The following is a 57,671-nucleotide window of genomic DNA, read 5'->3' as shown; positions in this document are numbered from 1 at the left end:
CTCAGCACCTCGTCATAGAAGGCGGTGATGATGTCCACCGACTTGGGCAGCGAGTAGGTGTTGATCGGCACATCGCCCAGGTCGGCCACCTGCAGCGCATCAAACGGTGCGGCACCCGTGGCCATGTTGTAGGGGCGCAGCAGACAGGATTCGGCGCGGATCTGGCGCGGGCCGAAGCGGGTGCCCGAGCGATTGGAGGTGCCGATGTCCAGTGGCACGCCGATGAAGGCCGCATCCAGCCCCCGCGCGGAGGTGGTGACGGGCAGGCGCATCATGCTGGCCAGGCCGGCAAATCGCGGCATGGTGTTGCCGCCCAGTGGCTGGTTCAAGTGGGATGGAGGGGTGTGGCTCATGGCAGGCCCCCGCTCAGCGTTTGCGCCCGCGCAGCCATTCCAGGGCCAGCAGCAAGGCGGTGGTGAAGCAGATCAGCAGGGTGGCCACCGCGGCAATCGTGGGCGAGATGTTCTCGCGGATGCCGGTGAACATCTGGCGCGGCAGGGTGGCCTGCTCGGCCCCGGCCAGGAACAGCGTCACCACCACTTCGTCAAACGACGTGGCAAAGGCGAACAGCGCGCCCGAGATCACACCCGGTGCAATCACCGGCAGGGTGATGCGGAAGAAGGTGTTGAACGGGGTCTCGCCCAGGCTCAGCGAGGCGCGCACCAGGTTGTGGTTGAAGCCCGCCAGCGTGGCCAGCACAGTGGTTAGCACAAAGGGGGCGCCCAGGGCAGCGTGCACGATGATCAGGCCGAAGTAGCTGTCGGCCAGGCCCAGCGGCGCAAAGTACAGGTAGGTGGCCACGCCCACCACCACGATGGGCACCACCATGGGCGCGATCAGCACGCCCATCAGCAGGCCCTTGAACGGGAAGGTGGCGCGCGACAGGCCCACCGCAGCCAAGGTGCCCAGCGAGGTGGCCAGCAGCGTGGCAGCCGGCGCCACGATGAAGCTGTTGCGCGTGGCCCGGGCCCATTCGGTGGACTCGAACAGGTTGCGGTACCACTTCAGCGACCAGCCCGGGATCGGGTAGGCCAGAAACGAGCTGTCGGAGAACGACAGCGGCACCATCACCAGGATGGGGGCCAGCAGGAACACCAGCACGGCCACGCACAGCAGCCGCACCGCCCACCAGCCGGCCTTGTCGGCGGCGGTGGCGTACAGGGGGAATTCAGGCATTTTGATCATGGGCATTCACCTTCTTTTTCTTGATCAGCCGAGGCTGAGTTCAGCCTTGCCGATGCGGCGGTACACACCGTAAAGAATCAGCGTGGCGCCCAGCAGGATGGCGCCCAGGGCGCAGGCCATGCCCCAGTTCACCTCGACGTTGGTGTAACGGGCGATGTAGTAGCTCAGCATCTGGTCGTCGGCCCCGCCCAGCAGGGCCGGGGTCACGTAGTAACCAATCGACAAAATGAACACCAGCAAGGCGCCAGCCCCGATGCCCGGGTAGGTCTGCGGCACATAGACGCGGAAGAAAGCGGCCAGCGGCGCGCTGCCCAGCGACACCGCGGCGCGCAGGTAGGTGGGGGGAACGTTCTTCATCACGCTGTACAGCGGCAGGATCATGAAGGGCAGCAGGATGTGCACCATGGCGATCACCACGCCGGTGCGGTTGAACAGCAGGGGCAGGGGCTCGTGGATCAGGCCCAGGCCCATCAGCCCGCTGTTGACCAGGCCTTCGGACTGCAGCAGCACGATCCAGGCGGCCACACGCACCAGGATCGAGGTCCAGAAAGGCACCAGCACCAGGATCATCAGCACATTGGCCGAACGCTCGGGCAGTGAGGCCAGCCACCAAGCCAGGGGGTAGCCCAGCAGCAGGCAACAGATCGTCACCACCAGGCTGATGTGAAAGGTGCGCAGCAGGATGGCGCCAAAGGCACGCTGCTCTTCAGGCATGCGCTCGATGGCACCCTCGGCGTCGCGTTTCAGGTCGAGCGAGGCCAGCAGGTAGTCGGGTGTCCAGCGCGAGCCGTTCTTGGCAATCGCCTGCCAGAACGGGACCTCGCCCCAGCGTGGGTCGGCCTGCAGCAGGCGGGCCTGGATGTCGGCGTCGCTGCCCTCGAAGGGCAGGGCGCGGTAGGCGCCCATCACCAGCGAGCGGGCACCGGGCACCTCAGTGTTGAGTCGGCGGGCCAACTGGCCGGCATCGGCACTGTCGGGCAGTTGCGCCAGGTCCTTGACCAGGGCGCCGTAGGCCGCGGCAGCGGGGGTGTCACGCCCGTTCCAGCCGTCCAGCGCGCGGATGGTCAGGGGCAGGGCGTTGGCCACCTCGGGGTTTTCGACCGCGCGCTGGAGCAGCGCGACGATCGGCACCAGCAGGGTCAGGAGCAGAAACACCAGCAAGGGCAGGGTCAGTCCGAAGGCTCGCCACTGGCGGCGCGCTTCGGCTCGGGATAAGGCTTTGCGCAGTGCGCCGGGCTCATCGCCCGGTGCGCCGGCGGCTCGGATGGGTGCTGCCATGGTGAATCGGCTCCGTCTCTCAGTCAGTGTTGCTCAGGCTCAGGCGTGTTTACTGGGTGGCCCAGGCAGCAAAGCGCTTTTCAAGCGCTTCGCCCTGGTCGGCCCAGAAGCTCACGTTGAACTGCAGGGCTTCCTTGGCGTTGGCGGCCGAGGTGGGCAGGTCGTCCAGCACCTTCTTGTCGAGCTTGGCCAGGGCCTTGCTGTTGGTCGGGCCGTAGGCGATGTTTTGCGCGTACACGGCCTGGTTGCCAGCTTGCAGGCCGAAGGCGATGAACTTTTGCGACAGTTCCTTGTTCGGCGCGCCCTTGGGGATGACCCAGTAGTCCAGGTCATAAATGCCGCCGGGCCAATAGATCTTCAGGTTGCGGCCTTCGCGGTTGGCGGCGTCGATGCGGCCGTTGTAGACCGTGCTCAGCACCACGTCACCGGCGACCAGGAACTGGGGCGCCTGGGCGCCGGCCTCCCACCACTGGATGTTGGGCTTGAGTTCGGTCAGCTTCTTGAAGGCGCGGTCGGCGCCGTCCTTGGTGGCCAGTACCTTGTACACATCGCCCGGCTTCACGCCATCGGCCAGCAGTGCGAATTCGAGGTTGTAACGGGCGCCCTTGCGCATGCCGCGCTTGCCAGGGATCTTCTTGGTGTCAAAGAAGTCGGCCCAGCTGCTGGGGGCGCTCTTGAGCTTGTCGCCGTTGTAGGCCATCACGGTGGACCACACGAACACGCCCACACCGCATTCGGTGACGGCGGCGGGCAGCAGGTCGGCCTTGTCGGCCAGCTTGCTGTAGTCGAGCTTTTCGAACAGGCCTTCGTCGCAGCCGCGCACCGCGTCGGGCGATTCGACCTCGACCACATCCCAGGTCACCTTCTTGGTCTCGACCATGGCCTTGATCTTGGCCTGCTCACCGTTGTATTCCACCGGCACCACCTTGACACCGGTCTTTTCGAAGGGCTCGTAGTAGGCCTTCTTCTGGGCGTTGGCGTTGGCGCCGCCGAAGTTGACGATGGTCAACTGCTGTTCGGCAAAGCTGGGCAGGGCCAGGCAGGCGGCCAGGGCGGCGGCTGCGCAGGGGATCAGGCTCTTTTTCATGGCACGTTTTCCTTTGTTGGAAGTTGAGGTTCTAGAGAGAGGGAGCGCAAAAAAAACGTTGTCGTGGTTCACACCGCGTACAGGCGGGTGGCCGCGGCCGGGAACTCCAGCCGCACCGGCTCGCCAGCTTGTGGATGGGGGTTGCTGTCGGCACGGGTCAAAGGCAGCTTCACGGTGGCCTCGGCCTGGCCCTCGCCCAGCGAGCACAGCAGGCGCAGGTGGTCGCCGTAATAGATCACGCGGGCCACGGTGGCGGCCAGCGAGTTGGGTACCGGCGCGGCCGAGCCCAGGTGCAGCACGATGCGCTCGGGCCGCACACAGGCTTCCACGGCGGCGCCGTCGGCCACGCCGTTCACGTTCAGGCCCTGAAGGCGCTGGCCGTCGGCCAGTTGCAGGGCGTTGCCACCCTGCAGGCTGCCCTTGAGCACGGTGCTGTCGCCCACGAAGCCGGCCACGAAGCGGTTGCTGGGGGCTTCGTACAGGTCTTCCACCGGCGCCAGTTGCTGGATCACGCCTTCGTTGAACACGGCCACACGGTCGCTCATGGTCAGTGCTTCGCCCTGGTCGTGGGTCACGTAGACAAAGGTCACGCCCAATTGCCGGTGCAATTCCTTCAGCTCGATCTGCATGTGCTCGCGCAGTTGCTTGTCGAGCGCACCCAGCGGCTCGTCCATCAGCACCAGCTGTGGCTCGAACACCAGGGCGCGGGCCAGCGCCACCCGCTGTTGCTGGCCGCCCGAGAGGCGGCCCGGCAGGCGATCGGCCATGCCACCCAGGCGTACCATGTCCAGCGCCTTGGCCACGCGGCGGGCCTGCTCGTCCTTGGGCACCTTGCGCACGGTCAGCGGGTAGGCCACGTTCTGCCCCACGGTGAGGTGGGGAAACAGGGCGTAGTTCTGGAACACCATGCCGAAGTTGCGCTTGTGCGGCGGCGTGCCGGTGATCTGGCGGCCGTCCAGCAGGATGTCGCCCGCCGTGGGCGATTCAAAGCCGGCCAACATCATCAGCGTGGTGGTCTTGCCCGAGCCCGAGGGCCCCAGCAAGCTCAGAAATTCGCCGCGCTGGATGTCCAGGTTCAGATCGCGCACCACGAGCTGTTCGCCGTCGTAGGTCTTTTGCACGCCGGAGAAGCGCACCAGGGGTTCTGCTTGAGACATGTTTGTGTGCAAGGGCAGGAAAGTAGCGTGTTGGATCAGCGCTGGGCTTTGAAGCTCTCGGCCAGGATGGCCAGACCTTCATCGATCAGTGCGTCAGAGGCGGTCAGCGGCACCAGGATGCGGATCACGTTGCCGTAGGTTCCGCAGGACAGCAGCACCAGACCGCGGCGAGCGGCTTCGGCCACCACGTTCTTGGTCAGGTTCGCGTCGGGGCGGCTCTTGTCGCCGTTCTCGAACAGCTCGATGGCCACCATGGCGCCCAGGCCGCGCACATCGCCAATCGAGGCTTCGCTCTCGGCAATGCGGCGCAGACCTGCTTGCAAGTTTTGGCCCAGGGTCTTGCTGCGCTCCAGCAGCTTCTCGTCTTCAAAGGCCTGGATCACGGCCAGGGCGGCGGCGCAGGCCACCGGGCTGCCGGCATAGGTGCCGCCCAGGCCACCGGCGGCGGGGGCGTCGATCACTTCGGCGCGGCCCACCACACCCGACAGCGGGAAGCCGCCGGCCAGCGACTTGGCGGTGGTGATCAGATCCGGGGCCACCGGCCATTGCTCGCAGGCGAACCAGGTGCCGGTGCGGCCGGCGCCGGTCTGCACTTCGTCGGCGATCAACAAGATGCCATGGCGCTCGGCCAGGGCCTTCAGGCCCGAGATGAACTCGGGCGGGGCCACATTGAAGCCGCCTTCGCCCTGCACCGGCTCGACGATGAAGGCCGCCACGCGCTGGGGCTCGATGTCGTTCTTGAAGATCAGTTCGATCGAATGCAGGGCATCGGCCACGCTCACGCCATGCAAGTCGTTGGGGAACAAGGCATGGTAGATCTCGCCCGGGAAGGGGCCGAAGCCGACCTTGTAGGGGGCGACCTTGCCGGTCAGGCCCAGGGTCAGGTTGGTGCGGCCGTGGTAGCCGCCGGTGAAGGCGATCACACCCGGGCGGCGGGTGTGGGCGCGGGCGATCTTGATGGCGTTTTCAACGGCTTCGGCGCCGGTGGTCAGCAGCAGGCTCTTCTTGGCAAAGTCGCCGGGAGCCAGTGTGTTCAGGCGCTCGCAGACTTCCACATAGGGTTCATAGGCCACCACCTGGAAGCAGGTGTGGGTGTACAGCGCCAGCTGGGCCTGCACGGCGGCGATCACCTGGGGGTGCAGGTGGCCGGTGTTGAGCACGGCGATGCCACCCGCGAAGTCGATGAAGCGGCGGCCTTCCACGTCCCAGAACTCAGCGTTTTCGGCCTTCTGGATGAAGATCTCGTGCGACTGGCCCACGCCGCGGGCGACGGCGGCCTGGCGGCGGGCAAGAAGGGCGGCGTTGGTGAAATGGCGTTCTGACTTCATGGTTTCAAGCGGTTGGTTGAACAGATGGATGGACTTTACGGATCGTTTCTGTTTTGAACCATGTACACACACTTCAGGATTTGGACGCACTGTGCAGGTCGAGTTGCCTGTACATGGAATCCCTGATCTGGTGCCTTGCACCGCAGTGGCGCAAAAGCCTGTGTCGCTTGGCCAGGCATGCGCCGGCTTGGGGCGTCGTCAGATTCTGAATCGCGGGTTAACCCTTGGATTTGCGCCCCATCAAGGCCCTGTTTTGGGGCGTTTCCGCAGCGCCAGCTTGAATCGATGGGTCGATGGCGTTGGGCGTTAGACTTCCCGCTGGTGGCTGCCCGGCCAGCGATCCCCGGGCGCCGTGTTTTTTCGATCCGGGTCTTCTGTCTTCCTGATGCTCACACTCCGTACCGATGTCCAGACCCCGCTGGTGAGCCAGATCGTCGACGGCTTGCGCGGCCTGATCGCGGGCCAGGTGATCAAGCCGGGCAGCAAACTACCTTCCATTCGGGCCTTTGCGGCGGCCCATGGCGTAAGCGTCTTCACCGTGGTCGAGGCCTATGACCGCCTGGTGGCTCAGGGCTGGCTGGTCTCGCGTGCCAATGCCGGTTTTTTTGTGAAGCGGCGCGACGAGGGCGCGGCGCCAGCGGTGGCCGGTCAGGCGCCGCGTGAGGCGCCGCGCTTTGATGCGCGCTGGTACCTCAAGCAGATTTTCGAAAACCGCAACCTGCCCATGAAGCCGGGCTGTGGCTGGTTGCCGCACGACTGGCTGTTTGGTGACGCCGTGCGGCGCAGCCTGAGGCAACTGTCCACCGACGGCCCCGAACTGGACGGCTACGGTCTGCCCTCGGGCCACATGGCCCTGCGCATGATGATTGCCGAGTCGTTGGCCGAGCACCAGATCACCGTCGATGCCGACCAGGTGCTGCTCACCCATGGCTCCAGCCAGGCGCTGGACCTGGTGGCGCGCTGCCTGCTCAAGCCCGGGGATGCCGTGCTGGTGGACGATCCGGCCTACCCCAACCTGCTGTACATGCTGCGCTTCGCCGGTGCCCGGCTGATCGGCGTGCCGCGCACCCCCACAGGCTATGACCTGCCCGCACTGGAGGCGCTGGTTCAGTTGCACAAGCCCAAGGCCTTCTTCACCCAGCCTCGCCTGCAAAGCCCTACATGCTCGCTGGCGTCGGTGGCGCACCTGCACCGCTTGCTGCAACTGGCCGAGCAACACGATTTTGTGCTGGTCGAAAACGACCTGTATGCCGACATGGACGGCACCTCGCGTTCCTCGCTCGCCAGCCTGGACCAGTTGCGCCGGGTGGTCTACATCGGCAGCTATTCCAAGACCATCTCGCCCAATCTGCGCGTGGGTTACTTGCTGGCCCGGCCCGACATGCTGGGCGAGTTCGTGCAGCTCAAGATGGTGGCCGGCCTGACCTCCTCCGACATCGCCGAGCGCGTGACGTTTGGCGTGATCACCGATGGGCGCTGGCGCAAGCACCTCAAATCGCTGCGCGATCGCCTGGGCGAAGCCCACCGCCAGGTGGGGCGGCGCCTGGACAGCCTGGGTTTTGAACTGTTCCATGAGCCCGAGGCCGGCATGTACCTGTGGGCCCGCCACCCCGACCTGCCCGACAGTGCCGAGCTGTCCAAGGAGGCCACGGCCGCCGGCATCATGCTGGGGCCGGGGCAGCTGTTCCTGGTCGAGCCGCGGCCCACCGGCTGGCTGCGCTTCAACGTGGCGTTCTGCCAGGACGAGCGCCTGTGGCAGTTTCTGGCCCAGCGCATCGAGCTGGGGCGTCAGGTGGCGCAGTGATGCGCTGCCCGGGCCGCCGAATCTTATAATTGCCTGTTTGGCCCGGCACTGCGCGCGGGCCCCGTCACGGCGCGGGCGGCGCCATGAGCTCACCAATGGGTGAGGGCATGGACCACCCACCCAACCAGAACCCTCTCTTTGCACCCCATGAGCACACCTATCACCGTCGCCCAGATTCGCAAGACCTTCCTCGATTTCTTCGCCTCCAAGGGGCACACCGTGGTGGCGTCGAGCTCGCTGGTGCCGGGCAACGACCCGACGCTGATGTTCACCAACTCAGGCATGGTGCAGTTCAAGGACGTGTTCCTGGGCACCGACAAGCGTCCCTATGTGCGTGCGGCTTCGGTTCAGGCCTGCCTGCGTGCCGGCGGCAAGCACAACGACCTGGAAAACGTGGGCTACACCGCCCGCCACCACACCTTTTTCGAGATGCTGGGCAACTGGAGCTTTGGCGACTACTTCAAGCGTGAGTCGCTGAAGTGGGCCTGGGAACTGTTGACCGAGGTCTACAAGCTGCCGGCCGACAAGCTGTGGGCCACGGTCTACATCGACGACGATGAGGCCTACGACATCTGGACGAAGGAAATCGGCCTGCCGCCCGAGCGTGTGGTGCGCATTGGCGACAACAAAGGCGCCAAGTATGCTTCTGACAACTTCTGGATGATGGCCGACACCGGCCCCTGCGGTCCCTGCAGCGAGATCTTCTTCGACCACGGCCCCGAAATCCCGGGCGGCCCTCCGGGCAGCCCCGACGCCGATGGCGACCGCTACATCGAGATCTGGAACAACGTGTTCATGCAGTTCGACATGCAGCCCGATGGCTCGGTCAAGCCGCTGCCGGCCCCCTGCGTGGACACGGGCATGGGCCTGGAGCGCCTGGCCGCCATCCTGCAGCATGTGCACAGCAACTACGAGATCGACATCTTCGACACGCTGATCAAGGCGGCCTCGCGCGAAACCGGCGAGAAAGACCTGGACAACAAGAGCCTGCGCGTGATCGCCGACCACATCCGTGCCACCGCCTTCCTGGTCAGCGACGGCGTGATCCCCTCCAACGAAGGCCGCGGCTACGTGCAGCGCCGCATCGTGCGCCGCGCCATCCGCCATGGCTACAAGCTGGGCCAGAAGACCCCGTTTTTCCACAAGCTCGTCAAAGACCTGGTGGTGCTGATGGGCGATGCCTACCCCAAGCTCAAGACCGATGAGGCCCGCATCACCGAGGTGCTGAAGGCCGAAGAAGAGCGCTTCTTCGAAACCTTGGCCAACGGCATGGAAATCCTGGACGCCGCCCTGGCCGATGGCAGCAAGACCCTGCCGGGCGAGGTGGCCTTCAAGCTGCACGACACCTATGGCTTCCCGCTCGACCTGTCGGCTGATGTGTGCCGTGAACGTGACGTGGCCGTCGATGAAGACGGCTTCAAGCTGGCCATGGACAAGCAAAAGGCCCAGGCCCGTGCTGCCGGCAAGTTCAAGATGGATCGCGCCCTGGAGTACACCGGCGCTGGCAACACCTTTGTGGGCTACGAGCAGCTCGAAGCCCCGGCCAAGGTGGTGGCCCTGTACGTGGATGGCACCCCGGCTGCCGAACTCAAGGCCGGCCAGACCGGTGTGATCGTGCTGGACACCACCCCCTTCTACGCCGAAAGCGGTGGTCAGGTGGGCGATGAAGGCGTGATCCGCAGCGGCTCGGCCATGTTCGCCGTGGGCGACACCCTGAAGATCAAGGCCGATGTGTTCGGTCACCATGGCACGCTGGAATCCGGCACGCTGGCGGTGGGCGACCACGTGACGGCTGCCGTGAACACCGCGGTGCGCGCTGCCACCATGCGCAACCACTCGGTCACCCACCTCATGCACAAGGCCTTGCGCGAAGTGCTGGGCGACCACGTGCAACAGAAGGGTTCGCTGGTCAATGCCGATCGCACCCGTTTCGACTTTGCGCACAACGCCCCCGTGACCGATGAACAGATCCGCGCCATCGAAGCCCAGGTGAACGCCGAAATTCTCGCCAATGCCCCCACCCAGGCCCGCGTGATGGACATCGAATCGGCCCAAAAGACTGGCGCCATGATGCTGTTCGGTGAAAAGTATGGCGAAACCGTGCGTGTGCTCGACATCGGCAGCAGCCGTGAACTGTGCGGCGGCACCCATGTGCAGCGCACCGGCGACATCGGCCTGTTCAAGGTGGTGGCTGAAAGCGGCGTGGCGGCGGGTGTGCGGCGGATTGAAGCCGTCACCGGTGTCAATGCATTGACCTACCTGCAAGGCCTCGAAGCCACGGTGCAGCAGGCCGCTGGCACGCTGAAGGCGCCGGCGGCCGAGCTGCAAGGCCGCATCACCCAGGTGCTGGACCAGGTCAGGACGCTTGAAAAGGAAGTGGCTGCGCTCAAGGGCAAGCTGGCTTCCTCGCAAGGCGACGAGTTGATGGGCCAGGCGGTGGACGTCAAGGGCATCAAGGTGCTGGCCGCTTTGCTCGATGGCGCCGATGCCAAAACCCTGCGCGAGACCCTGGACAAGCTCAAGGACAAGCTCAAGACCGCCGCCATCGTGCTGGCTGCCGTGGACGGTGGCAAGGTGCAGTTGGCGGCCGGCGTCACGGCCGACAGCGTTGGCAAGGTCAAGGCGGGTGAGTTGGTCAACTTTGTGGCCCAGCAAGTGGGCGGCAAGGGGGGCGGCAAACCCGACATGGCCATGGCGGGGGGCACGGATGCCTCCGGCCTGGCCAAGGCCCTGGCCTCGGTGCAGGGCTGGGTGGCCGAGCGCGCCTGAGGCGGGGCTTCTGAGCAAGGGGGGCGGGCTTTGCCCCCGACTGAGGCACGCCCTGGATGGGGCTTGTCCGGTGGCGGTGGCCGCGCTCAAGTTGATAATGCGGCCCATGGCCCTGGGCCACCTGTCCCCTTGCAAGCCCTTCGCCCCGTGCCAACTGGGTTGACTTCTTCTGGATCCCTGTTGTGAGTGCCGCGCTGAATCGACTCTTTCTGTTGTTCACGATGACCTTGGGCCTGGTGGGTCCGGCCCAGGCTTTGTCGGTGGCCTTCATCAACCCGGGGCGCAGCAACGAGGCCTATTGGGTCGCCGCAGCCTCTGCCATGGTGCAGGCGGCACGCAGCCTCGACCTGCAGCTGGAGGTGCGCTATGCCGAGCGGGACCACCTCAAAACGTTGGAGATTGCAGCGTCTCTGGCGGCCCGGCCGGCGGCCCAGAGGCCTGACTATGTGATTTTCTCCAACGACTACGCTACCGGCCCGGAGATTCTTCGGCTGCTGAACGGCTCGGGTATCAAGGCCATGATGGCCTTCAGCGGCATTCATGGTGCAGACCGTCGCACCACCGGTGGTCCTCGCGAGAAATACGATTTCTGGCTGGGGACGCTGGAGCCCCGCGCCGAAGACGCGGGCTACCTCACGGCAAAAACCTTGATCGAGAAAGGTCGCCGCGCCCAGCTGAGAGGGGCGGACGGCCTGCTGCATGTGATTGCCATCGCTGGCGACCGCTCCACGCCCAGTTCGGCGGCCCGCAATGCCGGCCTGCAGCGCGCCCTGGCCGAGGCCTCGGATGTGGTGCTGGACCAGATCGTTTACGCCAATTGGAGTCGCGAAACCGCCTTGACCAAGTCGCGTTGGCTGGTGCGCCGCCACCCGGATGCCCGGTTGGTGTGGGCGGGCAGTGACCAGATGGCCTTTGGTGCCATGCAGGCCTGGCGTGAGCATGCCGACGTGCCGGGCAAGGATGTGCTGTTCAGTGGTGTCAACACCTCCACAGAAGCCCTCAATGCGGTGCGTTCGGGCGAGCTTTCTGCTCTGGCGGGTGGGCATTTCATGGCCGGGGCCTGGGCGCTGGTCATGATCTACGACCATGCCAAGGGCCATGACTTTGCCAAGACCGAGGGGTTGGAGATGGTGGTGCCCATGTTCATCCTGTTCACCCCCCCCTTGGCCGAGCGCTTTCTGCAGCGTTTTGCGGGCGATGGTGGGGCGTTGGATTTCAGGCGCTACAGCCTGGCGCTGAATCCGCGCCTGGTCCATTACGATTTTGATGTAGGCGACCTGTTACGCTAGGCCGACATGTCTTTGAACCAGCCTTATTACCGTTCGATTGCCGCCACGCTGATCCGGCGCATCGTGGTGCTGGCCGGGCTTTGCCTGCTGGCCATGACCTTGCTCCAGGCGGGTCTGGCCTATCGCAGCAGTCAGTCACAGGTGGAACACGCGGTCAGCGAGATTGCTGACAACAGCCTGCCGATGCTGTCGCTGTCGTTGTGGGACATCGAGCCCGAGGTGATCCAGCGCCAGATGAACTGGTTGGCGGGCCTGCCCGAAATCGGGCGTGCCCGGGTGTTGGCCAGCACGGGCCAGATTTTTGAGGCTGGCGCGTTGTCGGCCGAGGTGGGCGGCGACACACCGCCGACCCACACGCTCGAGATCGCGTCGCCCCAGGGCGGCAAGGCAGTGGGCCAATTGCAACTGTGGGTGGATCCCAGCTACCTTTACCAACAGATTCTGGCCAATACCCTCACCATCGCCGCCGGTTATGGCGTTTTCACCGCCTTGCTGTGCCTGGTCGTGGCCTGGATGTTGCGGCGAGACCTGCAGCAGCCGCTGCAGCAGATTGCGCGTTTTGCGTCCGAGCTCAAGCCACAGGAAATCTCGCGTCCCCTGGTGCTGGACCGTGCCAGCAGCGATCATCTGGACGAGATCGATCTCGTGACCCAGGGCTTTCGCCAGCTCCAGGGCGAGCTGCAAAGCCACATTGCCAACCTCGATGGCCTGGTGGCCGAGCGCACCCAGCAGCTGGAGAAGTTGATTGGCGAGGTGCACCGGCTGTCGATCACGGATGCGCTGACCGGGTGTTTCAATCGGCGTGTGATCGAGGAGCGCCTGCCCTCCGAGATCGAGCGGGCACGGCGCTATGGCCGGCCGCTGTCAGTGATCTTTGCCGACATCGACCATTTCAAGGTCATCAACGATACCCATGGCCATGCGGCGGGCGACGCCGTGCTGCGCGACTTTGGCACTTTGCTGCGGGGGCAGCTGCGCAGCCAGGTGGATTGGGTGGCCCGCTATGGGGGCGAGGAGTTTCTGATCGTTCTGCCTGAAAGCGATCTGGTGGACGCGCGCCAGGCGGCAGAGCGATTGCGTGAACGGGTGGGCGAGCAACCCGCCCTCTGGGAGGGCATGGTGATCCCCCGGACAGCCAGCTTCGGCGTGGCCCAGTGCGGACCGGACGAGGGTGTGGCTGACCTGCTGGCACGCGCTGATGCCATGCTCTACCACGCCAAGAGCGAAGGGCGAGACCGTGTCGAAGTGAGCGGGTGACGCCGCCCCCGCCCGGGGCTGCGGCAGGACCGCGTTGCCTGAGGCGCTCTCAGGTCTTGTAGCCGGGGTCCAGTCGCTCCAGCTTGCGCAGCAGCGATGGCCAGACAAATTGGCCCCCCATGCCGCTCGTCTGTACCTTCATGGCGTGTGCCACGCCGTCGAGGATGGTGGGGTTGACCGAGATCACTTCGCCGCCACCCGCCAGGGCATCGATCTGGATCCGGCAGGTGTTCTCGAAGGTGTACATGGCCAAAAACGCCTCAGGAATGTTGCGCCCCACGGTCAGGAGCCCATGGTTGCGCAACACCAAGTAGTTGGCGGTGCCCAGATCGGCCTGCAGACGGGTCTTTTCATCGTCGCGGATCGCCACCCCTTCGTAGTCGTGGTAGGCCAGCGAACTCAGCACAAACGTGGATTGCTGGCTCAGCGGCAGAATGCCGTGCTTCTGTGCGCTCACGCCCACACCGGCGCGGGTGTGGGTGTGCAGCACACAGCCCGCCTCGGGGCGGGCCTCATGGATGGCGCTGTGGATCACGAAGCCCGCCGGGTTGACCGGGAAGGGGCTGTCGTGCAGCTTGTTGCACTGCATGTCCACCTTGACCAGGCTGGAGGCGGTGATTTCATCAAACATCAGCCCGTAGGGGTTGATCAAAAACTGGTGTTCATCGCCCGCCACCGAGCTGGGCAGCTTGGCGCTGATGTGGGTGAAGACCAGGTCGCTCCAGCCGTAGGCCGCCACCAGGCGGTAACAGGCGGCCAGATCGACGCGCAGCTGCCACTCTTCGGCGCTGACCTGCTGCTGCAGTGAGGGGATGTTCATGCTGTCTCCTGAAAGGGGGATCGGATGCGGGGTGGGGTGCCGCATCTTGCCCCACGCGGGCGCCGCCCCATGTCAAGGATTTGACACGGCATGGGCCATTGCGGCGCCGGCGGCAAGGGTGGAGCTTGACGGGCATCAATGTAGGTGACCTACCCCGTCCCTAGAATCCGCCCTTGGCCCCTCCAAATCGACCATGCTTCGCCCCATCACTTCCCGCTGGCTGTTGCTGATGGCCCTGTGTCTGGCACTGACCATGGCGGGTCTGTCGGTGCATTGGGCGCGCACGGATCTGCGTGAAACCTGGGGGCGCGTGGCAGAGCACGATGCCCGCGTCCTGACCCAACTGGGCGAGGCGCTGGGGCGCCATGTGAGCCTGGGTGACCGTGTGTTGGGGGCCTTGCGCGATGACTGGCAGGACCCTGGTCTGCAGAAACTGGCACCGGAGTGGCGCCAGCGTCTGTTGTTCAAACGGCTCACGGGTGAACCGGTATTTGCCGCCACCCTGGTACTGGACCGTGCCGGCCGCGCCGTGGCCGACAGCGCGGGCCTGGTGCCCCGCCTCGTCACGGCGACCCAGCGTGACTATTTTCAGGCGCAATGGCATGCGGACCGCGATGCGCTCTACATCAGCCATCCCTTTGTCAGTCAGATCAAGAAGATTTCTTCGCTGGCCCTGAGCCGGCGCCTGCAGGATGAAGAGGGGCATTTTGCCGGTGTGGCGGTGGGCCTGGTTCCGCTGGCCCATTGGCAGGGGCTGCTGGACAAGGCCGACCTCGGCGGCGACTCGCTGCTTTGGCTGGAGCACCGCGATGGCACCTACCTGGCCGGGGCGGTTGGCCCAGGGGGGACCTCGCTCAGTGGCAGCCTGAACTGGCCGGAACAGGGGCCACAAGGGCCGGCGCCGGCCGGCAGCTTCCGCTCGGATCTGGCGGGTGACGGCGCACCCCGCCTGGTCAGCTACCTGCAGGTTGGCGATGCGCCCCTGCGCCTGGTGCTGATGCGCCCTGCGGGGGCGGTCGAGTCGGCCTGGTGGCAGCGGGTTGCCAGCACCGGGGGGGTGACGCTGGTCCTGGTGGCCGGTTGTCTGGGGTTGGTGCTGTTGTTCGAGCGCGAATTGCGCCATCGTCAGCAGGTGTCGCAACTGCTGGCCCACGCCGAAGGGCATCTGCGCACCATCGTCAACCACCTGCCGTCGCTGGTCAGCTATTGGGACCGCGACCTGCGCAACCTGTTTGCCAACCACCTGCACCGCGACCTCTTCGGTCTTCTGCCTGAGGTCTTGCGGGGACAGACTCTGCCTGATGTGGTGGGACCGGCCCTGATGCATCGCTACGGGCCGTACATCAAGTTGGCTCTGGCGGGCGAGGCGCAGACTTTTGAGTGGCCGGTCAAGCTGCCCGGGGGGCTGCTGCGCACCTTGCTGGTGTCCTTGGCGCCGGATCTCCGCGAGGGCCGGGTCGCGGGCATTTTTGCCCAGCTCATGGACATCACCGATCGCAAGCAGGCCGAGAGCCAGGTCTTCGAAGAGAAGGAGCGTTTCAGGGTCACGCTGAGTTCGATCGGGGACGCCGTGATCACGGTCGATGTGGCGGGTCGGGTGACCTACCTCAACCCGGTGGCCGAGATGATGACCGACTGGCGCCTGGATCTGGCGCGGGGCGAGCCGGTGGAGGCGGTGATGCCCATCGTCAACTCGGTGGATGGCAGTCCCTTGCGAAACCCGGTGCGGCTCGCCCTGGAGCTTCAGGACACGGTGGGGCTGGCCGCAGACACGTCCTTGGTCCGGCGGGATGGGCAACGATTTGACATCGAGGACTCTGCCTCACCGATCAAGGACCGGCACGGTGAAATCATCGGTGCGGTGATGGTGTTTCATGATGTCAGTGAGATGCGCTCCATGGCCATCCGCATGGCCCACCTGGCCCAGCACGATGCCTTGACCGGTTTGCCCAACCGGCTGATGTTGTACGACCGGGCCGAACAGGCTATTTTGCTGGCTCAGCGCGAGCAAGAGCAGGTGGCGGTGATGTACCTGGATCTGGACCGCTTCAAGACCGTCAACGACTCGCTGGGTCATGAGGTGGGTGACCGCCTGCTGGTGGATTTTGCGCGGCGCCTGTCGGGGGCCATGCGCCATTCCGACACCCTGAGCCGACAGGGGGGGGATGAGTTCGTGATCCTGCAGACCGGTCTGAAAGATGGGGCCCAGGCCGGCCACCTGGCCCGCAAGCTGCTGCGCCTGTGCAGCGAGCCTTTTGTGGTGCAGGGCCGGGAGCTGAATGTGTCGGTGACGATCGGCATTGCCTTGTTTCCGGCCGACGGCAACAGCTTCGATGAACTGGCCAAGCACGCCGATGCGGCCCTTTATGCGGCCAAGAATGCAGGCCGCAACCGCTTCCATTACTTCACGCGTGAACTGGGGGTGGCCGCCCATCAGCGGTTGCAGCAGGAACAGGCGCTGAAGGCGGCTCTCGGGCATGGCGAGATCTTTCTTGAGTACCAACCCAAGGTCGATTTCAGTGCGGACCAAGTCGTGGGCGTGGAGGCCCTGGCGCGCTGGTGCTGGTCTGGGCAGCGGGTGTCGCCGGCCCAGTTCATTCCGCTGGCCGAAGAAAGTGGTCAGATCATCGAGATCGGGCGCCACATTCTGCGCACCGCCTGTGAAGAGGCCAGCCGTCTTTGCGGGCTCGGACTGTTGCGCGCTCCCATGGCGGTCAATGTGTCGGTCCGGCAGTTGGCCGACCCCAGCTTTGTGAGCGAGGTGCAGCAGGTGCTGAAAAGCACCGGACTGCCGCCGGCCCTGCTGGAGATCGAAGTCACCGAGAGCGGCTTGATGCAGAACATGGAGGCCATGGCCGGCGTGCTGCATGCGCTCAAGGCGCTGGGCCTGCGCATTGCGATTGATGACTTCGGCACGGGCTATTCCAGCCTGGCCTACCTGGCCACCCTGCCGGTGGATGTGCTGAAAATCGACAAATCGTTTGTGGATGACTACCAGGCCAGCCCGAAGAACATGGCCATCATCACCGCCATCATCGATCTGGCGCACCACTTGCAACTGGAGGTCATCGCCGAAGGGGTGGAGAGCCGCGAGCAGGCCGATTTTCTGGTGGCGTTCGGCTGCTGCAGCATGCAAGGCTATTACTTCAGCCGGCCGGTCTCGGCCTCGGATCTGCAAGCCTGGTGTGAGGCCCGTGCCAGCGTCGCGCTGCCGGCCTAGGCCTTGCGCGACGGCAGCGATCGGCTCTGCGTTCTGCAGCGGCCGTTCAGAACAGCTCGACTTCGTCGTGGGCCTGCGTTTGCTTCTTCAACTGGCCTGAGCCGATGAGTTCGTCGTAATGGCAGACCTGGTTACGGCCGTGCTCCTTGGCGAAATAGAGCGCCTGGTCTGCGTGCCCCAGGATCTCGACCGCAGACCCTTCGTGGGTACTGACGAAACCCACGCTGACGGTGACGCGCCCGACCTGCGGAAAGTCATGGTGCTCCACGGCCTGGCGAAAGCGGTTGAAGATCTGCCGTGCGGTGGCCAGCGTGGCGGAGCGCAGCAGGATCACAAATTCCTCGCCACCAAAGCGGAAAATCCGATCCTGGGCCCGGAAGGACGCCCGCAACAGGTTGGCCATCAGGATCAGCACCTCGTCGCCGTACAGGTGACCGAAACGGTCGTTGACCTGTTTGAAGTGGTCAATGTCCACCACGGCCAGCCAATGACGGGGGCTGTCTTCATCGTTGGCCTCTGCCGCGCCATTGGCGGCTGGGCTGTGGCCGGGACGGGCAAACTCGGCGTCAAAGGTCTTGCGGTTGAACAAGCCGGTCAGTGCATCGCGCTCGCTGTAGTCGAGCAGGCTCTGGTAGTTGCGGTAGACGTGAAAGATGCCATGGATCACGTTCAGGGTGTCCTGGGCAAAGGGGCTGTCGTTGCGGATCTCCAGGCAGGCCACCACCTTCTCCTGCAGCCACACCGGCAGCCACAGCTCATGCTCCCCGCTGGAAGAGCGCTCTTCCCGACCGGCAGATTTTTCGGCGATGCAGGTGGCCAAGGCCGGGTAGGCCATCAGAGGCAGGCGCGGAATGTCGGCGTGCTGAGGGTCTTCGATGGATTGGAGTGCCCCCTCGCTGATCCAGGCCTTGGGCCGCACGTGGGTCTCTTCACCAATGGTCACCACCTCCAGGGCGCGAACCTCTTTCACATTGCCCAACTGATGCAAGGCCGAGATGACCGAGATCTCCAGGCGGGCGTGATCTCGATGACCCGTGATCTCGACCAGATGCTGCAAAAGTGGATTCATTGTCAAAACCGGTTGCACACAAGGGGAAATGACGAGTTCGAGCCGGGCCGAATGAGGCGGATCCGTTTCAATCCCGGCAGAAGATGGATGAGGCGCGATGGTAGCCAGTTTTTGTAAAAGCACGCTTGTGCGGTGCTGGGCTGTCCTGAGAATTGTTTGATTTCAGACAGTTTTGTCGCATAAATGCAGCAGACCCGGGCCTTGGGCAGGCGTTGGGGTCACTGCCTCGCCCGCCAGCGCCTGGGGTCAGCCCCCAGGGGCGAACCGCTCCGGTCACGGGGGCTGTCACGGGGTCTTTTCGAACACCAGATCCCAGACGCCATGCCCCAGACGCAGGCCCCGGCGCTCGAATTTGGTCTCGGGCCGGTAGGCTGGGCGATCGGCGTAGCCACCGGCGGCCTGGCGATTGCGCAACAGAGGCTCGGCACCCAGTACCTCCAGCATCTGCTCGGCATAGGGCTGCCAGTCGGTGGCGCAATGCAGGTAACCGCCGGGGCGCAGCCGGGCGGCCAATTTGGCCACCAGCGGCGCTTGGATCAAGCGTCGCTTGTTGTGCTTGGTCTTGTGCCAAGGGTCGGGAAAGAAGATGTGCACGCCTTCGAGCACGCCATGAGGCAGCATGTTGTCGATCACCTCGACCGCGTCGTGCTGCAGGATGCGGATGTTGCTCAGTCCGCGCTCACCCACCTGCTTGAGCAGGGCACCCACTCCGGGTTCATGCACTTCGCAGCACAGAAAGTGCGTGTCAGGCATCAGGGCTGCAATGTGGGCCGTGGCGTCGCCCATGCCGAAGCCGATCTCCAGCACCACCGGGCCCGGCGCGCCAAAGGCTTCGCTCAGGTCCAGTGGCGCGGCGCGGTAGGGCAGGATGAAGCGGGGGCCTAGCAACTCAAAGGCCTTGGCCTGTCCGGTGGTGGTGCGGCCGGCGCGCCGCACAAAGCTCTTGATGGTCTTGGGGAAGGCCACGCCGGCAGGGGCGCCGGTCGGCTGGGCGTCAGAGGCCGTGCCAGACGGTTCGTCCACTGGGGCGGGGGCCACGGGGGCGGTGTGTTCTTGGTGTTCTTGGTGTTCTTGCATGATGTCGGGGTTTCAGGCGCTGGGCCAGGCGGCCGGGTGGCGCCAAATGGAGTGAGATTGTAGGCAAGCGGGCGCCTTGTGGGCTCATTCAGGCCCAGCGCGCCCGCCACAGGCCGGTCCATTGGGTCAGTTGATCGCTGATGCTGGCGTCGGGCGCGGTTGCATGCGGCAAATCCAGGGCCGCGGCAGCTTGGCGCAGAGCGGCCAGGCAGGCGGCTGGGCTTGACGTGTCGATGGCTGGCGCCCCATGCTGCTTGGACAGTTTCTCACCCCGTGCGTCCAGCACCAGCGGGGTGTGCAGGTAACGCGGCGTGGGCAGGTTCAGCGCGTGTTGCAGCAGGATCTGGCGCGCCGTGTTGTCGCACAGGTCGGCGCCGCGCACGATGTCGGTCACGCCCTGGGCCGCATCGTCCACGACCACGGCCAACTGGTAGGCCCACAGGCCATCGGCGCGCTGGAGCACGAAGTCGCCCACTTCGGCCGCCACATCCTGGATCTGGGGCCCCAGCCGCCGGTCCTGCCAGCGCAGGGCGGTGGCCCCGGGGATCTGCCCCACGGCCAAGCGCCAGGCCCGCACGGGGCGGCCTTGGCGGCCCTGGCGGCAGGTGCCCGGGTAGACGGCTTGCTGGTGCCTTGCCCGCTGCAGGCCTTGGGCCAGCAGGGCGGCCTCGATCTCCTTGCGGGTGCAGGCACAGCCATAGGCCAGGCCCGCCTGGGTCAGGGTCTGCAGGGCGCTGGCGTACAGCGCATGGCGTTGGGATTGCCAGACCGGTGGCTGATCGGGGTGCAGGCCGCAGGCCGCCAATTGTTGCAGCAGGTGTTGGTCAGCGCCCGGGTTGCAGCGCGGTGGGTCGATGTCTTCGATGCGAACCAGCCACTGCCCGCCATGGGCACGGGCGTCAAGCCAACTGGCCAGGGCCGCGACCAGTGAGCCCGCGTGCAGCGGGCCGGTGGGGGAGGGGGCAAAGCGGCCGGTGTAGCCGCCACGTGGCAGAGGCATGGCAGAGGCATGGCAGGCGAGGGCGGCCATGGCCGCCCGGGGGGCAGGTCAGCTCAGCGAGAGCGCCAGGCTCAGGCCGGACACGAAGGCGTCTTCGACCCGGTGGCCCAGGCACCAGTCGCCGCACAGTCCGACGCCATTGGCCGGGTCCCAAAGGTGGGTCTGACCCAGGGGCTTGAGCGTTTTGGCGTGCTTCCAGCGTTTGAGTGCGATGTGGCTGGGCTCGGCATGGATGCCCGTGATGTCGACAAAGGCGCGGTGCAGCTTGCCCTGCACCCGCTCGGCGCTGTCGTCCAGGTGTTCGCTTGACCAGACATCGCTGGCCTGGACGGTCCAGCGCTCGATCTGGCTGCGCCCGGGCTTGGATGATTCGCGTGCCAGCCAGGCGATGCGGTGGTGGGTGCTGCGGGCCGCGTTCCATTGCGGGCCCAAGGTGGTCAGGCCCGGCTGCACCGCCTGCGGGAAGGCCAGCATCAGGGTCCAGCAGGGGGCGATGGTCACGGGCTGCAAGGCTTCGACCAGGGCATTGGCGCTGGGCACTGCGGCCAGCAGTTCGGCCGCCTGGGGGGCCGGCAGGGCCAGCAGCACGGCGTCAAAGCCGGCGTGGACCTGGCTGCTGCCGTCGTCGCCAGCGGTGTGCAGTTGCCAGCGTTGGGGTTGCAGGGTGTCGCGCTGCAGGGCACTGACGCGGGTCTGCGTGAGCAGGCGGCCCTGGGCTTGCAAGGGCGCGGCCCAGTCACTCACCAGGCGGTTCATGGCCGGTACACCCACCCAATGGGGTTCGGGGTGGGGCAGGCTGGGGGAGCTGACCTGGCCATGCTCATCGAGCACGCGCACGGCATTGGCGCTCCAGCGGCGGGCAGCGTTGGGGGCGGTGGCCAGGGCCAGCTCAAAGCGGGGATCGCGCACCGTGAAGTACTGGGCTCCGGTGTCGAAACTGCCAAAGGCCGAGTCGGTGCTGGCCATGCGGCCGCTGACGCCCGCGCTCTTCTCGAACACGGTGACGTCGTGACCCGCCTGGGCCAGGGTACGGGCGCAGGTGATGCCGGCCATGCCGGCGCCGACGATGGCAATGCGTTGGGGCACCAGGGTGGGTGAGGCCGGCTTCTTGCGCGGGCCGGTCGAGCTGCGAGGACGTTTTGCCATGCTGGGTCTCCGATCAATGAGGACGTCACAAAGCCTAACCCAATTGGCGGTCGCTCCGGACGAGTTGGATCAGCGTTTTGTGTTGCAGGCTTCAGGGCTTTCCCGCCCCTGTGAGCGTCAGCACGTTCCTGGCCCGGCCTCAGCGCACGACATGGCGAGGCTGTTCCAGCAACGCTTGCCGGGTGGCGGCCGACTCCAGGCGATCCAGCCACCATTGCAGCGCCCGCCCCGGACGTTGGCCCGGGCTGGCCCGCCAGGCATAGCCGCAGCGGACCGTGCGCGCTGCCCGCTCCAAGGGCTTGTGGATCAGCATGCCTGCTTCGAGGTAGTTTCGCACCATGGATTCGGGCAGAAAGCCCGCACCCAGCCCGCGCAACTGGGCTTCGACCTTGGCCTGCATGGTGGGCACCGTGAAAACATCCTGGCCGGGCAGCAGGTTGACGGTCATGCCCCGGCCACGCTGACTGGAGTCGGCGACGGCAACTGCTCTGTGTTGACGAATCAGGTCGTCGCACAGAGGCTCTTCGATCTTGGCCAGGGGATGGTGCGGGGCCACCACATACAGGAAGTGCATCACCCCCAGCTCACGCTGCTGGATGTCAGTGGGGGTAGAGCCATCCATCACCACGCCGACGGCCAGGTCGGCATGCCCCAGCACCACAGCCTGCAAGGTGCCGGTCATGATCTCGTCACGGATGCGCAGCCGTGTCGGCGGGTTGAGCTGGAAGAAGTCGCCGGTCAGCTCCAGCAGGGTGCTGCGGGTGATCACGCCGTCGGCGGCCAGGGTGAACTGAGGTTCCCACCCCGTGGCCACACGCTTGACACGGTTGGCCACGGCATCGATCTCGTCCAGCAGGCGCTCCCCTTCGCGCAGCAGTTCCTGCCCCGCCTCGGTCAGGCGGGCCTGGCGGCTGCTGCGGTCAAACAGCAGCACGTCCAATGCGTCTTCGATGGCGCGCACCCGGTAGGTGAGGGCGCTGGGGACCAGGTTGAGTTGCCGCGCCGCCGCCGCAAAGCTGCCGCTCTGGGCGATTTCCTTCAACATGCCCAGGGCATCGGGGGTCAGGACATCGCGGGCCGTGGGGGTCGTGGAGGGCATGGCCAACGTCGATTCAAAAAAAATGAATGATGCCATCAATCACCGCGCATGGCAGAACGCGGGGCGGGCCCTAAAGTTCAGCTTCAGGAGATGCACACCATGCTCAGCATTCGCAAATCAGGGGAACGAGGTTATGCCGATCACGGCTGGCTGAAGTCCTTCCACAGTTTCTCTTTTGCCGGCTACCACGATCCGCGCCACATGGGCTGGGGCAACCTGCGGGTGATCAACGAAGACCGCATTGCACCCGGCACCGGCTTTGGCACCCATGGCCATCGTGACATGGAAATCATCAGCTACGTGCTGAGTGGTGAGGTGGCCCACCAGGACAGCATGGGCCACGTCAAGGGCATCCGGCCTGGCGAGGTGCAGCGCATGAGCGCCGGACGCGGTGTGACCCACAGCGAGTTCAACCACGCCCCGGGCCAGACGACCCACTTTCTGCAGATCTGGATCCTGCCCGACGTGCAGGGCATCGAGCCTGGCTACGAGCAGAAGGCATTCTCAGACGCCGACAAGCGCGGTCGACTGCGCCTGGTGGCATCGGCCGATGGCGCCGACGGCTCGGTGCGCCTCCATGCCGATGCCCGTCTGTACGCCGGCCTGTTCGACGGGGAGGCCGAACAGGCCACCCTGGCGCTGCGCACGGGCCGCAAGGCCTATGTGCACCTGGTGCGCGGGCAACTGCAGGCCAACGGCCAGTGCCTGGAGGGCGGCGATGCGCTGCTGCTGGAGCACGAGAGCCAACTCTCCCTCAGTCACGGCCGCGATGCCGAAGTGCTGGTGTTTGAACTGGCGCCCTGAGCGGGCGTCAGAATCCGTTTTTCTCAACCAAGGTTTCTCAACCAAGGAGTCTTTCATGGCAAAAGTCGTTGTTGTTTTCCACTCGGGTTATGGTCATACCCTGCGCATGGCGCAATCGGTGGCCGAAGGCGCCGGCGCCACCCTGCTGCCCATCGACGCCGAGGGCAACCTGCCCGAAGGCGGCTGGGACACCCTGAACGCCGCGGACGCCATCGTCCTGGGCTCGCCCACCTACATGGGCTCGGTCAGCTGGCAGTTCAAGAAGTTTGCCGACGCCAGCTCCAAGGCCTGGTTCACCCAAGCCTGGAAGGACAAGCTTTTCGCCGGTTTCACCAACAGCGCCTCGCTGAATGGCGACAAGCAAAGCACCCTGCAATACCTGATGACCCTGGCCATGCAGCATGGCGGTGTCTGGGTAGGCCTGGGTTTGTTGCCCAGCAACAGCAAGGCGGCCCAGCGCAACGACTCGAACGTGCTCGGTGCTTCGCTTGGCGCCATGGCCCAGAGCCCCTCGGACTGCTCGCCCGCCGAAATGCTGCCGGGTGACCTGGAAGGGGCCAAGGCGTTCGGCGCCCGCGTGGCCGCCACGGCAGCCCGCCTCGCCAAATAATCGAAGGGGCCTGGGGCCTGCTGCCCGGTGGGTGCAGGCCTCCCATTTATTTCGCAAGGAGCACCGCCCATGACGTCCTGGACCCTGATTTCGCCCCACACCAAAGACCTGGGTGGCGGCTTCCTGGTGCGCCGGGCCTTGCCGGCAGCGCAGCGGCAGGCCGTGGGGCCTTTTCTGTTCTTCGACCACTTCGGGCCGGTGCAGGTGCAGCCTGCCGATCAGTTTGACGTGCGCCCCCATCCGCACATCGGTCTGGCCACGGTGACCTACCTGTTTGAAGGGGCGCAGATCCACCGCGACAACCTGGGCTTCGAGCAACGCATCGAGCCCGGTGCGATCAACTGGATGACGGCCGGCCGGGGCATCGTGCATTCGGAACGCCGCCCGCCTGACCTGACGGACCAGTCCTATGCCATGCATGGCTTGCAGCTGTGGGTGGCCTTGCCCGAAGCGCTGGAAGACGTGGTGCCGAGCTTTGTCCATACCCCGGCCGAGGCGCTGCCTGAAATTCAATACCCCGGCGTCCAGGTGCGGGTGCTGGTGGGTGAGGCCTTTGGTCACCGCTCACCGGTGCAGACTTTGTCGCCCACGCTGTACCTCGATGTGCAGATGGCGCCTGGTGCCACCTTGCACCTGCCCTTGCTGGCCCAGGAGCAGGCCTTGTACGTGGTGCAGGGCGGCTTGCTGGCCGACGAGCAGGCCTTGCCTTTGCAGCAGTTGGTGCTGCCGCAGGGCTCGCTGGATCTGAAGGCCGGCCCTGAGGGCTGTCGCTGGGTCTTGGTGGGCGGCCAGCCCCTGGGCCATCGAAACATCCGCTGGAACTTTGTCTCGACGTCCAAGGCCCGCATCGAGCAGGCCGAGCAGGACTGGGCTCAGGGGCGTGCGGAGGCCGGCATGGGGCAGGTGCCCGGCGAGACCGAGCGCATCGATCTGCCGGTGCGTCCCGGCCACTGAGCCGGAAATCGAAGGGGGCAGGGGCTTTGGCCCCGGGCCCCTGGAGCGGGCTCAGCGCAGCGGCGACAGGTCCGGCGCCAGCGCTTCGCGCTCGTCAAATACAAAGCAGCTGCCTTGGTAATGGGCGCCGTCGGTTTCCTCGAAGTACTTGAGGATGCCGCCTTCGAGCTGATAGACATGGGGCAGGCCTTCCTCGCGCATCAGGATGGCGGCCTTTTCGCACCGGATGCCGCCGGTGCAGAAGCTCACCACGGTCTTGTCCTGCAGTTCAGCTTTGTGGGCACGCAAGGCGTCTGGAAATTCGGTGAACTTTTGGATGCGCCAGTCGACCGCGCCTTCAAACGTGCCGTGGTCCACTTCGAAGGCATTGCGGGTGTCCAGGGTGACCACGGGCCGACCTTCATCGTCATGGCCTTGTTCCAGCCAACGGCGCACTGTGGCCGGCGTGACGGCGGGGGCCCGACCTTCGGCAGGGCGGATGGTGGGGTGGTTCATGCGGATGATCTCGCGCTTGACCTTGACCAGCATCTTGCGAAACGGCTGGTGGTCTGACCAGCTCTCCTTGGGCGCCAGATCGGACAGGCGCGGATCTTGGCGCAGGGTGTTGACCACCTCGCGCACAGCCTCAGCGGGCCCGGCCAGGAAGAAGTTGATGCCTTCCTCGGCCAGCAGGATGGTGCCGCGCAACGCCAGGCGTTGGGTCTGCTCGGCCAGTTGATCGCGGAGTGTGGCCGCATCAGGCAGCGGCACAAACTTGTAGCAGGAGATGTTGAGGACGGGGGTGTTCACGGCGCGCATTGTAGAAGCCCCTGAGGCCTGGGGCTTACTGGCTGGACGTGACCGAGCAATTGCTGTCACTGGCCGAGACTGGGGTGCAGACCCGAGCCCGGCCGGTCCGGGCCAGCACCAGGATGCGGGTCTGGTTGGGTTGGATCGTGCTGCCCACGTCATTGCGCTGGATGCGCAGCGTCATGGACTGGAAGCCGCCGTTGTTCGCAGTTTTGGAGTAGCCCGAGCCGTCGATGCGGATCAGTCCCAGCGCGGTACCCGCGCCGTCGTTCGTGCTGATGTCGAGGTAGCCCTCCTGGGCGGGAACGGTCTGCAAAAGCAGGTCTTGGCCGTCGGTGTACGCAGGGGAGGCTCCGCTGATGGTGCCCGTGTAGGTGTTGCTCGAGGCACTGAACCCGGGGCGCGAAACAAACACCTTCCAGCCACTGGTCCAATCGGTGCCGGTGTTGGGCACCACAAACGCGGTCTGGTTGCGTTTCATGGCTTCACCACGGGCGGTGTTGATCGAAGCGAGCAGCGCGTTGGCCACGGAGGTCATCTGAGAGTTGCGCTGGAAGGTGACAAAACTGGGGACCGCCACCATGGCCAGCACCACCATGATGGCCATCGTGACAATCAGTTCAATCAGGGTGAAGCCCCGATCCGGGCGCTCGGGCGATTTCATGGCCAGCACAACTTGGGATTGCTGCTCGACGCTGTGCCCGTGCAGGTCTTGGTGCCCGTGCTGGTGACTTCGAGCACATTCACCACAGTATCGGTGAACTGCGGTGTCGCAGTCACTTTCACACAGTCGGCGAGCGTGATCGTGTTGCTGCAACGGGAGGCGCTCAACAGATAGGCCGAGTTGGCCACCGTATCGCCAGAGAAGAACTTGAACGGGAAGGTCGACGCGGTGAAGGACGGCGTGCCACCGCCACATTCACCAGTGTTGTAGGCCGAGGCCGAGGCTGCACTGCTGGTTGAGGTAAAGGACAGGTAGCAGTTGCGTTGGGTCAGGTACCGCTCTTGTTGCAACAGCAACTCGGCAATGGCCGTGCGGCCCTGAGCCCGTTTGCCTTTGAGCACCGAATCTTGGTAGGCGCCAAAGGCCACGCGGGCCAGAATGGCCACGATGGCCACGGTGATCATCAGTTCGATCAGGGTGAAGCCCCTGCTGCGGTGTTGGTTGTTCATGGTGATGCAGTCTTCAAATCCCAGTAATTGTTGATCTGGCGCCAGCTCAGGCGTCCTGCCACGTCGGTGAGGGTGACCGAAGATCCAGCCACCGCCGAGCCTGTGGAGCCGCTTTGCACGCTGGTCTTGACGGTGGTGCGGGTGCGTCGGCCCGTCGAATCACTTGAACTGTAGGAGATGGACGATTCCAGATCGACATACATGGCGCCACCGAGCAGGCCCACGGTCGAGGTCGTGAACTTGCCGTCACCTGTCGTGATGTCGATCACATACTGGTTGCCGCTGCCCGGGGTGGCGGTACAGGTGCCAGAAGCGCCGGCCGCACCGGGGATGATGGTGTTGAAGCTGGCCGAGGGGCTCAAGTCCAGGAAGCTGCTGATCATTTTTTCGCCGCTCGAGGGCAGGTCGAAGAACCAGCCCGAGCGCAGGGGTTTGGTGACATCGGTGCCTGTGCTGGAGTCGGTGTAGGTGGCGGTGTCGGTCAGGGCTCGGCCCCAGACAAAATCGGCCACCGAAACCGTCCGGGGGTCGACGCTGGTATCGACCGTCCCCTGCATCAGGCGGGCGCGCCCGGTGATCACGCTGGCAGTGGTGCTGGTGGTCGTTGTGCTATCCGACTGACTCAGGCTAATGACGCCATTGTCATAGACTGCATAGATTGAGTTCTGGGCGGTGGAGGTCTTGTCCGACGATTCCAGGAATTTGCCTGTGCCGAACAGGACATAGAAGGTCTGCAGGTTGTTCACCACCGGCCCCGTGAAAATGCGGGGCGCCGAGAAAATGGGCTGCACATTTGAACTGCTGTCCTTGGCGATGTACATCGGGTAGGCCACAGGCACGGTGGCTGTGCCCTTGTTGAAGAAGGACAGGCTGTCGACGTTCCAATCGTCGGTGACCGTGGGGTTGAAGGCCGCCCGCACGGTCGTGGCAGTGCGCGGTGTGAAATCGAGTTTCCAGAGCTTGCCATGCAGGTCGCCGACAAAGATGCGATTGACGGCACCTGCTGAGTCATACAGAGGGGTGAAGTTGGCGACACCTGGGGCCTTGGTTGTTGCGAGGGTGGTGTCCAGGGGAAGTGATACCTTGTAGTAATTTGTACCTTTCGTCCAGGCATCCCCTGCGGCCTTGTCCAGCGCCAGGAAAAACAGTGCGGGCTGACCCGTGCTGCTGAAGCGGCCATTGGCGTCGGTCACATAGTTGTTGACGCCACTGGCCACCACGGCAAACCAGCGGTAGCTGGTGGAGGTGGCCCCTGGCGCGCTGGTGGCCAGCTTGAGGATCTGCGGCTGGCCGACCACATAGCCCAGGTCGTTGTCGTCGGCATTGGTGAACTCCCACATCACCTTGGACGCCGAGAAGGCCGTCGGATCGGTCACATCGAGCGCGAACACCCCCTGGCCGCCGGCACCTGTGCCCGAGACGAGCACCGACTTCCAGGTGCAGGTGGTGGCCGTCAAGGTGTGCGAGGGACCCACGCAAGCCTCACCCACGGCCGGCAGTCCATCGACATAGCTTTGGTGGTTGTTGGCATAGCTGGTGCTGGTGAGGGCCGACAGCTTGGTGGCCATCCAGCTTGGGATGTAGCCGAACAACTCGGCACCGGTGCTGGCATTGAAAGCGTGCAGCATGCCGTCGTTGGCGCCGACATAGACGGCCGCGGTACGACTGGCATTGGTGCTGTAGAACGTGCTGTAGCTGTTTTCGGTGTAACCCGTGGCAGGCTTGCCTGCATACACCACGCTGGAGTTGATGACGTCGCCCAGCAGCTTGCTGCGGGTGCGGAAGGTCGTGCCTTCCAGCGAGCGGTCGCCGCGCAGGTAGTTGAGCCGGCTTTGGCCCAGCGTGTCGGTGGCCGCTGTCGGCGAGGCCTTGTTCAGTGCACCTTGCACGGTCGTACCGACCGATGCCCATTGGAAATCGGTGGCCGTGGGGTTGGGGTTGGGGGCGACCGTGGTGGGCGGGACCCCCATCACGATGTTGCGCGTGGTGGCTGGGTTGGCTCGGTTGGTCAGGACATCCGCGGCGCTCCAGTTCGCGGTGGTACCCAGCGTGACCGTGCTGCCGCTGACGGTCAAGGGGAGGGAAAGCACGTCACCTGTCCAGTTGCTGGTGTCAAAAGCGCCCTGGTAGATCACGCTGCCATTGCTTGCCGTGAGGTACTTGGACTGCAAGGCCACCCCGGCGATGTTGCGTGAGGAGTTGGCCGCTCGGCTGAAAATCCCGTTGAAGGCGCTCAGCACACCGCGCGCACTGCTCTGCAGGTAATAGGTGCTGGCCTCGCCCGGAGAATTCAAGTTCTGCCAGACGTTGTTGTTGTTCGTGCCATCCTGTTGCTTGAAGGGGTTGCCCCAGGTGTTGTAAGGGTTGCTGCCCACGTTGGATGCGTCGGTCTCGAAGCCGCCGTATTTGGAGGCCATGAAGAACTGGTTGGCATAGCGGCGTGTGTTGGCGTCGTTCTGGGCACCGTATTCGTTCACGTCGAACAGGAAGGTCTTGACGCGCAGGCCAGGGCGTTGAAGCGGGCTCGCCGTGTTGTTGACCTTCCAATCTTTCCCGCGGATGTCGTGCGTGTGGGCCCAGTAGGCCGAGCCCATGATCTGACTGCCCGTCGTCACAGTCGGAACGCTGTTGTTCGCCCCGTTGGGATTGCCGGTCGTGCGGGTTTGAGAAGGATCCAAGCCATCTGCATAGGTAGTATTCACATTCTTTTCGAAATTCTGAACCGTGGTCCGCCAAGCATTGATGTCCATGATGTTGTTGGCGGCATTGGGTGTTGGCAGGTGGTTGCCATCGTGGGTGTTGATGTCGCCAATCACCACAATGTTGCTGCGCACACAGGAGTAGTCGCCCGTGTTGGTGCGGCTGCCACCATAGGGGTCGGTCCAGGTGGTGAACACGGGGAAGCCGTCCTTGTAGGTGTCGGTGATGTTGCTGATGGCATCTGCGCTGGGGCTCAGACCCTGCAGGTAGCGCAGCACCTCATAGTGCAATTCCCCCACCGGGTCGTATTTCTTGTAGCGACCAGGAACTGGTCCGGTGCGACCAAATTTGTTGAGGTAGTTGATGACGCCACTGATGTTCATGCTGTTGCCATCAGGGTTGCTCAGGAACACGCCCGTGTTGGTGTTCCACTCCATGTTCGCATTGCCCGTACTTGGGGTGGTGTCATTGCCTGACTCATCAAAGGTTTTGTAGCCCACATACTTCATCGGGGCCCGCAGGACGCCTCCGTAGCGTCCGCCGTCGTAGCTCGCGGTTTGATCGATCAAGTAGCCGAAGGCCGCCATGCGCAGTTGGTCGCTGTATTTTTGAATCACGCCCACCGGTTTGTAATTGCCGCTGGGGTAAAGGCTGCACAGGCCATAGTCACGCACATCGACCAGACTGCCTCCGCTCTTGTTGCACACCTGGACCCGAGAATAAAAGTAGCCGTCGCTGTTGAGTTGGGTTCCGCTGGCTGCGGGGGGTGTCCAGTTGCCGGCATAGGCCTGGGTGTAGCAGGTCTTTGCCACGCCTGGATTGGGATCGCCAAACACATTGTTGTTGCAAGCGACCCCGTTGTAGGCCGGGGCGACAGCCCATTTCTTGCCCGCTCCGTACCAGACTTCCAAGGTGCCGGTGAAGGTGCAGTTGTTGTTTTCTGCGGCGCAAGTGGTCATGCCGCCGGGCTGGTTTTTGTTGGAGTAAGTGGTGACCGGGCCGATCGCCTGGTTGGCAGCCGGGCTGTTGAGCACGTAATTGGCCGGCCCTGAATCGCAGGTGCCGGTGGCTGACGTGCCAAAGTAAATCCTGTTGAGGGTGTTGGCGACGTAAATGTCACTGCCATTGGCTGCGGTGATCATGGCTGTGGGAACGGCTCCCCAGTAGGTGCCAGCCCCGCCGCCGTCCTTGCTGAGCTGCTTGGCCGGAAAGTTGCTGCTGTTCCACATGCAGATGGGGTCATTGTTCGGAATCAGCGCCCGTTGCAGGATGGTCAGGCCATCTTGATCGATGTAGCGGTCGCCACCCGAGAGGGCCAGACGCAGCATGTCGATGGCCGAACTGCTGGCCCAGTTCAGAAAGTTGCCGCTGAAGGCATTGCTGCATTTGCGGTTGGTGGCCGCGCCGCTGCGGTCGAAGCGTTTGTAATCGCTGGCCGTCAGCCCGGTGGCGGGTGTTTCGCTGGGGCTGTCGTTGTAGGTGTAGCACGCTTCTGCGTCGTAGTAGCCCAGGTACTCGGTGGCGTTGGAGTAGGTGTTGTCGCTGCTGCCGCCAGGCGTGTACTGCGCCCCGACGGTTGGAAACTCGACCGACAAGGCCAGCGCAAGACTGGGCTTGTCGATGGGGGTGGTGGCGTACAGGGGGGCCGAGGCCAAGGCAATCGGGGTGTAGGCCGGGGCCACGGTCTGGCTGTGCACCAGCCAGGACAGGCCGGCACCGGCGCTGACGATGACACCCAGGGCGGTGGCAAAACGGGCGCGCTGAGTGACACCCAGGCGCACGCGTCGCAACCAGGAGAAGGGGGCAGAAAAGGCGTTCATGGTGGGCTCGCTCATTCGCGGTACATCATTTGAATGACCGCCTGGATGTCCTGACGTGGGCCGAAGCCCATGGCCGTGACGCGGTACACGTAGCGTGATTCAGGAATGCCTTTGGTCAGGACCTCTGAAGGGTCCTTGATGGCCTCGATCACATACCGGGGGGCCTGGGCGGACGTCAGCCCACCACCGGTCGGGTAAGGGTTGGTGGTGCTGCGGCCTGTGAAAGTACCCCAGGCGACGGTCTTGGCGTTGCTGCTGGTGTCGAGAAAGTCGACGGTCAGCCAAGCCGGTCGGCCGGTGACGTTCTCCGCGCACAGGCCTTTTTGGTTGCCGCTGCTGCCACAGCCGACGACAAATTTGCTGGTGTCGGTTGCCGGCATGAAGACCGAGGTGCGGGTGCCGACAATCAAGCCTTGCGAGAAGATGTCGAATTCGGCATCGACCAGGGCCGCTTCGGCCGCCTGCCAGGCAATCTGCTGGTCGCGGTCGTTGCGTGCGCTGCGCTCGCCCATGGTGGCCAGTTGAATGCCGCCGACGCCCAACAGTGAAACGATGATCAAAAGGATCAGGACCACCATCAGCGAGATGCCTCGCTGGTGTGTTGACGGGTGGTGGAGCGCTCGGTCTGTTGAAACCATGTCTGCTGCCCTGGTCATAACGTGGGGGGCGTCCATATCAGGGTCCTGGGCAGGCGCCCGCGGATGTGCAGCTCCCTTGGGAGTTGCGCAGGTGGATGGTGAAGGTGACGCTGCGACGCATGCGCCGATCAGTGAACAGCGTGCCGGCACTGCTCAGGGTTCCGGGGTCGGCGCTGCTGCCCATGGCCGTGGCCACGGCACCTGAACTGCCGTTGGCAGCGGGGCCGAAGGGGTAAAAGCTCGCTGAGCTGACGTCGTTGGACTGGCCATTGGCGCTGCGCAAAGTCAGCCCCACGCGGACACTGCGCACGCGGCGCCAATTGAAGTAGGTCGCGCCCAAGTTGCCGCTGACGGTCAGTTGATCGGCACGCAGGTACCGGTCAGGCATGATGTCGGAGGCGCTGCTCACCGTGGTGCTGGTGTTGCCGGGGCCGATCGAATCCACGCCGTAGAGCACCTGGAAGTTCTCGACGCCGCGCACCAGCATGGTCTGCGTCACGGTGGTGCTGTTGATCGGGATCGAACTGCACATCAGGGCGGGCTCGCCATCGCTGTCAGTCCCCACGTGCAGGATGCTGATTGCGTAGTCATCCCGGCTGGTGGCGGGTGTGGTCAGGCCTTCCCCGTTGCAATTGATCATGCTGCCGTCGGCAGTGCCTGAGGTCGACGAACTGGAGTTGGGCTGGAACCGAAGCACCAGAATGTCACTGCCGTAGGCGACTGTGCCGACCGCTCGATCGGTTCCTCCATCCCAGGCGTCGGCGCTGGTGCGGCTCTGGTTGTTCTTGCCATAGATGACGGGCGGCGGATTGCTGACCACGCCCGTCACATTGGTAGGGCGGTTGGTGGTGGCGTAGGCGAGGTCCTTGAAGCCCGTCTGCACCACCAGGCGCTGAACCAGATCAGAAATGAAGCGACTGTTCTCGCGCAACTGGGACGCGGCATCATTGACCGCAAAGCCTTGGCGCGAGATGTTCAGCGCGGCCATCGCGGCCAGAACGACAATCAGGCTCACGGCGAGGGCCACCATGAGCTCGATCAGGGTGAATCCGAGTTGTCTGAAGGGGCGGGCGTTCGTGCGCATCAATTGTTTCCGGCCGTGATCGGCACGATGAGAATGGGGCGGGTGCTCGCCCGTACAAATGCGGCAGAACCGGTATCACTGCGATCGGTGCTGGTCTGGGTCCAGGCGATCTTGATGTACATCACAAGATCACCCGCCCCTGTGCCATTGCAGCCCCACTGGGGGAGGTTGTTGCTGTCGTAGGGCTGGTTGTCAAAGCAGATCTGCACCCGTGGTGAAGGCAGCTCGCTGTTGACGCGACTCAGCCACTCGGTCATCTGCGCATTGGCGATCGCCAGCCCACTGGTGCAGCCTGTGCTGGCATTGCCCACACTCATGCAGTATTCGGCGGTCGTCGGTGTCAGCGGGGCGGTGAAATTGCCCACATAAGGGTTGCTGGTGGTGAGGCTTGCCTGATCCTTGTTGCTGCGCATCATCTCGCCCAACTCCCGAACCAAACCTGCAGCCGTCGACGCCAGCCTGGCTTGGCGGTTTGCCTGCAGCGAAAACGACTGCATGCCCACCATGCCCAACATGCCGAAGGACAGCACAAAAATGGCCACCAGCACCTCCAGCAATGAGAAGCCACCCTGTGCGCGACCGCAGGCAAGGCGACGGCAAGGGTGATGCAAGCGGGAGAACATCGGGGCGGACATGGGTTTTGTAACTTGAATGATCAATGGATTACCACCGATACCAAATTTAACATTGCCAGTGAAGATGGTTCAGATCTGGTGAATCTAGGTGATGATTGGTAAATATTGAACGATGAGTGGTTGTTTGTGCCGCTCGTCGGTATCGGGCGGTCAGTGGATCGTTCGCGAGGCTTGGAACCCGTCGGGGCCGCTCTGGTGCAAAGGATTTGTGCTGCCAGGCCTGTGCCCTGGGGCGGCCTTTCCTACAATGGCCGGATGTTTGTTCACCTGCGCCTGCATTCCGAGTTTTCCGTGGTCGACGGAACCACCCGCATCGATGAGGTCGTCAAGCTGGCGGCCAAGGATGCCCAGCCTGCCCTGGCCCTGACGGATTTCAACAACCTGTTCGGCGCGATCAAGCTGTACAAAGAGGCCCGCGGCAAGGGCGTCAAGCCCATCATCGGGGCCGAAATCGTGCTGGAAGGCACGCCGCAGGCCCCTGCCCAGGTGTCGCGCATGCTGCTGCTGGTGCAGAACCGCCAGGGCTACCTGAACCTGTGCGAGTTGCTGGCCCGGGGCTGGACGCGCAATGTGCACAACGCCCAGGCGGTGTGCACCCGGGACTGGCTGGCCGAACTCAATGAGGGCTTGATTGCCTTGTCAGGGGCCCATTCGGGGGCGGTGGGGCAGGCCCTGCTGCGCGGCGATGAAGGCGCGGCGGCCGACCTGGCTTTGCAGATGGCCAGCGTGTTTCCGCACCGTTTCTACATGGAGGTGCAGCGCGCCGGCCGCGCCGAGGACGAGGCCCACGTGGTGGCCGCAGTCAAACTGGCGGCGCGCCTCAAGCTGCCGGTGGTGGCCACCCACCCGGTGCAGTTCACCGGGCCGGACGACTTTGAAGCCCATGAGGCGCGGGTCTGTATTTCAGAGGGTGAAATCCTGGCCAACCCGCGGCGCGTGCGCAAGTTCACGCGTGAGCAGTATTTCAAGAACTCCGAGCAGATGCAGGCCTTGTTTGCCGATCTGCCTTCGGCGCTGCGCAACACGGTCGAGATCGCCCGCCGTTGCAGCCTGTCGCTGGTGTTGGGCAAGCCCCAACTGCCCGACTTCCCCACGCCCAACGGCATGCCGATTGCCGAGTACTTCCGCTTCGCCTCGCACGAGGGGTTGGAAGAGCGTCTGAAACTGCTGTTCCCGAAGGCCGAGGAGCGAGATGCCCAACGCCCACGCTACGTGGAGCGGCTGGAGTTCGAGCTCAACACCATCCTGAAGATGGGGTTCCCGGGTTACTTCCTGATCGTGGGCGACTTCATCCAGTGGGCCAAGACCCACGGTTGCCCGGTGGGCCCGGGCCGGGGTTCGGGGGCCGGCTCGCTGGTGGCCTATGCGTTGAAGATCACCGACCTGGATCCGCTGCAATACAACCTGCTGTTCGAGCGTTTCCTGAACCCTGAGCGGGTGTCGATGCCTGACTTTGACATCGACTTCTGCCAGGGCAACCGCGACCGCGTGATTGATTACGTGAAGGACAAGTACGGCAAGGACGCCGTGAGCCAGATTGCCACCTTTGGCACCATGGCGGCCAAGGCGGCCATCCGCGACGTAGGGCGCGTGATGGACATGAGCTACACGTTTTGCGATGGCATCTCGAAGCTGGTGCCGAACAAGCCGGGCATGTCCTACACCCTGCAGTACCCGCCGAACCCCAAGAAAGAGGGCGACAAGAACAATTACGCCATCGAACTGGAGCCGGTGCTGGCCGAGCGCATCCAGAAAGAAGAAGACGTCAAGACCGTCATCGAGATGGCGCAGAAGCTCGAAGGCATGACCCGCAACATCGGCATGCACGCCGGGGGGGTGTTGATCGCACCCGGCAAGCTGACCGATTTCTGTGCGCTTTACCAGCAGCCGGGCAGCGAGTCGGCCGTGAGCCAGTACGACAAGGATGACGTGGAGGCCATTGGCCTGGTGAAGTTCGACTTCTTGGGCCTGGCCACCTTGACCATCCTGGAAATTGCGCGCGAATTCATCATGAAGCGCCACAAGGGCCAGGAGAACTTCAACTTCGAGACCATCCCGCTCGATGACCTGCCCACCTACCGCCTGTTCCAGGACGGCAAGACCGAGGCGGTGTTCCAGTTTGAAAGCCGCGGCATGCAGGGCATGCTGAAAGACGCCAAGCCTTCGCGCCTGGAAGACCTGATTGCACTCAATGCCCTGTACCGTCCGGGCCCGATGGACCTGATCCCCAGCTTTGTGGCCCGCAAGCACGGTCGCGAAGAGGTCGAGTACCCGCATCCGCTGGTGGAGGCGGTGCTGTCCGAGACCTACGGGATCATGGTGTACCAGGAGCAGGTGATGCAGACCGCCCAGGTGCTGGGCGGCTACTCGCTGGGCGGCGCCGACTTGCTGCGCCGGGCCATGGGCAAGAAAAAGGCCGAGGAGATGGCCGAGCACCGCCTGATCTTCCGCGCCGGTGCGGCCAAGAATGGTCTGGACGAAAAGAAGGCCGACGAAGTCTTCGACTTGATGGAGAAGTTTGCGGGTTACGGCTTCAACAAGTCGCACGCGGCCGCGTACTCCCTGTTGGCCTACCACACGGCCTGGCTCAAGGTGCATTTCACCGCCGAGTTCTTCTGCGCCAACATGACCGTTGAAATGGACGACACCGACAAGCTCAAGGTGTTGTACGAAGACGGCGTGAAGATGGGCATGAGCTTCGAGCCGCCCGATGTGAACCGCGGCCGGTACCGTTTCGAGCCCGTCACCAACACTGTGATCCGTTACGGCCTGGGGGCCGTCAAGGGCACGGGGCAGTCGGCCATCGAGGCGATGGTGGCTGCGCGTGAAGAGGGCGGCCCCTTCAAGAGTCTGTTCGACTTTGCGCTCCGTGTGGACCGCAAGGCCATCAACAAGCGCACGGTCGAGGCCCTGATCAAGGCCGGTGCTTTCGATGCCATCGAACCGAACCGGGCCGCGCTGGTCGCTTCAATCGACCGGGCCTTCGAATTTGCCAATGCCACGGCGGCCAATGCCAACCAGGGCGGCCTGTTCGACATGTTCGGCGACGATGCACACGGCTCCAGCACGCAGGAGCCTGGGCTGGTCGAAACGCTGCCCTGGGGCATCAAGGAACGGCTCACCTACGAAAAGACGGCGGTAGGCTTTTACCTCTCGGGCCACCTGTTCGATGAGGTGGCCACCGAGGTGCGCCGCTTTGTCAGGCGGCAGATCGATGAACTGGCCGACAGCCGGGATCCCCAGATGGTGGCCGGCATCGTGAGCGACCTGCGCGTCATCAATGGCCAGCGCGGCAAACTGGCGATCTTCAAGCTGGACGACAAGAGCCGCACGATCGAGGCCACCGCCGATGAAGCCTTGATCAATGCCAACAAGAACCTGCTCAAGGACGACGAGATGATCATCGTCAGCGCCAAGTGCCAGCCCGATCGGTTTTCGGGCGGGCTGCGCCTGCAGGTGGTGCAGATTTGGGACCTGGCGTCAGCACGCTGCCGTTTCGGCAAGCATTTGCAGGTGGTGGTCAACGGCCGGGCGCCCGACATTGCCCGGCTGCTGCGCGAACACCCGCCGCGCCTGGAAGAGTCCGAATCCGGCACCCTGGAGCGCGGCATGGACATTCGCCTGCAAGTGCTGCGCGAAAAGGATGGCATGGCCGTTTCGGCCGAGTTGCACCTCGGCGAGGGCGCCCGCTTTTTCCCCAGCGATGCCGCTTTGGCAGGTTGGACAGCGCAGGCCCATGAGGGGCAGGCCCGCATCATTTACGACTGAGCCGGCTGACGAACCCGCAGAGTGGCGGTTGAGGGCGAATTTTTTTCATTTTGTGAAAAATCAGCCCTTGAAATGTCCACTCGTGGGGGCCAATTGCCCTTTGAACCCTCGGGCCCCCAAGACCGTCATTAGAATGAAATTCATGGCAACGAAATCACCTTCCAAACCCGCTGCACCCAAGCTGGCGCCGCCGGAGCATGGCGGCGGCGATTCCGTGGTGCTTGAGCGCTTGACGCAAAAGGTCAAGCCGCCACAGATGTACCAGGTGGTCATGTTGAACGACGACTACACCCCGATGGAGTTTGTGGTCCTCGTGATCCAGGAGTTTTTCAACAAGGACCGTGAAAGCGCGACCCAGATCATGCTGAAGATCCATCTCGATGGCAAAGGCGTCTGCGGCGTGTATTCGCGGGACGTGGCCGCCACCAAGGTGGATCAGGTCATGGATGCGGCCCACAAGGCCGGGCATCCGCTGCAATGTGTCAGTGAGCCTGTTGAATAAATGGCTTTCGATCCGATTTAAAGTTCAACCACTTAAAGCAAGGCAAAAGGAATTCACATGATTGCCCAGGAATTGGAAGTCAGTCTGCACATGGCCTTTGTTGAGGCCCGCCAGCAGCGCCACGAGTTCATCACCGTGGAGCACCTGCTGCTCGCCTTGCTCGACAACCCCAGCGCCGCCGAGGTGCTGCGGGCCTGCTCAGCCAACATCGACGATCTGCGCAAGTCCTTGACCAACTTCATCAAGGACAACACCCCTCAGGTGGCCGGCACCGATGAGGTGGATACCCAGCCCACACTGGGTTTCCAGCGCGTCATCCAGCGCGCCATCATGCACGTGCAGTCCACCGGCAACGGCAAGAAGGAAGTGACCGGCGCCAACGTGCTGGTCGCGATCTTCGGTGAGAAGGATTCGCACGCGGTCTACTACCTGCACCAGCAGGGTGTGACCCGTCTGGACGTGGTGAACTTCATCGCCCACGGCATCAAGAAGGGCGAGCCGCCGGAACCCGTCAAGGGCAATGACCAGCCGCAAGCCGAGCAGGAAGAGGGCGGTGAGCGCAACGAGAAGGCGTCTCCGCTCGAACAGTTCACGCAGAACCTCAACCAATTGGCCAAGGACGGCAAGATCGACCCACTGATCGGCCGCGAGTACGAGGTCGAACGGGTGATCCAGATCCTGTGCCGTCGCCGCAAGAACAACCCGCTGCTGGTGGGTGAAGCCGGCGTGGGCAAGACCGCCATCGCCGAAGGCCTGGCCTGGCGCATCACCCAGGGTGATGTGCCCGAGATCCTGGCCGAGGCCATTGTTTACTCGCTGGACATGGGCGCCTTGCTGGCCGGCACCAAGTACCGTGGCGACTTCGAGCAACGCCTCAAGGGGGTGCTCAAGACGCTCAAGGAAAAGCCCAACGCCATCCTGTTCATCGATGAAATCCACACCTTGATCGGTGCGGGTGCTGCCTCGGGCGGCACACTGGATGCCTCCAACCTGCTCAAGCCGGCACTCTCCAGCGGTCAGCTCAAGTGCATTGGCGCCACCACCTTCACCGAGTACCGTGGCATCTTCGAAAAAGACGCCGCCTTGTCGCGTCGTTTCCAGAAGGTTGACGTGGTCGAGCCCACTGTGGACCAGACCATCGAGATCCTCAAGGGGCTGAAGTCGCGCTTTGAAGAGCACCACAGCGTCAAGTACGCGGCGGCCGCCCTGCAGGCTGCGGCTGAACTGAGTGCCAAGTACATCAATGACCGCCATCTGCCCGACAAGGCCATCGACGTGATTGACGAAGCCGGTGCTGCCCAACGCATCCTGGCCCCGTCCAAGCGCAAGAAGACCATCGGCAAGACCGAGGTCGAAGAAATCGTGGCCAAGATCGCGCGCATTCCGCCGGCCAATGTCTCCAACGACGACCGCGGCAAGCTGCAGACCCTGGAGCGCGACCTCAAGAGTGTGGTGTTCGGTCAGGACAAGGCCCTCGAAGTGTTGGCCTCGTCGGTCAAGATGGCTCGGTCGGGCCTGGGCAAGGGCGACAAGCCGATTGGTGCCTTCCTGTTCAGCGGCCCCACCGGCGTCGGCAAGACCGAGGCCGCCAAGCAACTGGCCTACATCATGGGCATCGACCTGATCCGCTTCGACATGTCGGAGTACATGGAGCGCCACGCCGTGAGCCGCCTGATCGGTGCGCCCCCGGGCTATGTGGGTTTTGACCAGGGCGGTCTGCTGACCGAAGCCATCACCAAGAAGCCGCACGCGGTGCTGCTGCTCGACGAAATCGAAAAGGCGCACCCGGACATCTTCAACGTGCTGTTGCAGGTGATGGACCACGGCACCTTGACCGACAACAACGGGCGCAAGGCCGATTTCCGCAACGTGATCCTGATCATGACCACGAACGCGGGCGCCGAGACCATGAACAAGGCGACCATCGGCTTCACCAACCCGCGTGAGGCGGGCGACGAGATGGCCGACATCAAACGCCTGTTCACGCCTGAGTTCCGCAACCGCCTGGATGCCATCGTGGGCTTCAAGGCCCTGGACGAACAGGTCATCCTGCGCGTGGTCGACAAGTTCTTGCTGCAGTTGGAGACCCAACTGGCCGAGAAGAAGGTGGAAGTCACCTTCACCGACAAGCTGCGCAAGTACTTGGCCAAGAAGGGCTTCGATCCGCTGATGGGCGCGCGTCCGATGCAGCGCCTGATTCAGGACACCATCCGCCGCGCTTTGGCCGACGAACTGCTGTTCGGACGCCTGACCGACGGTGGCCGCCTGACGGTCGACCTCGACGACAACGCCGAAAAGCCGGATGTGGTGCTGGACATCCAGCCCCTGCCCAAGAAGGAGCGCGCCCCCAAGGCCGAACCCACGGAGCCGGAAGAGGCCGCCGCTGCAGATTGAGCTGCGCCAGCCACCAGAGGCTGACCTCAACAAGGCTGACCCAGGAGCGATCCGGGTCAGCTTTTTTGTTTTCTGCGGGTACAGAATGAACAGTTGGCGTTGATTTTGGCGAATCGGCCTGTGAGCATCAAACCACTTTGCTGCTAACAGTCCCTTTCACCAAGGAATCGCGATGTCATCTCGCCCCATGTCTTTGAGTTCCGAAGCCGGCCCGGCCAGCCCACGGCGGCGCTACGTCCAGTGGGCCGACACGATTCGCCTGCTGGCCGGCGTGGGCGTGATCGGCTCCAGTGCGGTGGGGCTGCTGGCCTATGGCGGGCTGCAATTGCCCGCAGGCTCGGATGCGATCGGGGCTGTGGTGCTGATGGTGGTGGCCCTGGTGTTCGTGGTGCGTCGATGAGTGCGCCTGACGGCAATCCGATCGACATTTTGTGCATCGTCATGGCCTTGCTGGCCACCCTGGTCCGTCTTTTGCGAATGCTCGCCTCCCCCATGGATCGCGAGCACAGCCTTGACGTGGCGCGGCTGATCAGCTGTACCTCGTGCCCGGCCACGTTGGAAAAATCCCCATCGACCCCATCGACCCCATCGGCCAACAGTTGAGACGGTCATCCCAGGAGATGTATCACTGCGTAAGGGCTGAAATCTGTCAGATCGAGACGCTTCACGAACGCCTTGAATGACAAGCACTTGCCGGGACTCGGTGCTCGTTGGCGCCAGGCTCTGTAGCGGCAGCCTACGCTTTGACACACCTCTGCCGGTGCCACGCCCCCCCGACTCCTAGACTGCCCGGCTTTCAGGCCAGGGCCTGGATGTTCGGGGTGCCTTGCTCATGCGGTGCCAAGGTGCCTCTTGTGGGCGATGACGGCTGGGCGGTTCATGCATTGGTTTTCTTCTCTCCTGGCGGCGTTGCGTCGCATTGTGTCGTTGGGCCACACGGTGGGCTGGGCCGGCTTGGCCCTGGGCTTGCTGTGCTGTCAGCCTGCGCTGGCTTGGGCGGGGGCCGCGGGGGTCTCTTACCAGCTCTACCTGGACAGTGACGGTCAGCCAACGGGGGGCTGCACGGAGGCTGCTGCTGGCGCAGGAGGCGGTTCCTCGGGTTTTGAGTTCCGTCTGCAGGTGGCGCTGGATGCGCAGGGCGAGCCCCTGCCAGCGCGTTGGAGCGTCTGCCAGGCCGGCGCCTTTGTCGAAGTGACGCCGTCGCCGCCCATTGATGTGCTGGCCAGCAGCACCCTGTCAGGCCCTGGCGGGCTGGAGGATTTGCTGGACCTGGCCGTGCCCTGGGCTTTGCTGGGTGACGCCACGGCGGTGAGGGTGCGGGTCAGCGCCGGGGCCGATGTGCTCGACTCGGGGACGGGCGGTGGTACCGGGGCCATCTGGCTGCTGCGGTCCGAGGCCAACAGTGGGCCGGCCCCTGGCTCCGGGTCGGTGCAGGCCGTTCCGGCGCTGCAGCCTGTTCTGCAAGGGGTTTTGATGTTGGGCGTGGCGCTGGTGGCCGCGTGGGCTTGGCGGCGTAGTGGCCCAGCGGTTCTGGCTGTGGGGGGGCTGTGCCTGTTGCTGGCGGCGACGCCTTGGCAGGCCCCGGCCTGGGCCGACCAACCCCTTGAACTGCCCGCGGTCGGTGTGGATGCGGCTGGCGATGTGCCCGCTGGCAGCCCTGATTTGCTGAGCTTGCAGGCCCAGACCCGCCAAGACACGCTGTACCTGCGCTTGCGCTCCAGGGGCAACAACCATGCGCCGACCTGGCAGCCGGCAACCGCCCCTGTGCAATACGGGGTCGCTGGGCAGACCACCGAGCTGAAGCTGCAAGCCCTCGACCCTGACGGCGAGGCCTTGCGCTGGCAATGGCTGGGGCCGGTGCCAGCAGGGCTGAGCCTGGAGCCCGACGCACAGACCGTCTCGGGGGTCTCGGGCGCCACCGTGACCGCCCGCTTCGATCAGCCCGGCCGCTACAGTGCCCAATTGCTGGTGTTGGACGCCGCTGGCGCAAAGGCGCTGGCCGTGCTGGCCTGGGAGGTGGCCCCGGCACCGCTTCAGCCCGACCCCGACGCGGGCCACTGTGGCGTTCTGGGCGGCGGTGGTCTGAGCACCGGCGGGGTGGACCAGGCCAGTGTGTCCTACGTCACGGCCATCGACTACATCACGCTCAAGCAGCACCTGGATCGTCTGGAGCCCTACATCCATGTGCCTGCCGGCGTGACCATCGACATCCCCAACCGCAAGTATGCGGTGGTGCTGCACCGAGGGCAGACCTTGTTTGGCGATCGCGGCCAGGACGGGCAGCCCGGGGCCTTGCTGCGCGTGGCCTACGAAGACGAGCAGCCGCACGAGTGGGCCGTGTTCAGCCTGGACACAGGTTCCCGCATCAGTGGCCTGCGCATCGAGGGGCCCTACCAGGCGGCCAACACCGCCAACAACACCATCGGCCTGCAACTGGCGGTGGACGCCCTGGACATCGAAGTCGACAACTCAGAAATCTACGGCTGGCCCTGGGCTGCGGTGTCGGTCAAGGCCTCGCGCCAGGCCCGCATCCATCACAACCACATCCACCACAACATCAAATCCGGCCTGGGCTACGGTGTGGTGGTGCAAAACGGCCGCACCTCGGCGGACATCGCCTGCAATGTGTTTCATTTCAACCGCCATGCCGTCGCGGGCTCGGGGCAGAGTGGCGAGCGCTATGAAGTGCACCACAACCTGGTGCGGCCCGGCGGCGGGCGCGATGCCTACCATCAGGTCGACATGCACGCCTACCCCAACACGACCCAGGCCGGGGCTTTCCTCGATATCCATGACAACTGGTTTGACTATGGGCAGTACGGGACCATGAGCCGGGTGGTGATCGGCATCCGCGGCATCCCGACCGATGGGCCACCGGTGATCTATGGCAACGTCTTCAACCAGCCCTACCACGTCAGCTCGACCCAGGACAGCATTTCGCTGACCCTGAACCCCACGCCCACCGAGGCCGATCTGGTGCGTGACAACCGCTTCAAGGTGGCGTTCTCGTACCGCCGTGAGGGCGACAAGTGTGTGCTGGGTTGGCTGGGCCAGCGGCAGACCGTGTCTTGCAGCAGTGTCGACCTGGCCCCTTGAGCCTGACGGCCCTGCGCAGCAAGGATAATGGGCGCCCATGTCGCACACCTTCCTCTGGCACGATTACGAAACCTTTGGCGCCAACACCCGGCGCGATCGCCCGGCCCAGTTTGCGGCCATCCGCACCGATGCCGAGCTCAATGAGATCGGTGCGCCGCTGATGCTGTATTGCCAGCCCGCGCCCGACTACCTGCCCGACCCGCAGTCTTGCCTGATCACGGGCATCACCCCACAGCTGTGCCTCGAAAAGGGCCTGCCTGAGCATCAGTTCGCGGCGCAGATCGAGGCCGCCTTCTCAGAGCCGGGTACGGTCGGCGTGGGGTACAACACTATCCGTTTTGACGATGAGATCACGCGCTTCATGTTCTGGCGCAACCTGATCGACCCCTATGCGCGCGAATGGCAGAACGGCTGTGGCCGCTGGGACCTGCTCGATGTGGTGCGCATGGCCTATGCGCTGCGCCCCGAGGGCATCGTCTGGCCCACCAAGGAAGACGGCAGCCAGAGCTTCAAACTGGAGCACCTGAGCGCGGCCAATGGCCTGCAGCACGAGGCTGCCCACGACGCCTTGTCCGATGTGCGTGCCACCATCGCGCTGGCCCGGCTGATCCGCGACAAGCAGCCGCGTCTGTTCGACTTCTGCTTCAGCCTGCACAAGAAAGACCGCGTAGCCGCTGAGCTGGGCTTGCCCACCTCGCCGCAAAACGCCAAGCCGTTTTTGCACGTTTCGGGCATGTTCCCGGCCGACCGGGGTTGCCTGGCCGTGATGTGGCCCCTGGCCACCCACCCGACCAACAAGAACGAGCTGCTGGCCTGGGACCTGGCGCACGACCCCAGTGAGCTGGCCATGTTGGACGCTGCCACCGCCCGGCAGCGCCTGTTCAGCAAACGCGATGAACTGCCCGAGGGGGTGCATCGCCTGCCCGTCAAATCGGTGCACTTGAACAAGTCGCCCATGGTGGTGGGGCAGCTCAAGACATTGCGTCCCGAGATGGCGCAGCGTTGGGGCATCGACCTGGCCCAAGCGATGCGCCACGCGGAAAAGGCCTTGGCGCTGCCCGACCTCAGCGAACTGTGGAAGAACGTGTTCCACCGGCCTGCGGACGAGCAGCCCAGCGACGTGGACCAGGATTTGTACGGCGGCTTCATCGGCCCGGCCGACCGACGCCGCTTGAACCAGCTGCGCGCCCAGTCGCCCGAAGAGCTGGCCACCAGCCGCACGGGTTTTGATGACCCACGCCTGGGTGAACTGCTGTTCCGCTACCGGGCACGCAATTTTCCGGCCACGCTGTCAGGCGCCGAAGCCCAGCTCTGGGAGCAGTTGCGCACCGCCCGCCTGTTCGAAGGTGAGGGTGGGGCGCGCACCCTGGAGCAATTGTTTGCTGAGATCGATACGCTCTCCGAGACCGCGGATGAGCGCGGCGAAGCCATCCTGGGCGCCTTGTACGATTACGCCGAACACATCGCCCCCGAGTTCTGAGGGCTTCACCGTTTTCCCTGTTTTTTGACCCCTGCCATGACCGATACCCACTCCAACGGCTTCACCACCCAGATCGTCCATGCCGACCGCCGCGGCCACGTGGAGCACGGTGGCGTGCACAAGCCCGTGCACAACTCGGTGCAGTATGGTTTCGACCGCGTCGAAGACCTGATCGCCGTGTTCCAGGGCACCGCCAAGGGCGGTTTCAACTATGCCCGCCAGGGCACGCCCACCACGGCTGCGCTGGAAGCCAAGCTCACCCAGATGGAGCAAGGCCTGGGCAGCATCAGCTTTGCCACCGGCATGGCGGCCATCTGCGGCGTCTTTCTGACGCTGCTCAAGGCGGGTGACCACCTGGTGGCCAGCCGCTTTGTGTTCGGCAATACCAACAGCATTTTCGGCACCCTGGCCGACCTGGGCATCCAGGTCAGCACGGTGGACGCCACCGACGCGGCCCAGGTGGCCGCGGCCATTCAACCCAACACCCGCATGGTGTTTGTCGAGACCATCGCCAACCCAGGCACCCAGGTGGCCGATCTGGCCGGCATCGGCCAACTGTGCCGCGACAAGGGCTTGCTCTACGTGGTCGACAACACGGTGGCCTCGCCCTACCTGTTCAAGGCGCGCAGCGTGGGGGCTGGCCTGGTGATCCACTCGCTGACCAAGAGCATCGGCGGCCACGGCAACGCGCTTGGTGGTTCGGTCACCGACACCGGCTTGTTCGATTGGGCCGGCTACCCCAACATCTTTCCGCCCTACCGCAAGGGCGATGCCAAGGGCTGGGGCCTGCAGCAGATCCGCAAGAAGGGCTTGCGCGACATGGGGGGCACGCTGTCTTCGCATGCGGCCAGCCAACTGGCCACCGGTGCCGAGACCCTGGCGCTGCGCATGGACCGCACCAGCGCCACCGCCCTGGCCCTGGCGCAGTGGCTGGAGCAGCACCCTGCGGTCGCTCGTGTGCTCTACCCCGGCCTGCCGTCGCACCCGCAGTACGAGCGCGCGCGTGAGCATTTCAAGGCCGGTTCGTGGCTGCTGTCCTTCGAACTCAAGAACGCTGACGACTGCCTGGGCCTGTGCAACCGCCTGCAGCTGCCCATCAAGGCCACCGGCCTGGCCGACACCCGCACCCTGATCATCCCGGTGGCACACACCATTTTCTGGGAGGCCGGCGCCGAGGTGCGTGCCGGCATGGGCATTGCCGACAGCATGATCCGGCTGTCGATCGGCCTGGAAGACGCCGAAGACCTGATCGCCGACTTCGCCCAGGCCCTGGGCTGAGGCGACAGCGCCGAGGCTGGCAGGTACCGGTGCCGGTCTGCGGCACTCAGCCGCGCGCGTCGAACTGCAGGATGGCACCCGCCATTTGATCCAGGGGCAGCACGTCGTCGGCCGCGCCCAGTTTGATCGCTTCGAAGGGCATGCCAAACACCACGCAACTGGCTTCGTTCTGGGCGATGGTGCGGGCCCCCGCGTCGTGCATGCGCTTCAGGCCTCGCGCGCCATCATCTCCCATGCCGGTCAACAGCAGGCCCAGGGCGTCACGACCGGCGCATTCCGCCGTCGACTTGAACAGCACGTCCACCGAGGGGCGATGGCGGTTGACTGCGGGCCCGTCGCTGACGACGGCATAGTACTGACCGGCGGCCTTGCGCAGGTGCAGATGGCGTCCGCCCGGGGCGATCAGCACCAGCCCGCGCTCCAGGCGGTCGCCGTCACGGGCTTCGCGCACGCTCATGGCGCAGCTTTGGTTCATGCGCTCGGCATACATGGCCGTGAATTTCTCAGGCATGTGCTGGGTGATGGCGATGCCCGGAGCATCCGAGGGCAGGGCGGTCAGGATTTGCTCCAGCGCCTGGGTGCCACCGGTTGAGCTGCCGATCACCACCGGCTTGTTGACCGCGAAGGCATGCAGGCCGGGGCTGGCGACCGCGCTCTTCGCCTCGGCCTCGACGGGGCGCGGCAGGGTGCGCATCCGGGGCCGGGCCCGAGAGGCCTCCAACAGAGCCTGGATCAACTCGGTGCGTGAGGTCTCCAGAAACTGCTTCAGGCCGAGGCGGGGCTTGGCCACCACCGACAGGGCTCCTGCGGCCAGGGCCTCCAGGGCCACCTTGCTGCCTTGCTGGCTGAGGCTGGAGCAGATCACGGTCGGGATCGGGTCGCTGGCCATCTGGCGGCGCAAAAAGGTCAGTCCATCCATGCCGGGCATCTCGATGTCCAGCAGGATCACGTCGGGGCGGCGTTGCTGCAGGCTGCGCTGCGCTATCAATGGATTGGGCGCACTGCCCAGCCACTCGATGCCCTGCACATCCTTGAGCAGGTACGCCATGGTCTGCCGCATCACGGCCGAGTCGTCGATCAGAAATACTTTGATGGGTGCCGTCATGCGGGCCTCCTTGTCTTGTCATTCGGTCACCTGGACCGGCATCACCTCGATGTCCGGTGCCAGGCTGCCCACCGTCCAGGTCACTTTGCGGTAAAGCGGCCCGCCCACCGACTCCCCGACCACACGCATGCCCAGTCGGTGCAATTGCTCGCGCACCCACAGCACGTTGGCTTCGCCGATCGGCTTTTCGCTGACCTGCTGTGGAAACATGTTGCCGCCGCCGCACAGCCAGGCCTGGCATTTGGCGGCGGCATACCCCTTGGCCGTCATCAGCTCGAACATGCGCTCCAGGGCCGCGGGGCCGTAGCGGGTGTCCCCGGGGTGGGCACCGCGCCGGTTGACGGCGTGCACGATGTGGCACATCACGCCCACGGTGCGCTGCGGATCGCACAGCAGCACGGCCACGCAGGAGCCCAGCAGGGTGTCCAGCCGCTCGCCTCGCTCGGCCATGGCCACGTCACCGGGATGCAGCCACTGGAGGCGCGGGGGCTGCTGAGGCCCGGCAATGCCATGGATCGATGCGGGAGCGCCAGGCCCCGGCACAGCAGGTGTTGTGTCGGTCATGCTGGCTTCAGGATGGCTTGCGGAAGACGCCGGGTGCCAAGACCTGCAATGGGGTGCGACAAGGGGGGCGCCCCTCGGCCGTGCCGACAAAGAAGAGGCCTCCCGGCTTCAGTGTGCCCAGCACTCGATCAACAACCGTCTGTTTGGTGGCCGCGTCGAAGTAGATCAGCACGTTGCGCAGGAACACGGCGTCGAAGGGGCCCAGGCCCGAAAAGCGGTGGGTCAGGTTCAACTGACCAAACTGCACATGTGCCCGCAACGCCGGCTTCATCAGCACCTGACCTTCGGCCGGGCCTTCACCTCGCAGGCAATGGCGGCGTAGGCGCTCGGGGCTGACAAAGCGCAGTCGCTCCGCCGGGTAGATGGCGTCACGCGCCGCGCAAAGCACCCTGTGACTGATGTCGCTGGCTGTGATCGACCAGTTGACCGGCAACTGCCCACTGGTCTGCATCTCGCTGAGCAGCATGGCCAGGCTGAAAGCCTCGTCTCCGAACGAAGAGGCGGCGCTCCAGATCGCCAGCGGCCCTTTCGGTGGCCGGGTCAGCAATTGCTTGTACAGCAGTTCAAAGTGCAAGGGCTCGCGGAAGAAGTAGGTCTCGTTGGTCGTCAACAGATCGACCGCCATCTGGAACTCTGCTCCCTCCTCGGGGTTGTCCAGCAGGTCGGCATAGTCGTCGAATCCGGCCAGGCCCAGGCGCTGCAGTCGCGTGGCCAGCCGTGAGGACACCAGGGCTTTCTTGTGCTCCGGAAAAGACAGGCCGATGCTGTCATGCAGCAGCGCGCTGATGCGCTTGAAACTGGCATCGCTGAGTTGGGGCATGTTCGATGCTCAGTGACGCAGGGCGGGTGATGCCGCCGGGGCCAGACTGGCCATGGCATCGATGTCCAGGGCCTTGTCAGGCTCCAGGATGATCAGGAAGCGGCCCGCCACCTTGCCCATGCCTCGGATGAATTCGCGTTCGATCGAGCTACCGAAGGGGGGCGGCGGCTCGATGTCGTGCGCCGGGATGTCGATCACCTCGTTGACCGAGTCCACCTGCAGGCCCAGCTCGATGGTGCCGGCCTCGAAGGCGGTCTGAAAGATCACGATGCAGGTCTTTTTGCCCAGGGTGGCGGGTGCCTTGCCCAGGCGAGCCTGCAGATCGATCACGGGCACCACGGCGCCACGCAGGTTGATCACGCCGCGCACGAACACGGGCATCAGCGGCACTGGGGTCATGGCCACCGGCTGGATGATCTCGCGCACCGTGCGGATGTCCATGGCGTAGAGCTCGTCGCCCAGGACAAACGTCAAAAACTGGGCGGTAGCGGCCGGCGGCGCCGCTTCGGTGCGGCTGGAGGCTTGGCGAATACTCATGAGTGGCCTTTGGGGGTAGAGCGGCGATCAGTAAGGCCGAAAATTCGCTTCGGTGCTCCCACTGCGCAGCGCGGGGCTGCCCAGGCGGGGCATGGCCGCGGCGTCGCTCAGGCGGCGGCGCTTGGGGTTCTCCAGCTCCGGGCGTCGCACCGGCATTGCGGCGACCTCGGGCTCGCCCACGTTGAAGAAGCTGATCACGTCTTGCAACTGCTCGGCCTGGCCGGACAGCTCCTCCGAGGTGGCGGCCAGCTCTTCCGAGGCCGAGGCGTTTTGCTGCGTGGCCTTGCTGAGCTGGTTCATGGCACTGCCGATCTGATTGACGGTGGTGCTTTGTTCCTCGGATGCAGCCGTGATCTCCTGCACCAGGTCCGAGGTGCGCTTGATCGAGGGCACGATCGCGTCCAGCAGCTTGCCGGCATGTTCGGCGGTGGACACGCTGTTGCCAGCCAGATCGCCGATCTCTTTGGCGGCCTCCTGGCTGCGCTCGGCCAGTTTGCGCACTTCGGCGGCCACCACGGCGAAGCCCTTGCCGTGTTCGCCAGCGCGGGCGGCCTCGATGGCAGCGTTCAAGGCCAACAGGTTGGTCTGGTAGGCGATGTCGTCGATGATGCCGATCTTGGATGCGATCTGCTTCATGGCCTTGACGGTGTCGACCACCGCGTGGCCCCCTTCCTCGGCCTCGCCCGAGGTCTTGGTGGCCATCGAGTCGGTCACCTTGGCGTTGTCGCTGTTTTGCGCAATGGAGGCCGACATCTGTTCGATCGAGGCCGTGGTTTCTTCCACTGACGCCGCCTGTTCGCTGGCGGCCTGCGACAGCGACTGGGCCGTGGCACTCACCTGGCCGGCTGCACCACCCAGGGCCTGGGCGGCGGTGCGCACCTCTTCGATGATGCCGGCCAGTTTTTCGCAGGTGGCATTGGCATCGTCCTTGAGTTGATTGAAGGTGCCTTCGGCATCACGTTCGATGCGCTGGGTCAGATCGCCGTTGGCCATGCCGCTGAGCACGCGGCCCACATCCTCGATGATCTGGCCCAGCTTTTCGCAGGTGGCGTTGGCGTCATCCTTCACCTGGCCGAACAGGCCCGTGTAGTCGCGCTCGATGCGCTGCGACAGGTTGCCGGCTGCCAGCCCGCCGAAGGTCCGGCTCACGTCTTCGAAGATCACATTGGTGGTTTCCATCAGCGAGTTCACGCCCTCGCACAGCACCGCGATCGGCCCCTGCTTGCCGGCCAGGGGAATGCGCTGCGACAGATCGCCGGCCCGGGCTGCAGAAGTCACCTCCTGGGCTTCCTCGACCGCACGGCTCAGCATGCGGGCGGCATTCACCTGTTCGGTGGTGTCGGTGGCGTACAGCACCACCTTGTACGGGCGCCCATTCAAATCCAGGATGGGGTTGTAGGAGGACTGCAGCCACACCTCGCGGCCGCCCTTGGCCAGGCCTTTGTGCAGGCCGGCGTCGTAGTCGCCGCGGCCCAGTTTGTCCCAGAACAGGCGGTACTCGGGGCTCAGGCGCATTTCGGGCGCGATGAACAGGCTGTGGTGCTGGTTTTTCAGCTCGGCCGAGGTGTAGCCCATGGTGTGCAGGAAGTTCTCGTTGGCGCCCAGGATGTTGCCCGCCATGTCGAACTCGATCACGGCCTGCGATTTGCCCACGGCCAGGATCTGGCCTTCGTAGTCGGCGGCTTGCAGGCGTTGCGCGGTCACGTCGGTGGCAATGTTGACGATCTTGACCACCCGGCCCATCTCGTCCTTGACGGGGGCGTAGACGGCCTGCAGCCAGACCTCTTCGCCGGTCTTGGTGAGGTGCTTGTACACATCGGATTGGTGCAGGCCGGCATTCAGGTCACGCCAGAATTGCTCGTGTTGCTGGGCCCGGCCCTGGCCGTCTTCAACAAAGATGCGATGGTGCTGGCCGGCGATTTCATCCTGGCGGTAGCCCAGGGTGCTCAGGAAGCGGGCATTGGCGTGCAGCACGTGGCCGCCCAGGTCGTATTCGATGTATGCGTAGGCGCTGTCGATGGCCCCCAGCACCCCCATGGCGTTGTGGCGCTCGATCTCCGACTGGGTGATGTCGTAGCGCACGCCCAGGTATTTGCGGGGCTTGCCGTTGTCGCCCATGATCGGCGCCACCACGGCGTCCACGTAGTACGGTGTGCCGTCCTTGGCGCGGTTCTTGATCACGCCGCGGAACAGGTTGCCGCGGCCGATGGTCGACCACAGCTGTTTGAAGGTCTCCTTGGGCATGTCGGGGTGGCGCGTGGTGTTGTGTGGCGCGCCAATCAGTTCGCTGCGGCTGTAACCCGAGACTTCGGTGAACTTGTCGTTGATGCTGAGGATGTCGCCCTTCAGATCGGCTTCGGAAACGATGCTGGTCAGGTCCATGATGTTGCATCGCACCTTGAGCTCGGCCTCCACATCCTTCAGGCGGGCGCGGGTTTCTGCCAGCTCGGCCTCAGCGGCCTGGCGGGCCAGATCTTGTGCCGCCAGGGCGGTACTGAGCTGCTCGAATTGGGCACCACTGAACAGGCGGGTCATCAGGGTGGGTTGGTAGGTGCTCATGTGGCGGGTCCTTCGATGGAGATGGATGTTTGAGGATGGGCGGGGCCAGGCTCGCGGCTGCCCGCAGTGCGCAGGCTGTGTTCGGGTTGGGTGGCCAGGGCGTTGAGGGCCAGGGTGTCCAGGATCAGGGCCACCTCACCGCTGCCCAGGATGGACGAGCCCGAGATGCCACGCAGGCGCTGGAACAGGCGGCTCAGAGGCTTGATCACGGTCTGGTACTGGCCCAGCAGTTGGTCGACTTCAAGGCCGAAGCGGTGCGGGCCGGCCTTGACCACCACGATGCTGACTCGCGTGGTCGGCGGGGCGTTCAGTTCGTTCAGTTCGTACAGCGTGCGAAGGCGCAGCACGGGCAGCAGTTCGCCGCGCAACGGCATGCAGTAGCGGCTGCCGCGCTCGGTTGCTTCAGGCTCGGCGGCGTGGCTTTCCACCACCTCAACCACCGAATCCAGCGGCAGCACGAAGCGCGAAGCGGCGACGCGGATCAGAAAGCCATCGATGATGGCCAAGGTCAGTGGCAGTCGGATCTCGATGTCGGTGCCCTGGCCTTCTTCGCTGTACACCGTCACGTTGCCCCGAAGGGCTTCGATGTTCTGGCGCACCACGTCCATGCCCACGCCGCGGCCCGACAGGTTGGTGACTTGTTCAGCCGTTGAAAAGCCGGGTTCGAAAATCAGCTGCAGGATCTCGGCATCGGTCGGCTCGCTGCCCGCCTCGACCAGACCCCGCTCCCGGCCCCGCTGCAGCACGCGCTGGCGATCGATGCCCCGGCCATCGTCACGGATGCTGATCAGGATGCTGCCGCTGTCATGGCGTGCGCTCAGCGTCAGGCGTCCCTGGGGGGGCTTGGCCTGGCGGGCACGTTCGGCCGCCGGCTCCAGGCCATGGTCCAGGCTGTTGCGCACCAGGTGCATCAAGGGGTCGGCAATCTTCTCGACCACGGCTTTGTCGAGTTCGGTGTCGCCGCCCTCGATTTCGAGCAGCACGTCCTTGCCCAATTCGGCGGCGGTGTCCCGTACCACGCGGCGGAAGCGGTTGAAGGTGCCACCGATGGGCACCATGCGCAATTGCAAGGCATTGTCTCGGATGTCCTGGATCAGATGGCCCATGAGTTGGTGGGCCTCGACCAGGGCCGGGTGCTGGGTTTCAACCGCCAGCAGCCCTGCACCCGCGGCAGCCGTGACCAGTTCACCGAGCAGGTTGATCACCGCGTCGAGTCGGTCGGCCGGAATGCGCAGGTAGCGCTGTTCCTCATGCGCCGGATCGCGTGGGCGTTGCTGCTTTTGCACGGCGGCGTGCACCACCTCAGGGGGGACGCCCGCATGGTCGCTCAGGATTTCACCCAGGCGCGGTGCGTCCGCTTCGCTCTCCCGCTGGCGCACCTCGGCCTGCAATGCCAGACCGTGGGCCAGTTGGCTTTCGCTGACGGCACCGGCACCCACCAGCAGCTCGCCCAGGCGAGGGTGGTCCGGCAGCGTCTCAAGCTGGTCCAGGGTGCGCTGGAGGCCGAGTTCGGGCGGGGTGAGCTGCAGTTCGCAATCGTCGCGGATGAAGCTGAAGGCGTCATCAATGGCCGCTTGAGGCTGTTCCGAGCGCAGGGTGATGGTGCAGTTCAGATAGCAGCTTTCGGGTTCGAGCAATTCCAGCGTCGGAATGGCGCTGCGCTCGCTGTGCGCCTGCAGGATGTCGGAACGGCTAGCCAGATAGCGCAGGACATTGAGCGGGTCCATGCCATTGCGCAGGCAGTCACGCCCGAATCGGGCCACCAGGACCCAGCGGCCCGGTCGGGCCGCTGGCGCGGCGCCGGGGCCAGGTGCGCTGGCTACCCGCTCATCGGGCGATGGCTTTGATGGCTCGGCGATGACCAGGGCGGCCTGCAATTGCTGAACCAGGGCCTCGCGGCGGGCCCGTTGTTCGCCATCGTCGGTGGCTTCGCCCGCAGCCTGGTTCACCAAGGCCAGCACCTGGTCGCTGCAGGCCAGCAGCAGTGAACTCAGGGCGGCGGTCAGTTGCAGGCGGCCTTCGCGCAACTGGTCGAGCAGGGTTTCGATGTGGTGGGTGAAGTCAACCACCTGCTCCAGGCCGAACAAGCCCGCCGAGCCCTTGACGGTGTGGGCGCAGCGAAAGAGGGCGTCCAGTCTCTCTCGGTCGCTGGGTGCTTCTTCCAGTTCCAGCAGCAGGTGCTCGATCTGGCTGACCTGCTCGCGCGCCTCGCTGATGAAGGCCGGCAGCGCAGCGGCCAGAAAGTCGAAATCGTCGTCGTTCGTGCTCATGCGGGCATCTCCTGCGGAACGAGCCGGAACCAGCCCGTGGCGCCGAGGTCGCTCAGGCCGGCGCGCAGGTGGGCACTGGGCTGCAGCAGCTCCAGGGTCTGGCCCTGCTCGGCCAGGGTGTTGGCCAGCGCGGCCAGAACCTGCAGACCGGCGCTGTCGACCTCTTCGACCTGCGCCGCCTGCAGGCTGACCAGGCTGGCGGCTTGCGTTGGGCGGGCCTGCAGCCAGCTCAGCAGCGCCTGGCGGGTGCTGTCGGCGGTGTAGATGGTCAACTCTGGCGGGAGTTCGAAGGCCGTGCTCATGCGGTGGCTCCTCAAGCCAACGCCAGCTTGGCGGTGGCGTCCAGCAGCACCTGAGGGCTGAAGGGCTTGACAATCCAGGCCTTGGCGCCGGCGGCGCGGCCTTGTTCCTTCTTTTCAGCCTGGCCTTCGGTGGTCAGCATCACCACAGGGGTGAACTTGTAGCGTGGGAGTTGTTTGACACGGGTCAGGAAGGTGATGCCGTCCATGCGGGGCATATTCACGTCGCTGACGATCAGATTGATCTTGCGGCCGTCGAGCTGGCGCAGGGCGTCTTCACCGTCCACGGCTTCCAGTACCTGGTAGCCGGCTCGGGTCAGGGTCAGGTTCACGACCTGGCGCAGGGAGGATGAATCGTCGACGATCAGGATGGTCTTGCTCATGCGGGTCTCGGGATGAAATGAGGTGGGGTCAGAAGTAGGTGGCGTCGCCTGCGCCTGCACGGTCCAGCTGCAACTGGTGCTGTTCGACGGTGGTGTAGCCTGCGCTCAACAGGGCTTCCCATTCGGCGTCATCGGGCCAGTCGCCCTGTGTCGCGGCCTGGGTCAGTCGCTCGTTCACGCTGTGCATGGACTGCATCACCTGGTCCAGGATCTGATTCACGCGGTCCTGAAACTGGAACGAGACCATCATCTGTTCCACCAGGCCACGCACCGCCAGGCTGCTGGCGTCCAGCTCGCTGGCGCGCTGACTGAGCAGGTCCACCGTGCTCTTCACACGCTGCAGCACCGATTCGATGGTGTTTTGCGAGCGGTGGACCAGGTGCGCGTCAGCCTCGGTGCTGCTGGCGGTTTCGTCGAGCGTGCGTTGCACTTGCTCGCCGAATGCCTGGACTTGGTCGCCGATGCGCTTGCCGGTGTCGCCCGAGGCGTTGGACAGGCGCCGCACCTCGGCCGCCACCACAGCAAAGCCGCGTCCGGAGGGGCCCGCGCGGGCGGCCTCAATGGCCGCGTTGACCGACAAAAGGCCGGTCTGGCGGGCGATCAGGGCCACATCATCGGCCATGCCGCGCAGGCCGGCCGAAGTCGTGTTCAGCGTCAGCACCGTGGCCAGCATGCGGTCGCGTGAGGCCACAAAGACACTGAAGTGCTGGATAAGCGCATGCAGTTCAGCTTCGCATTGGCCGAGGGTTTCAAACTGCTGCCCGGGGGCGCTGATGTCGGGGTGCTGGGTGATGCGATCCAACTGATCCAGGATGGACACAAAGCCCTGCAGCAGCTCATCGGTACCCTGGCGCATTTGCGACTGGGCACTGTGCACGTGCACGGTCCATCGTTCGGTGGCTTGCGTCAGGCGCTGGCTGAGGCTGGCCGCCGTTTGCTGCGCCGGGTTGGAGGGCTTGCCTGCGCGGGCCAGGTACCGCTGCCAGGCCTCTTGCCCCAGGGTGAGGGCGAGCAAGCTGATGCCGCCCAGCCAAGTGGGCCACGCCTGACCCGCCACCATGCCGTAGAGCCACAATGCACTGGCGCTCAGGCAGATTGCCATGATCCACAGATGCCGCCGCAAGCCGTTGGTTGCGAAATGGCTTCTTTGATCAAATTGATTTGATTTATTGGACATTGGGTAGCATCTTCGCAGATCAACCCAAGTAATGTCAATAATGCAGGATCAAATTGTCTTAAATGCTATTTAATGAATGTCAAAGGGGCACAAAACGGCCCGGTAATCGAATTTAATTGATTGAAGTGATCGTTAAAGAAGGCCGGAGACCTGGGCAGGTCGACCTGCCAGTTGCAACTGACTGATCGCCGGTTGGGCCTGCGCAATGCAGCGGCCACGGCGATAGACGCGCAGGCGGGGGGGGCGCAGCCGCAGGGCTTCGACGGGGTCGGTGGCATCCAGCAGCACAAAATCGGCATGGCAGCCTGCGGCGAGGCCGTAGTCCTCCAGGTGCAGCAGGCGGGCTGGCGCCGTGGTGACGGCTTCAAAGCACTGGCGCATGGCCGCCTGGCTGGTCATCTGGGCCACGTGCAAGCCCATGCTGGCCACCTCGAGCATGTCGCCCGAGCCCAGGCTGTACCAGGGGTCCATCACGCAGTCGTGGCCAAAGGCCACGGTCAGGCCCGCCGCCAGCTGTTCGGGCACCCGGGTCATGCCGCGGCGTTTGGGGTAGCTGTCGTGGCGCCCTTGCAGGGTGATGTTGATCAGCGGGTTGGCCACCACGCCCAATTGGGCCTCGGCCATCAGGGCCAGCAGCTTGCTGACGTAGTAGTTGTCCATGCTGTGCATGGAGGTCAGGTGCGAGCCCGTGACCCGGCCGTGCAGGCCCAGTCGATGCGTTTCACAGGCCAGGGTCTCCACATGGCGTGACAGCGGGTCATCCGATTCGTCGCAATGCATGTCGACCAGCAGGCCACGTTCTGCGGCCAGCTCGCACAGCAGCTTCACACTGTCGGCGCCGTGCGCCATGGTGCGCTCGAAGTGCGGAATACCGCCCACCACCTCAACCCCGAGGTCCAAGGCACGCTTCAGGTTGTTCAAGGCGTTGGGCGAGCGCAGCACGCCGTCCTGCGGGAAGGCCACCAATTGCAGGTCGAGGTAGGGCGCCACGGTCTTTTTCACCTCCAGCAGCGCTTGCACGGCCAGCAGTCGGTCATCGCAGACATCCACATGCGAGCGGATTGCCAGCAGGCCCTTGGCCACAGCCCAGTCGCAATAGCTCAGGGCCCGCTGCACGATGGCGTCATGGGTCAGCTGAGGCTTGAGTTCACCCCAGAGCGCGATGCCCTCCAGCAGCGTGCCGCTCTGGTTGATGCGCGGCAGGCCGTAACTGAGGGTGGAGTCCATGTGGAAGTGGGCGTCGACAAAAGGCGGGCTCAGCAACCGGCCCTGGCCGTCCAGCGTCTCATGGGCGGGGGCCTGCAGGCCCGCGGCCACTTCGACAATGCGGCCGTTCTGCACCGCCACCGATTGGTCTCGTCGGCCGTCGGGCAGGTTCACGTGTTGGATCAGAAGGTCAAGCATGGGCAGTCTCGGTGGGGCAGGCTCGGCGCTTGGGCAGGCTCAGCGTTCGCCTTTGCGGTAGGGTTTCATCAGGGCCTGGGGATAGCTGGCTTTGCGCGCCACCACCACCAGGGCCAGGATCGACAGGGCGTAGGGCAGCATCAGGTAGAGCTGATAGGGCAGGGCGCTGCCCCCTGCTTGCTGCAGGCGCAGCTGCAGGGCGTCAAAGAAGGCGAACAGCAGGGCGCCAAGCAAGGCCTTGCC

Annotated in this window: 46 protein-coding genes (2 of these 46 running past the window's edge); 16 read left to right on the top strand and 30 right to left on the bottom strand. The window is 64.6% G+C overall.

All coding sequences use genetic code 11. The features are described 5' to 3' along the window. The 6 genes from speB to gabT form a co-directional block, all read right to left on the bottom strand. Window positions 1-353 carry the start of an agmatinase gene (gene speB, locus AC3WUT_RS21355; RefSeq protein WP_492349101.1) on the bottom strand. The gene continues 613 nt to the left of window position 1, outside the view, so the window shows 353 of its 966 coding nt (coding positions 1-353); its start codon is at window positions 351-353; its stop codon lies beyond the left edge, outside the window. 13 nt (window positions 354-366) lie between these two features. Next, complete coding sequence (locus tag AC3WUT_RS21350) at window positions 367-1,185, bottom strand: ABC transporter permease (RefSeq protein WP_027474383.1); 819 nt, start codon at window positions 1,183-1,185, stop codon at window positions 367-369. A gap of 24 nt (window positions 1,186-1,209) precedes the next feature. Continuing rightward, window positions 1,210-2,463 (bottom strand): ABC transporter permease, encoded by a 1,254-nt coding sequence (locus tag AC3WUT_RS21345; RefSeq protein WP_492349100.1) that lies wholly within the window; start codon window positions 2,461-2,463, stop codon window positions 1,210-1,212. A gap of 49 nt (window positions 2,464-2,512) precedes the next feature. After that, on the bottom strand, window positions 2,513-3,550 hold the full coding sequence (locus tag AC3WUT_RS21340; protein ID WP_492349099.1) for an ABC transporter substrate-binding protein: 1,038 nt from the start codon (window positions 3,548-3,550) through the stop codon (window positions 2,513-2,515). A gap of 68 nt (window positions 3,551-3,618) precedes the next feature. After that, the gene (locus AC3WUT_RS21335) at window positions 3,619-4,707 is read right to left on the bottom strand and encodes an ABC transporter ATP-binding protein (protein WP_492349098.1); all 1,089 of its coding nucleotides are present in this window, start codon (window positions 4,705-4,707) and stop codon (window positions 3,619-3,621) included. A 35-nt stretch (window positions 4,708-4,742) separates the two neighbouring features. Continuing rightward, complete coding sequence (gabT, locus tag AC3WUT_RS21330) at window positions 4,743-6,035, bottom strand: 4-aminobutyrate--2-oxoglutarate transaminase (RefSeq protein WP_492349097.1); 1,293 nt, start codon at window positions 6,033-6,035, stop codon at window positions 4,743-4,745. A 385-nt stretch (window positions 6,036-6,420) separates the two neighbouring features. Here gabT and AC3WUT_RS21325 point away from each other — a divergent pair, with 385 nt between their 5' ends. From AC3WUT_RS21325 to AC3WUT_RS21310, 4 genes are all read left to right on the top strand, one after another. After that, window positions 6,421-7,839, top strand: coding sequence for an aminotransferase-like domain-containing protein (locus tag AC3WUT_RS21325; protein WP_492349096.1), 1,419 nt, complete (start codon window positions 6,421-6,423; stop codon window positions 7,837-7,839). Between the two features lie 147 nt (window positions 7,840-7,986). Continuing rightward, window positions 7,987-10,608, top strand: coding sequence for an alanine--tRNA ligase (gene alaS / locus AC3WUT_RS21320; protein ID WP_492349095.1), 2,622 nt, complete (start codon window positions 7,987-7,989; stop codon window positions 10,606-10,608). A gap of 182 nt (window positions 10,609-10,790) precedes the next feature. Continuing rightward, entirely contained in the window at window positions 10,791-11,897 is a 1,107-nt protein-coding gene (locus AC3WUT_RS21315; protein ID WP_492349094.1) for an ABC transporter substrate-binding protein, read from the top strand. Between the two features lie 6 nt (window positions 11,898-11,903). Then, window positions 11,904-13,154: a sensor domain-containing diguanylate cyclase gene (locus tag AC3WUT_RS21310; protein ID WP_492349093.1), complete on the top strand. Its 1,251-nt coding sequence runs from the start codon at window positions 11,904-11,906 to the stop codon at window positions 13,152-13,154. Between the two features lie 49 nt (window positions 13,155-13,203). On the opposite strand, the gene AC3WUT_RS21305 is transcribed toward AC3WUT_RS21310, so the two are convergent. After that, the gene (locus AC3WUT_RS21305) at window positions 13,204-13,974 is read right to left on the bottom strand and encodes a class II aldolase/adducin family protein (RefSeq protein WP_492349092.1); all 771 of its coding nucleotides are present in this window, start codon (window positions 13,972-13,974) and stop codon (window positions 13,204-13,206) included. 193 nt (window positions 13,975-14,167) lie between these two features. Here AC3WUT_RS21305 and AC3WUT_RS21300 point away from each other — a divergent pair, with 193 nt between their 5' ends. Further along, on the top strand, window positions 14,168-17,194 hold the full coding sequence (locus tag AC3WUT_RS21300; RefSeq protein ID WP_492349091.1) for a bifunctional diguanylate cyclase/phosphodiesterase: 3,027 nt from the start codon (window positions 14,168-14,170) through the stop codon (window positions 17,192-17,194). Between the two features lie 46 nt (window positions 17,195-17,240). Here AC3WUT_RS21300 and AC3WUT_RS21295 read toward each other — a convergent pair whose 3' ends face one another. From AC3WUT_RS21295 to AC3WUT_RS21275, 5 genes are all read right to left on the bottom strand, one after another. After that, a complete protein-coding gene (locus tag AC3WUT_RS21295) occupies window positions 17,241-18,263 on the bottom strand; it encodes a GGDEF domain-containing protein (RefSeq protein WP_492349090.1) in 1,023 nt (340 codons plus the stop codon). 285 nt (window positions 18,264-18,548) lie between these two features. After that, window positions 18,549-19,340 (bottom strand): tRNA (guanosine(46)-N7)-methyltransferase TrmB, encoded by a 792-nt coding sequence (gene trmB, locus AC3WUT_RS21290; protein WP_492349089.1) that lies wholly within the window; start codon window positions 19,338-19,340, stop codon window positions 18,549-18,551. Window positions 19,341-19,428: 88 nt separating this feature from the next. After that, a complete protein-coding gene (gene gluQRS / locus AC3WUT_RS21285; RefSeq protein ID WP_492349088.1) occupies window positions 19,429-20,340 on the bottom strand; it encodes a tRNA glutamyl-Q(34) synthetase GluQRS in 912 nt (303 codons plus the stop codon). 48 nt (window positions 20,341-20,388) lie between these two features. After that, entirely contained in the window at window positions 20,389-21,486 is a 1,098-nt protein-coding gene (locus AC3WUT_RS21280) for an NAD(P)/FAD-dependent oxidoreductase (RefSeq protein ID WP_492349087.1), read from the bottom strand. Between the two features lie 139 nt (window positions 21,487-21,625). Then, on the bottom strand, window positions 21,626-22,585 hold the full coding sequence (locus AC3WUT_RS21275) for a LysR family transcriptional regulator (RefSeq protein WP_492349086.1): 960 nt from the start codon (window positions 22,583-22,585) through the stop codon (window positions 21,626-21,628). 99 nt (window positions 22,586-22,684) lie between these two features. Here AC3WUT_RS21275 and AC3WUT_RS21270 point away from each other — a divergent pair, with 99 nt between their 5' ends. The 3 genes from AC3WUT_RS21270 to AC3WUT_RS21260 all read left to right on the top strand — a co-directional run bounded on the left by AC3WUT_RS21270 (window position 22,685) and on the right by AC3WUT_RS21260 (window position 24,953). Then, window positions 22,685-23,389 carry a pirin family protein gene (locus AC3WUT_RS21270; RefSeq protein WP_492349085.1) on the top strand — a complete coding sequence of 235 codons (705 nt, stop codon included), beginning with the start codon at window positions 22,685-22,687 and terminating at the stop codon, window positions 23,387-23,389. A 55-nt stretch (window positions 23,390-23,444) separates the two neighbouring features. Beyond that, on the top strand, window positions 23,445-23,999 hold the full coding sequence (locus AC3WUT_RS21265) for a flavodoxin family protein (RefSeq protein WP_492349084.1): 555 nt from the start codon (window positions 23,445-23,447) through the stop codon (window positions 23,997-23,999). Window positions 24,000-24,068: 69 nt separating this feature from the next. Continuing rightward, window positions 24,069-24,953, top strand: a complete 885-nt coding sequence (locus AC3WUT_RS21260; RefSeq protein ID WP_492349083.1) for a pirin family protein — start codon at window positions 24,069-24,071, stop codon at window positions 24,951-24,953. 51 nt (window positions 24,954-25,004) lie between these two features. On the opposite strand, the gene AC3WUT_RS21255 is transcribed toward AC3WUT_RS21260, so the two are convergent. From AC3WUT_RS21255 to pilV, 7 genes are read right to left on the bottom strand one after another with little or no spacing between them, the layout of a single operon-like run. Further along, window positions 25,005-25,751, bottom strand: a complete 747-nt coding sequence (locus tag AC3WUT_RS21255; RefSeq protein ID WP_492349082.1) for a sulfurtransferase — start codon at window positions 25,749-25,751, stop codon at window positions 25,005-25,007. Between the two features lie 25 nt (window positions 25,752-25,776). After that, complete coding sequence (locus AC3WUT_RS21250; RefSeq protein WP_492349081.1) at window positions 25,777-26,406, bottom strand: GspH/FimT family pseudopilin; 630 nt, start codon at window positions 26,404-26,406, stop codon at window positions 25,777-25,779. Next, window positions 26,403-26,915, bottom strand: coding sequence for a type IV pilin protein (locus AC3WUT_RS21245; protein WP_492349080.1), 513 nt, complete (start codon window positions 26,913-26,915; stop codon window positions 26,403-26,405). Before AC3WUT_RS21245 ends, AC3WUT_RS21250 begins: the two co-directional genes overlap by 4 nt. Next, window positions 26,912-31,435 (bottom strand): pilus assembly protein, encoded by a 4,524-nt coding sequence (locus AC3WUT_RS21240; RefSeq protein ID WP_492349079.1) that lies wholly within the window; start codon window positions 31,433-31,435, stop codon window positions 26,912-26,914. Before AC3WUT_RS21240 ends, AC3WUT_RS21245 begins: the two co-directional genes overlap by 4 nt. An 11-nt stretch (window positions 31,436-31,446) precedes the next feature. After that, a complete protein-coding gene (locus tag AC3WUT_RS21235; RefSeq protein WP_492349078.1) occupies window positions 31,447-32,073 on the bottom strand; it encodes a pilus assembly PilX family protein in 627 nt (208 codons plus the stop codon). A 37-nt stretch (window positions 32,074-32,110) separates the two neighbouring features. Then, the gene (locus tag AC3WUT_RS21230) at window positions 32,111-33,157 is read right to left on the bottom strand and encodes a PilW family protein (RefSeq protein ID WP_492349077.1); all 1,047 of its coding nucleotides are present in this window, start codon (window positions 33,155-33,157) and stop codon (window positions 32,111-32,113) included. Continuing rightward, complete coding sequence (gene pilV / locus AC3WUT_RS21225) at window positions 33,157-33,792, bottom strand: type IV pilus modification protein PilV (protein WP_492349076.1); 636 nt, start codon at window positions 33,790-33,792, stop codon at window positions 33,157-33,159. The genes AC3WUT_RS21230 and pilV overlap by 1 nt, the downstream gene beginning before the upstream one ends. Window positions 33,793-34,047: 255 nt before the next feature. Here pilV and dnaE point away from each other — a divergent pair, with 255 nt between their 5' ends. The 8 genes from dnaE (at window position 34,048) to AC3WUT_RS21185 (ending at window position 46,310) form a co-directional block, all read left to right on the top strand. Continuing rightward, window positions 34,048-37,560 (top strand): DNA polymerase III subunit alpha, encoded by a 3,513-nt coding sequence (gene dnaE / locus AC3WUT_RS21220; protein WP_492349075.1) that lies wholly within the window; start codon window positions 34,048-34,050, stop codon window positions 37,558-37,560. A gap of 133 nt (window positions 37,561-37,693) precedes the next feature. Continuing rightward, on the top strand, window positions 37,694-38,062 hold the full coding sequence (gene clpS / locus AC3WUT_RS21215; protein WP_019575601.1) for an ATP-dependent Clp protease adapter ClpS: 369 nt from the start codon (window positions 37,694-37,696) through the stop codon (window positions 38,060-38,062). Between the two features lie 57 nt (window positions 38,063-38,119). Further along, window positions 38,120-40,456, top strand: coding sequence for an ATP-dependent Clp protease ATP-binding subunit ClpA (gene clpA, locus AC3WUT_RS21210; RefSeq protein WP_492349074.1), 2,337 nt, complete (start codon window positions 38,120-38,122; stop codon window positions 40,454-40,456). Between the two features lie 172 nt (window positions 40,457-40,628). Further along, entirely contained in the window at window positions 40,629-40,856 is a 228-nt protein-coding gene (locus AC3WUT_RS21205; protein ID WP_492349073.1) for a hypothetical protein, read from the top strand. Continuing rightward, entirely contained in the window at window positions 40,853-41,059 is a 207-nt protein-coding gene (locus tag AC3WUT_RS21200; RefSeq protein WP_492349072.1) for a hypothetical protein, read from the top strand. Before AC3WUT_RS21205 ends, AC3WUT_RS21200 begins: the two co-directional genes overlap by 4 nt. A gap of 276 nt (window positions 41,060-41,335) precedes the next feature. Then, window positions 41,336-43,552: a hypothetical protein gene (locus tag AC3WUT_RS21195; RefSeq protein ID WP_492349071.1), complete on the top strand. Its 2,217-nt coding sequence runs from the start codon at window positions 41,336-41,338 to the stop codon at window positions 43,550-43,552. A 37-nt stretch (window positions 43,553-43,589) separates the two neighbouring features. Further along, window positions 43,590-45,032, top strand: a complete 1,443-nt coding sequence (gene sbcB, locus AC3WUT_RS21190) for an exodeoxyribonuclease I (RefSeq protein ID WP_492349070.1) — start codon at window positions 43,590-43,592, stop codon at window positions 45,030-45,032. Between the two features lie 36 nt (window positions 45,033-45,068). Further along, complete coding sequence (locus tag AC3WUT_RS21185) at window positions 45,069-46,310, top strand: cystathionine gamma-synthase family protein (protein WP_492349069.1); 1,242 nt, start codon at window positions 45,069-45,071, stop codon at window positions 46,308-46,310. A 46-nt stretch (window positions 46,311-46,356) separates the two neighbouring features. Here AC3WUT_RS21185 and AC3WUT_RS21180 read toward each other — a convergent pair whose 3' ends face one another. From AC3WUT_RS21180 to AC3WUT_RS21130, 11 genes are all read right to left on the bottom strand, one after another. Further along, complete coding sequence (locus tag AC3WUT_RS21180) at window positions 46,357-47,415, bottom strand: protein-glutamate methylesterase/protein-glutamine glutaminase (RefSeq protein ID WP_492349068.1); 1,059 nt, start codon at window positions 47,413-47,415, stop codon at window positions 46,357-46,359. Window positions 47,416-47,433: 18 nt separating this feature from the next. Continuing rightward, on the bottom strand, window positions 47,434-47,979 hold the full coding sequence (locus AC3WUT_RS21175; RefSeq protein ID WP_492349067.1) for a chemotaxis protein CheD: 546 nt from the start codon (window positions 47,977-47,979) through the stop codon (window positions 47,434-47,436). 7 nt (window positions 47,980-47,986) lie between these two features. Beyond that, window positions 47,987-48,799: a CheR family methyltransferase gene (locus AC3WUT_RS21170; RefSeq protein WP_492349066.1), complete on the bottom strand. Its 813-nt coding sequence runs from the start codon at window positions 48,797-48,799 to the stop codon at window positions 47,987-47,989. Window positions 48,800-48,808: 9 nt separating this feature from the next. Further along, on the bottom strand, window positions 48,809-49,336 hold the full coding sequence (locus AC3WUT_RS21165) for a chemotaxis protein CheW (protein WP_492349065.1): 528 nt from the start codon (window positions 49,334-49,336) through the stop codon (window positions 48,809-48,811). A gap of 27 nt (window positions 49,337-49,363) precedes the next feature. After that, entirely contained in the window at window positions 49,364-51,895 is a 2,532-nt protein-coding gene (locus AC3WUT_RS21160; RefSeq protein ID WP_492349064.1) for a methyl-accepting chemotaxis protein, read from the bottom strand. Next, window positions 51,892-54,165: a chemotaxis protein CheA gene (locus tag AC3WUT_RS21155; RefSeq protein WP_492349063.1), complete on the bottom strand. Its 2,274-nt coding sequence runs from the start codon at window positions 54,163-54,165 to the stop codon at window positions 51,892-51,894. Before AC3WUT_RS21155 ends, AC3WUT_RS21160 begins: the two co-directional genes overlap by 4 nt. Further along, window positions 54,162-54,467: an STAS domain-containing protein gene (locus AC3WUT_RS21150; protein WP_492349062.1), complete on the bottom strand. Its 306-nt coding sequence runs from the start codon at window positions 54,465-54,467 to the stop codon at window positions 54,162-54,164. The genes AC3WUT_RS21155 and AC3WUT_RS21150 overlap by 4 nt, the downstream gene beginning before the upstream one ends. An 11-nt stretch (window positions 54,468-54,478) precedes the next feature. Further along, window positions 54,479-54,847, bottom strand: coding sequence for a response regulator (locus AC3WUT_RS21145; protein WP_492349061.1), 369 nt, complete (start codon window positions 54,845-54,847; stop codon window positions 54,479-54,481). Window positions 54,848-54,875: 28 nt separating this feature from the next. After that, window positions 54,876-55,949, bottom strand: coding sequence for a methyl-accepting chemotaxis protein (locus AC3WUT_RS21140; RefSeq protein ID WP_492349060.1), 1,074 nt, complete (start codon window positions 55,947-55,949; stop codon window positions 54,876-54,878). 207 nt (window positions 55,950-56,156) lie between these two features. Then, complete coding sequence (locus AC3WUT_RS21135) at window positions 56,157-57,428, bottom strand: amidohydrolase family protein (RefSeq protein ID WP_492349059.1); 1,272 nt, start codon at window positions 57,426-57,428, stop codon at window positions 56,157-56,159. Window positions 57,429-57,467: 39 nt separating this feature from the next. Beyond that, a protein-coding gene (locus AC3WUT_RS21130) for an ABC transporter permease (protein ID WP_492349058.1) crosses the window boundary here: on the bottom strand, window positions 57,468-57,671 show its 3' end. The gene runs 720 nt beyond the window's last position; only the last 204 of its 924 coding nucleotides appear in the window; its start codon lies off the right edge, out of view; its stop codon occupies window positions 57,468-57,470.

This window comes from Curvibacter sp. EU05-FHT14A10, from assembly GCF_058791075.1.
The sequence above is the reverse complement of the archived record's forward strand: the minus strand, read 5'-3'. Positions and strand labels throughout refer to the sequence as shown.

Bases quoted from the DNA above. Each gene is read 5' to 3' on its own strand.
- AC3WUT_RS21160 (WP_492349064.1), bottom strand. From the start codon at position 51,895: ATGAGCACCTACCAACCCACCCTGATGACCCGCCTGTTCAGTGGTGCC.
- AC3WUT_RS21255 (WP_492349082.1), bottom strand. From the start codon at position 25,751: ATGCGCGCCGTGAACACCCCCGTCCTCAACATCTCCTGCTACAAGTTT.
- AC3WUT_RS21325 (WP_492349096.1), top strand. From the start codon at position 6,421: ATGCTCACACTCCGTACCGATGTCCAGACCCCGCTGGTGAGCCAGATC.
- AC3WUT_RS21200 (WP_492349072.1), top strand. From the start codon at position 40,853: ATGAGTGCGCCTGACGGCAATCCGATCGACATTTTGTGCATCGTCATG.
- AC3WUT_RS21235 (WP_492349078.1), bottom strand. From the start codon at position 32,073: ATGGTTTCAACAGACCGAGCGCTCCACCACCCGTCAACACACCAGCGA.
- AC3WUT_RS21250 (WP_492349081.1), bottom strand. From the start codon at position 26,406: ATGAAATCGCCCGAGCGCCCGGATCGGGGCTTCACCCTGATTGAACTG.
- AC3WUT_RS21165 (WP_492349065.1), bottom strand. From the start codon at position 49,336: ATGAGTATTCGCCAAGCCTCCAGCCGCACCGAAGCGGCGCCGCCGGCC.
- AC3WUT_RS21245 (WP_492349080.1), bottom strand. From the start codon at position 26,915: ATGAACAACCAACACCGCAGCAGGGGCTTCACCCTGATCGAACTGATG.
- AC3WUT_RS21170 (WP_492349066.1), bottom strand. From the start codon at position 48,799: ATGCCCCAACTCAGCGATGCCAGTTTCAAGCGCATCAGCGCGCTGCTG.
- AC3WUT_RS21240 (WP_492349079.1), bottom strand. From the start codon at position 31,435: ATGAACGCCTTTTCTGCCCCCTTCTCCTGGTTGCGACGCGTGCGCCTG.
- AC3WUT_RS21270 (WP_492349085.1), top strand. From the start codon at position 22,685: ATGCTCAGCATTCGCAAATCAGGGGAACGAGGTTATGCCGATCACGGC.
- AC3WUT_RS21135 (WP_492349059.1), bottom strand. From the start codon at position 57,428: ATGCTTGACCTTCTGATCCAACACGTGAACCTGCCCGACGGCCGACGA.
- AC3WUT_RS21230 (WP_492349077.1), bottom strand. From the start codon at position 33,157: ATGCGCACGAACGCCCGCCCCTTCAGACAACTCGGATTCACCCTGATC.
- AC3WUT_RS21155 (WP_492349063.1), bottom strand. From the start codon at position 54,165: ATGAGCACGAACGACGACGATTTCGACTTTCTGGCCGCTGCGCTGCCG.
- AC3WUT_RS21275 (WP_492349086.1), bottom strand. From the start codon at position 22,585: ATGCCCTCCACGACCCCCACGGCCCGCGATGTCCTGACCCCCGATGCC.
- AC3WUT_RS21350 (WP_027474383.1), bottom strand. From the start codon at position 1,185: ATGATCAAAATGCCTGAATTCCCCCTGTACGCCACCGCCGCCGACAAG.
- AC3WUT_RS21335 (WP_492349098.1), bottom strand. From the start codon at position 4,707: ATGTCTCAAGCAGAACCCCTGGTGCGCTTCTCCGGCGTGCAAAAGACC.
- gabT (WP_492349097.1), bottom strand. From the start codon at position 6,035: ATGAAGTCAGAACGCCATTTCACCAACGCCGCCCTTCTTGCCCGCCGC.
- AC3WUT_RS21175 (WP_492349067.1), bottom strand. From the start codon at position 47,979: ATGACCGACACAACACCTGCTGTGCCGGGGCCTGGCGCTCCCGCATCG.
- AC3WUT_RS21180 (WP_492349068.1), bottom strand. From the start codon at position 47,415: ATGACGGCACCCATCAAAGTATTTCTGATCGACGACTCGGCCGTGATG.
- AC3WUT_RS21310 (WP_492349093.1), top strand. From the start codon at position 11,904: ATGTCTTTGAACCAGCCTTATTACCGTTCGATTGCCGCCACGCTGATC.
- AC3WUT_RS21140 (WP_492349060.1), bottom strand. From the start codon at position 55,949: ATGGCAATCTGCCTGAGCGCCAGTGCATTGTGGCTCTACGGCATGGTG.
- AC3WUT_RS21205 (WP_492349073.1), top strand. From the start codon at position 40,629: ATGTCATCTCGCCCCATGTCTTTGAGTTCCGAAGCCGGCCCGGCCAGC.
- AC3WUT_RS21295 (WP_492349090.1), bottom strand. From the start codon at position 18,263: ATGAATCCACTTTTGCAGCATCTGGTCGAGATCACGGGTCATCGAGAT.
- AC3WUT_RS21260 (WP_492349083.1), top strand. From the start codon at position 24,069: ATGACGTCCTGGACCCTGATTTCGCCCCACACCAAAGACCTGGGTGGC.
- AC3WUT_RS21305 (WP_492349092.1), bottom strand. From the start codon at position 13,974: ATGAACATCCCCTCACTGCAGCAGCAGGTCAGCGCCGAAGAGTGGCAG.
- dnaE (WP_492349075.1), top strand. From the start codon at position 34,048: ATGTTTGTTCACCTGCGCCTGCATTCCGAGTTTTCCGTGGTCGACGGA.
- AC3WUT_RS21300 (WP_492349091.1), top strand. From the start codon at position 14,168: ATGCTTCGCCCCATCACTTCCCGCTGGCTGTTGCTGATGGCCCTGTGT.
- trmB (WP_492349089.1), bottom strand. From the start codon at position 19,340: ATGCAAGAACACCAAGAACACCAAGAACACACCGCCCCCGTGGCCCCC.
- clpS (WP_019575601.1), top strand. From the start codon at position 37,694: ATGAAATTCATGGCAACGAAATCACCTTCCAAACCCGCTGCACCCAAG.
- AC3WUT_RS21145 (WP_492349061.1), bottom strand. From the start codon at position 54,847: ATGAGCAAGACCATCCTGATCGTCGACGATTCATCCTCCCTGCGCCAG.
- pilV (WP_492349076.1), bottom strand. From the start codon at position 33,792: ATGTCCGCCCCGATGTTCTCCCGCTTGCATCACCCTTGCCGTCGCCTT.
- AC3WUT_RS21185 (WP_492349069.1), top strand. From the start codon at position 45,069: ATGACCGATACCCACTCCAACGGCTTCACCACCCAGATCGTCCATGCC.
- AC3WUT_RS21340 (WP_492349099.1), bottom strand. From the start codon at position 3,550: ATGAAAAAGAGCCTGATCCCCTGCGCAGCCGCCGCCCTGGCCGCCTGC.
- AC3WUT_RS21345 (WP_492349100.1), bottom strand. From the start codon at position 2,463: ATGGCAGCACCCATCCGAGCCGCCGGCGCACCGGGCGATGAGCCCGGC.
- AC3WUT_RS21280 (WP_492349087.1), bottom strand. From the start codon at position 21,486: ATGGCAAAACGTCCTCGCAGCTCGACCGGCCCGCGCAAGAAGCCGGCC.
- AC3WUT_RS21150 (WP_492349062.1), bottom strand. From the start codon at position 54,467: ATGAGCACGGCCTTCGAACTCCCGCCAGAGTTGACCATCTACACCGCC.
- AC3WUT_RS21265 (WP_492349084.1), top strand. From the start codon at position 23,445: ATGGCAAAAGTCGTTGTTGTTTTCCACTCGGGTTATGGTCATACCCTG.
- alaS (WP_492349095.1), top strand. From the start codon at position 7,987: ATGAGCACACCTATCACCGTCGCCCAGATTCGCAAGACCTTCCTCGAT.
- clpA (WP_492349074.1), top strand. From the start codon at position 38,120: ATGATTGCCCAGGAATTGGAAGTCAGTCTGCACATGGCCTTTGTTGAG.
- sbcB (WP_492349070.1), top strand. From the start codon at position 43,590: ATGTCGCACACCTTCCTCTGGCACGATTACGAAACCTTTGGCGCCAAC.
- AC3WUT_RS21195 (WP_492349071.1), top strand. From the start codon at position 41,336: ATGCATTGGTTTTCTTCTCTCCTGGCGGCGTTGCGTCGCATTGTGTCG.
- gluQRS (WP_492349088.1), bottom strand. From the start codon at position 20,340: ATGCCTCTGCCACGTGGCGGCTACACCGGCCGCTTTGCCCCCTCCCCC.